39 protein-coding genes are annotated in these 48,463 nt (G+C 67.2%); 11 read left to right on the forward strand and 28 right to left on the reverse strand.

Annotated elements, in window-relative coordinates; genetic code table 11:
- Positions 1–197, reverse strand: a 197-nt coding sequence (locus EOW65_RS20150) for a hypothetical protein (protein WP_206364099.1), incomplete at its 3' end; no start/stop codon positions are given.
- Positions 198–238: 41 nt separating this feature from the next.
- Positions 239–895, reverse strand: coding sequence for a glutathione S-transferase family protein (locus EOW65_RS18455; protein WP_128151941.1), 657 nt, complete (start codon positions 893–895; stop codon positions 239–241).
- A 100-nt stretch (positions 896–995) separates the two neighbouring features.
- On the opposite strand from EOW65_RS18455, the gene EOW65_RS18460 reads away from it, so the two are divergent.
- Positions 996–2,207 carry a polyhydroxyalkanoate depolymerase gene (locus EOW65_RS18460; RefSeq protein ID WP_128151943.1) on the forward strand — a complete coding sequence of 404 codons (1,212 nt, stop codon included), beginning with the start codon at positions 996–998 and terminating at the stop codon, positions 2,205–2,207.
- Between the two features lie 73 nt (positions 2,208–2,280).
- On the opposite strand, the gene EOW65_RS18465 is transcribed toward EOW65_RS18460, so the two are convergent.
- The 11 genes from EOW65_RS18465 to EOW65_RS18515 all read right to left on the reverse strand — a co-directional run bounded on the left by EOW65_RS18465 (position 2,281) and on the right by EOW65_RS18515 (position 19,976).
- On the reverse strand, positions 2,281–5,361 hold the full coding sequence (locus tag EOW65_RS18465; RefSeq protein WP_128151945.1) for a molybdopterin dinucleotide binding domain-containing protein: 3,081 nt from the start codon (positions 5,359–5,361) through the stop codon (positions 2,281–2,283).
- Between the two features lie 12 nt (positions 5,362–5,373).
- Positions 5,374–6,486, reverse strand: a complete 1,113-nt coding sequence (gene nrfD, locus EOW65_RS18470) for an NrfD/PsrC family molybdoenzyme membrane anchor subunit (protein WP_128151947.1) — start codon at positions 6,484–6,486, stop codon at positions 5,374–5,376.
- Between the two features lies 1 nt (position 6,487).
- Positions 6,488–7,231 carry a sulfate reduction electron transfer complex DsrMKJOP subunit DsrO gene (gene dsrO / locus EOW65_RS18475; protein ID WP_128151949.1) on the reverse strand — a complete coding sequence of 248 codons (744 nt, stop codon included), beginning with the start codon at positions 7,229–7,231 and terminating at the stop codon, positions 6,488–6,490.
- Between the two features lie 94 nt (positions 7,232–7,325).
- Positions 7,326–7,943 (reverse strand): response regulator transcription factor, encoded by a 618-nt coding sequence (locus EOW65_RS18480; RefSeq protein WP_128151951.1) that lies wholly within the window; start codon positions 7,941–7,943, stop codon positions 7,326–7,328.
- A complete protein-coding gene (locus EOW65_RS18485; protein WP_164880158.1) occupies positions 7,940–9,685 on the reverse strand; it encodes a sensor histidine kinase in 1,746 nt (581 codons plus the stop codon). The genes EOW65_RS18480 and EOW65_RS18485 overlap by 4 nt, the downstream gene beginning before the upstream one ends.
- A gap of 116 nt (positions 9,686–9,801) precedes the next feature.
- Positions 9,802–11,739: a MacB family efflux pump subunit gene (locus EOW65_RS18490; protein WP_128151955.1), complete on the reverse strand. Its 1,938-nt coding sequence runs from the start codon at positions 11,737–11,739 to the stop codon at positions 9,802–9,804.
- 1 nt (position 11,740) lies between these two features.
- The gene (locus EOW65_RS18495) at positions 11,741–12,916 is read right to left on the reverse strand and encodes an efflux RND transporter periplasmic adaptor subunit (RefSeq protein WP_128152004.1); all 1,176 of its coding nucleotides are present in this window, start codon (positions 12,914–12,916) and stop codon (positions 11,741–11,743) included.
- Positions 12,917–13,037: 121 nt separating this feature from the next.
- Positions 13,038–14,024, reverse strand: coding sequence for a DMT family transporter (locus EOW65_RS18500; RefSeq protein ID WP_206364101.1), 987 nt, complete (start codon positions 14,022–14,024; stop codon positions 13,038–13,040).
- A 231-nt stretch (positions 14,025–14,255) separates the two neighbouring features.
- On the reverse strand, positions 14,256–17,390 hold the full coding sequence (locus EOW65_RS18505; protein ID WP_128151957.1) for an efflux RND transporter permease subunit: 3,135 nt from the start codon (positions 17,388–17,390) through the stop codon (positions 14,256–14,258).
- Between the two features lies 1 nt (position 17,391).
- Complete coding sequence (locus EOW65_RS18510) at positions 17,392–18,546, reverse strand: efflux RND transporter periplasmic adaptor subunit (RefSeq protein WP_128151959.1); 1,155 nt, start codon at positions 18,544–18,546, stop codon at positions 17,392–17,394.
- 35 nt (positions 18,547–18,581) lie between these two features.
- The gene (locus tag EOW65_RS18515; protein ID WP_128151961.1) at positions 18,582–19,976 is read right to left on the reverse strand and encodes an efflux transporter outer membrane subunit; all 1,395 of its coding nucleotides are present in this window, start codon (positions 19,974–19,976) and stop codon (positions 18,582–18,584) included.
- Between the two features lie 265 nt (positions 19,977–20,241).
- On the opposite strand from EOW65_RS18515, the gene EOW65_RS18520 reads away from it, so the two are divergent.
- Complete coding sequence (locus EOW65_RS18520; RefSeq protein ID WP_164880159.1) at positions 20,242–20,859, forward strand: TetR family transcriptional regulator; 618 nt, start codon at positions 20,242–20,244, stop codon at positions 20,857–20,859.
- Positions 20,860–20,914: 55 nt separating this feature from the next.
- Here EOW65_RS18520 and EOW65_RS18525 read toward each other — a convergent pair whose 3' ends face one another.
- Positions 20,915–21,934 carry an LLM class flavin-dependent oxidoreductase gene (locus EOW65_RS18525; RefSeq protein WP_128151965.1) on the reverse strand — a complete coding sequence of 340 codons (1,020 nt, stop codon included), beginning with the start codon at positions 21,932–21,934 and terminating at the stop codon, positions 20,915–20,917.
- A gap of 301 nt (positions 21,935–22,235) precedes the next feature.
- Here EOW65_RS18525 and EOW65_RS18530 point away from each other — a divergent pair, with 301 nt between their 5' ends.
- Positions 22,236–25,016 (forward strand): DUF2339 domain-containing protein, encoded by a 2,781-nt coding sequence (locus EOW65_RS18530; RefSeq protein ID WP_128151967.1) that lies wholly within the window; start codon positions 22,236–22,238, stop codon positions 25,014–25,016.
- A gap of 48 nt (positions 25,017–25,064) precedes the next feature.
- On the opposite strand, the gene EOW65_RS18535 is transcribed toward EOW65_RS18530, so the two are convergent.
- The 4 genes from EOW65_RS18535 to EOW65_RS18550 form a co-directional block, all read right to left on the reverse strand.
- Positions 25,065–25,718 (reverse strand): potassium channel family protein, encoded by a 654-nt coding sequence (locus EOW65_RS18535; RefSeq protein WP_128151969.1) that lies wholly within the window; start codon positions 25,716–25,718, stop codon positions 25,065–25,067.
- 1 nt (position 25,719) lies between these two features.
- Positions 25,720–26,892, reverse strand: coding sequence for a low temperature requirement protein A (locus EOW65_RS18540; protein WP_128151971.1), 1,173 nt, complete (start codon positions 26,890–26,892; stop codon positions 25,720–25,722).
- 93 nt (positions 26,893–26,985) lie between these two features.
- The gene (locus EOW65_RS18545) at positions 26,986–27,225 is read right to left on the reverse strand and encodes a hypothetical protein (RefSeq protein WP_128151973.1); all 240 of its coding nucleotides are present in this window, start codon (positions 27,223–27,225) and stop codon (positions 26,986–26,988) included.
- A 14-nt stretch (positions 27,226–27,239) separates the two neighbouring features.
- Positions 27,240–27,989 (reverse strand): SDR family NAD(P)-dependent oxidoreductase, encoded by a 750-nt coding sequence (locus EOW65_RS18550; RefSeq protein WP_128151975.1) that lies wholly within the window; start codon positions 27,987–27,989, stop codon positions 27,240–27,242.
- Between the two features lie 113 nt (positions 27,990–28,102).
- Between EOW65_RS18550 and EOW65_RS18555 the strand changes: the two genes are divergently transcribed.
- The 5 genes from EOW65_RS18555 (at position 28,103) to EOW65_RS18575 (ending at position 34,040) form a co-directional block, all read left to right on the forward strand.
- On the forward strand, positions 28,103–29,038 hold the full coding sequence (locus tag EOW65_RS18555; protein WP_128151977.1) for a LysR family transcriptional regulator: 936 nt from the start codon (positions 28,103–28,105) through the stop codon (positions 29,036–29,038).
- A gap of 672 nt (positions 29,039–29,710) precedes the next feature.
- Positions 29,711–30,844 (forward strand): DUF262 domain-containing protein, encoded by a 1,134-nt coding sequence (locus EOW65_RS18560; RefSeq protein WP_206364102.1) that lies wholly within the window; start codon positions 29,711–29,713, stop codon positions 30,842–30,844.
- Positions 30,841–31,971 (forward strand): AAA family ATPase, encoded by a 1,131-nt coding sequence (locus EOW65_RS18565; RefSeq protein WP_128151979.1) that lies wholly within the window; start codon positions 30,841–30,843, stop codon positions 31,969–31,971. The genes EOW65_RS18560 and EOW65_RS18565 overlap by 4 nt, the downstream gene beginning before the upstream one ends.
- Complete coding sequence (locus tag EOW65_RS18570) at positions 31,972–32,916, forward strand: hypothetical protein (protein ID WP_128151981.1); 945 nt, start codon at positions 31,972–31,974, stop codon at positions 32,914–32,916.
- Between the two features lie 416 nt (positions 32,917–33,332).
- A complete protein-coding gene (locus tag EOW65_RS18575; RefSeq protein ID WP_128151983.1) occupies positions 33,333–34,040 on the forward strand; it encodes a DNA helicase in 708 nt (235 codons plus the stop codon).
- A 190-nt stretch (positions 34,041–34,230) separates the two neighbouring features.
- On the opposite strand, the gene EOW65_RS18580 is transcribed toward EOW65_RS18575, so the two are convergent.
- The gene (locus EOW65_RS18580) at positions 34,231–36,945 is read right to left on the reverse strand and encodes an HAD-IC family P-type ATPase (RefSeq protein ID WP_128151985.1); all 2,715 of its coding nucleotides are present in this window, start codon (positions 36,943–36,945) and stop codon (positions 34,231–34,233) included.
- A gap of 276 nt (positions 36,946–37,221) precedes the next feature.
- Here EOW65_RS18580 and EOW65_RS18585 point away from each other — a divergent pair, with 276 nt between their 5' ends.
- The 3 genes from EOW65_RS18585 to EOW65_RS18595 all read left to right on the forward strand — a co-directional run bounded on the left by EOW65_RS18585 (position 37,222) and on the right by EOW65_RS18595 (position 39,113).
- Positions 37,222–37,518 carry a type II toxin-antitoxin system HigB family toxin gene (locus tag EOW65_RS18585; RefSeq protein WP_128151987.1) on the forward strand — a complete coding sequence of 99 codons (297 nt, stop codon included), beginning with the start codon at positions 37,222–37,224 and terminating at the stop codon, positions 37,516–37,518.
- A complete protein-coding gene (locus EOW65_RS18590) occupies positions 37,518–37,898 on the forward strand; it encodes a helix-turn-helix domain-containing protein (protein ID WP_240664789.1) in 381 nt (126 codons plus the stop codon). Before EOW65_RS18585 ends, EOW65_RS18590 begins: the two co-directional genes overlap by 1 nt.
- 351 nt (positions 37,899–38,249) lie before the next feature.
- Positions 38,250–39,113, forward strand: a complete 864-nt coding sequence (locus tag EOW65_RS18595) for a polysaccharide pyruvyl transferase family protein (RefSeq protein ID WP_128151988.1) — start codon at positions 38,250–38,252, stop codon at positions 39,111–39,113.
- Here the strand turns inward: EOW65_RS18595 and EOW65_RS18600 are convergent, their stop codons facing one another.
- The 9 genes from EOW65_RS18600 to EOW65_RS18640 form a co-directional block, all read right to left on the reverse strand.
- The gene (locus EOW65_RS18600) at positions 39,114–39,482 is read right to left on the reverse strand and encodes a bacteriophage spanin2 family protein (protein ID WP_128151990.1); all 369 of its coding nucleotides are present in this window, start codon (positions 39,480–39,482) and stop codon (positions 39,114–39,116) included.
- Entirely contained in the window at positions 39,479–40,165 is a 687-nt protein-coding gene (locus EOW65_RS20155; protein WP_206364103.1) for a lysozyme, read from the reverse strand. The genes EOW65_RS18600 and EOW65_RS20155 overlap by 4 nt, the downstream gene beginning before the upstream one ends.
- A 178-nt stretch (positions 40,166–40,343) precedes the next feature.
- Entirely contained in the window at positions 40,344–41,285 is a 942-nt protein-coding gene (locus EOW65_RS18610) for a hypothetical protein (RefSeq protein WP_128151992.1), read from the reverse strand.
- Positions 41,282–42,196 (reverse strand): hypothetical protein, encoded by a 915-nt coding sequence (locus EOW65_RS18615; RefSeq protein WP_128151994.1) that lies wholly within the window; start codon positions 42,194–42,196, stop codon positions 41,282–41,284. Before EOW65_RS18615 ends, EOW65_RS18610 begins: the two co-directional genes overlap by 4 nt.
- Positions 42,193–46,791 carry a hypothetical protein gene (locus EOW65_RS18620; RefSeq protein ID WP_128151996.1) on the reverse strand — a complete coding sequence of 1,533 codons (4,599 nt, stop codon included), beginning with the start codon at positions 46,789–46,791 and terminating at the stop codon, positions 42,193–42,195. The genes EOW65_RS18615 and EOW65_RS18620 overlap by 4 nt, the downstream gene beginning before the upstream one ends.
- Before the next feature lie 39 nt (positions 46,792–46,830).
- A complete protein-coding gene (locus tag EOW65_RS18625; protein WP_128151998.1) occupies positions 46,831–47,151 on the reverse strand; it encodes a hypothetical protein in 321 nt (106 codons plus the stop codon).
- 35 nt (positions 47,152–47,186) lie between these two features.
- On the reverse strand, positions 47,187–47,633 hold the full coding sequence (locus EOW65_RS18630; RefSeq protein ID WP_113900366.1) for a hypothetical protein: 447 nt from the start codon (positions 47,631–47,633) through the stop codon (positions 47,187–47,189).
- Positions 47,634–47,746: 113 nt separating this feature from the next.
- The gene (locus EOW65_RS18635) at positions 47,747–48,190 is read right to left on the reverse strand and encodes a hypothetical protein (RefSeq protein ID WP_128152000.1); all 444 of its coding nucleotides are present in this window, start codon (positions 48,188–48,190) and stop codon (positions 47,747–47,749) included.
- A 2-nt stretch (positions 48,191–48,192) separates the two neighbouring features.
- Positions 48,193–48,420 (reverse strand): hypothetical protein, encoded by a 228-nt coding sequence (locus EOW65_RS18640; protein ID WP_128152002.1) that lies wholly within the window; start codon positions 48,418–48,420, stop codon positions 48,193–48,195.
- Positions 48,421–48,463 lie beyond the last annotated feature (43 nt).

A 48,463-nucleotide genomic window follows, 5' to 3' on the forward strand; every position in this document is an offset into this window, starting at 1 on the left:
CATGGTCTTCTCCGTTCAGCTTCGGCTTGAGCCGTCACGGATTGACTAGCAGGCAATTTATTTTCTTCACAATCCATTTTACTTCCGGAGAAGAAGAATTTCTCGCGATGCAAATCGTGCCGCTTTTTCGGGCAACTTTTGCCCCGCACAAAATCCACAAGCCGCAATTCCGGGCAAAAACCGCCCGGAACACACACTCACGCAACCTGAGGATACGTGATGATCGACAGGGGACGGCTCAGAACTCGACCTCGAGTTCGACGATCTCGTCGGGTTCGGCAAGTGCGCCGGCCGTCCATTCCTGCATCGGCGCCCAGCCGAGGATGGTCTCGACATAGGCCGCGAGCCGGGTCTCGAGCGGCACCGAATAGGTGCGGAAGCGGGTGCAGACCGGGGCATACATCGCATCGGCAACCGAGGGTGCGGCACCGAAGAGGAACGGCCCGCCATGGGTCGCGAGGCACTCGAGCCAGATCGCCTTGACCCGCTCGACATCCGGCCGCGCCCCCGAGAAGATCTTGAACTTCGCGTGCCGCGCCTTGAGGTTCATCGGCAGCGCCGAGCGCAGGTTGTAAAAGCCCGAGTGCATCTCGCCCGAGACCGAGCGGCACTGGGCGCGGGCGACCTTGTCGGCGGGGTAGAGCCCGGCCTTCGGAAAGGTCTCGTTCAGATATTCGGCGATGGCGAGCGTGTCCCAGACCTCGACCTTGCCATGGGTGAGCCGCGGCACCAGCACCGAGGGCGTGAGCAGCAGCAGTTCCTGCCGCGCGCCCGCATCGGAAAGGTCGACAGGGCTTTCCGCGAAATCGAGCCCCGCCATCTTGCACAACAACCAGCCGCGCAAGGACCATGACGAATAGTTTTTCGATGAAATCGTAAGCGTTGCTTGCGTCACGGTGCCTCCTCGCCCAAGAAGGGCTGTATTCCCGAAAATTTTGTCGCAGGCTGGCCGAGGCCTGACCAGTGGTTTTCGGGCGTCAAAGGGGTGAATCGCCATGCTTTATGCAACCTACCAGTCTCTTGATGATATTTTCGCCCCTTTTCGCACCGCCGCCCATTTCGCGCTCTCCTTCACGCCCAAGGCCAGCGGCCCCTTCGCGCAGCTGATCCGGCAGCAGGCGGCGGGGCTCGAGATGATCACCCGCTTCGGGCTCAGCCATGACCGGCCGCGCTTCGGCATCGGCACGGTGAAGGTCGACGGGCGGGAGCGGCCGGTGCGCGAGGAGGTGGCGCTGGAGCTGCCCTTCGGCCGGCTGCTGCACTTTGCCCGCGACCTCGACACCCCCTTGCCGAAGGTGCTGGTGACGGCGCCGCTCTCGGGCCATTTCGCCACGCTGCTGGCGGGCACGGTGCGTACCCTGCTGCGCGACCATGACGTCTACATCACCGACTGGACGAATGCGCGCGACGTGCCGCTGTCGGCGGGCGATTTCGGCGTCGAGGATTACGTCGCCTATCTGATCCGCTTCATGGAAGAGATCGGCCCGGGCGCGCATATGCTGGCGGTGTGCCAGCCCTGCGTGCAGGCGCTTGCGGCAACCGCGGTGATGTCCGAGGACCGCAACCCGGCCACACCGCGATCGCTGGTGCTGATGGCGGGGCCGGTCGACGTGCGCGAAAGCCCGACCTCGGTCAACGATCTGGCGAACGAGAAGCCGATGGACTGGTTCGAGCGCACGGTGATCGGCACCGTGCCGCTGCGCTTTGCGGGCGCGGGGCGCAAGGTCTATCCGGGCTTCGTGCAGCTCTTCTCCTTCATGGCGATGAACATGGACCGCCACCGCGAGCAGCACGAGAAGCTGTATCAGCACCTCGCCAATGGCGAGGAGGCCGAGGCGAAGAAGATCAAGGAGTTCTACGACGAGTATTTCTCGGTGCTGGACCTGACCGCGGAATTCTACCTCGAGACCATCGAGCGGGTGTTCCAGAAGGCCGAGCTGGCGACCGGCGACTTCACCTACAAGGGCCAGAAGGTGAACCCCGGCGCGATCCGGCACACGGCGCTGCTGACCGTCGAGGGCGGGCGCGACGACATCTGCGGGCTGGGCCAGACCTCGGCCGCGCATGACCTGTGCAGCGCGCTGCGCCCGCATCTGAAGCGCCATCACCTGCAGGCGAATGTTGGTCATTACGGCGTGTTCAACGGCCGCCGCTGGGACAACGAGATCTATCCGGTGGTGCGCAACATGATCCTGGCGGTGGATTAAGAGCGCCGCGCAAGCGACTGTTTGAAAAGAACTCCCCCGGCGCCATGGGCCCGGGGGAGGTTCGCCTGAGAGCTCAGGTGATCTTTTCAAGCCGCGCCGGCAGGCCCTGACGCACCGCGGTGCCGGCGACCGGATCGACCCAGACGCCCTCTTTCGGCCGGGTCGGGTCGAGCATGCCGACATCGTTCAGCAGCACTCCCGTCGCCAGCCGCGGATCACCGGGCCGGGTCTCGCCGTCGATGGTGATCGGCTGCGCACCGAAGCCGCGGTGGCCAAAGCCGTGCTCGATCGCCACCGTGTCGGGGGCGATGCCCTCGCGCACCACGGCCACGCTGTCGAGGCTGCCGCCGGGCGTCGTCAGCCGCACCCGGTCGCCCGTCGCGATGCCATGCGCGGCGGCCAGCGCGCGCCCGATGTTCACCGGGTTAGAGGCCACCACCCGCAGCAGCGCCGGCGCCCCGACCGAATAGGAGTTCTGCAGCGGCGACTTGAAGGAGACGAGCTTCACCGGCCAGTCGCTTTCGGGGTAATGCGCAGCGACCGGCGAGCCATCGGCGAATTCGGGCTCGAGCCAGGCCGGGCAACCCGGCATCCGCGTGCCGGTGCCCGCGCGCCGGAAAGAGCCGAGCGCCTCGTTCCAGACCTGCATCGGCTGTTCGAAGGGATGGGCGGCGCGCTCGCCGTCATAGCCCTTCGCCGCATCCTCGTAGCGCCCGCCCTTGGCATAGATCGTCGCCGCCCGGCGCCATTCGCCGGGCTTCAGCGTGGCTTCGAGATCGGCGCGGATCCGGCTGACGCCGCTCAGCGCGATGTCATCGTCGCTCGCCTCGGCCACCGGCTTCTGCCCGATCGTCGCGACATTCGCCGCGCCGCGCAGATACCAGTCCTCGGCACGTTCGAGCGGATGCAGAGTGCCCTCGGCATCGGGGATCGCATCGGCGCCGAAGCCCGGCAGCCCCATCCGCTTCGCCGTGGCGATCAGGAAGGTCTCCATCCCCACCCGCTCGCCCGCGGCATTCCTCTCCAGCCGCGGCTCGACCACCGGCCAGCGCGCCGTCGTCGCCTTGGTCGCGATGCCGCCCCAGGGCTTGGTGAAGCCCCAGGTCTCGTACATCACCGAGTCGGGCACGATGTAATCGGCGATGGCCGAGCTTTCGTTGATGAACGGGTCGATCGAGATGATGAGCGGCACCACCTTCGGGTCCTTCAGCCGCTCGACCAGATGGGCGATACCGGGCAGGCCATAGACCGGGTTGGTGTTGCGGAAAACGAGCGCCTCGGCGCCATAGGGATAGCCGGTGACGATCGAAGAAATCCACTCGGTCGCCAGCCCGGGCGCGTTCGGATACCACGGCCCGTCCGCCGGATAGGGCTTGCCCGCCGCCGTCTTCGCCTTGAACTCCGAGGTCTTCTCGTAAGGTGCATTGCGGCCGATCGGCAGGCCCTTCGCCGTGACCGCGCCGGGGAAATCTGCCAGATCATAGGCCGGGCCCTTGGTATCGGGGAACCAGCCGCCCGCGACCATCGTGCCGCCCTTGCAGTTTAGGTTGCCGATGAGCGTGTTGATCATCATCAGCGCATAGGCGTTGTAATGGCCCGTGCCCGACATCATGCCGCCATGGCTGTTCACCGCGGCGCGGCGGCCGTGGCTGGTCAGCTCGCGCGCCAGCCCCTCGATCGTGGCGAGCGGAATGCCGCAGGCGGCGGAGTATTCCGCCATCTCGTGCTTCATCGCCTCCTCGCGCAGCAGGGTCAGCGCGGTCTTCACCGCCACCCCCTCCCCGGCGCCCTCGACCACGCCGTCGAAGAACAGCGGCGCGGCCGAGGTCCCGGCCGGGGCCGGGCCGGTCCCGGAGGCGACCAGGAAGGGGTCGGCCTCGGAATAGGGCTCCGCCCCCTCGGCCAGCGGCAGGCCGATGTCCGAGCCGCGCAGGAAGCGGCCGAAGCGGGGGTGGCCCGGGGCGACGATCACCAGATGGGTGGCGTTGGTGAAGCTCGCCTCGCCCGCGGCCTCGGCGGCGGCCTGCGTCGGCTGGGCCAGATAGGGGGCGTTGATCTTCTCGTTCTCGAACATCCAGCGGATGATCGCCATCGCCAGCGCGCCATCGCTGCCGGGCTTGATCGGCACCCAGCGGGAGCGCTCGCCCGAGGGGCCGTTCTGCGCATGGGTCAGCACCGGATCGACGACGACATAGCCGAGCTTGCCGTCCGCCCGGGCCTGCGCGACCTTGGTGCCGACGATCTTGAACGGGTTGCCGGCATTGCCCGGCGCGGTGCCGACGAAAAGGATGAACTCGACGTTGTTGAAGTCGGGCTTGGCGTGCGGCTGGGTCTTGAAATCGCCGAACATCGCGCCCGAGCCGTTGCGATAGGCGCCGCCACAATAGGCGCCGTGGCGCACGAAATTGGTCGAGCCATAGCTTTGCTTGAGCCAGCGCAGCACCAGATTGTCGCGCCCGTCATCGACGCAGTTCATCCAGACGAGCCCGTTCGCGCGCGGGCCGAACTCGGGCGCACCGCCCTTGATCGGGGTCTTCAGGTCGCGGATCTCGCGCAGCCCGGCGACGCGCCCCTCGCCGAAGAGGTCGCCGCCCTCGACCACCTCCTCTACCAGCTGCTCGAAGCTGATCGTCTGCCACCGGCCCGCGCCGCGCGGGCCGACGCGCTTGAGCGGCTTCAGCACCCGGCGCGGATTGTCGAGCTGTTGCAGCACCGCGTTGCCGCGCCCGCAGGCGGTCGAGCGGTGGGTCAGCCCGCCGCCCTCGCCCGCCCGGGCCAGCGCGGTGAAACTCTCGCGCACCGAGCTGGCGTAGGGGATGTGCGGATCGGTCGACATCGGGCTGTAGGGGTTGCCCGCGACGCGCAGCACTTTGTTCGCGGCCCTGTCGACGCGCACCCGCACGCCGCACATCGTGGTGCAGCCGATGCACATCGTGTAGCTCACCGCCTGATCGGGATTCGGGATCAGATCGCCGGTGGCGGCATCGAGGCGGAACTCGGGCTCGGGGGCAAAGCCGGTCAGCGCCTGCCGCGGCACCGCACCCGACCATTTGCCGCGGGCGATCTTCTGCACCGTCTCGGCATAGCCCGCACCGAAGGTGGCAAGCGCCCCGGTCGCGACGGCGCCCTTGAGGATGTTGCGGCGGGTGGACATCGGGTCTCTCCTTCAGAAGCTGCGGGCGGGTTCGGAGGCGGTGCCGGATTTCGGCACCCCGGCCTGATCCCAGGGAACGAAGGTCGTGTAGGCGATCAGCAGGAAGAGCCAGAGCCCGAAGGTGCCGATCACCCCCATCAGCCCGGCAAGCCCGGTGGGCATCAGCGCGTCGTAAAGACCCGAGCCCACCTTCGGCACCGCCTGCCCGCCCATGAACACGGTCCAGCGGAACATCCAGGCGGCGTGGATGGCGAGAAGCCCGGTGATCCAGCCGCTCCGCGCCGGGGCGGCCAGCGCGATGCCGAAGGGCAGAACGATCGCCACCGCCCCCCAGAGCGCGATCCGCTGCCAGACCGGGAAGCCCGCGACGGAGGCCAGCGCCTTGGCGTGATGCGGGCTGAGCCCGGAGAGCGCGAGCGCGAACCAGGCCACCCCCAGCACACCGACGAGGCCGAGCGCCAGCGCAAGGGTGCGGTTCATCGCCGCCTCGACCGCCTGCCCGGTGCCAAGCGAACGGCCGAGCACCAGCATCACCCCAAGCGCGCCGACAAAGCCCGTCGCGGCGAATTGCAGCGGCAGGAAGGGGGTGTTCCACAGCGGGCGCGAGCGCACCACCATCACCTCCATCCCGGTGTAGGTCAGGATGCCGAGCGCCGCGAGCCCGGCAAGTGCCCCCAGCGGACGGGCAAAGCCGTTGCCCGCGCCGCCGAGCGCCAAGAGCCGGAACAGCGGCGCATAGCGCCAGTCGCCCTGCCCCCAGGCCCAGAGGGCCGGCCGGTGCACGGCCCAGGCGAAGGCGATCAGCAGCCCGACATAGCCCGGCACGATCCAGGCGCCCCAGGCCATCCACGAGGTCGGATGAGTGTAGAAGAAGAACTCCCAGAACCGGCCGGGCTGATGCAGGTCGGCCAGGAGCGCGATCGGTGCGGTGATCCCGGTCGTCACCGCCGTCATCAGCGCGAGCCTTGCGCGCGGCAGCGAGGCCTCGCGGCCCAGCACGAAGCCCGGTAGCGCCATGAGAAGCGCGGTGACCGAAAGCGCGATCAGGAAGAAATACTGCACCGCCCAGGGGAGCCAGGCCGCCTCGTGCGTTGCGCCGACAAGTTCGTGGATCTGCACCTGCATGTCAGTGGACCTCCGCCACGCTGGCGCCCGGGTCGAAGGGCGGATGCCAGGCGGCCTCGCCCGTCACGCGCCCGTCGAGCACCTCGTCGAGACCGATGTAATAGACGTTCGGATTGGTGTGCATCTCGGGGCGCAGCACCGAGACAGGATGCGCCGCCAGCAGTTTCGACACGGGGCTCTCCGGGTCGTTCAGATCGCCGAAGTTCCGCGCGCCGCCGACACAGGTCTCGACGCAGGCGGGCAGCAGCCCGGCGCGGGTGCGGTGGATGCAGAAGGTGCACTTGTCGGCCACCTGGGTCTCGTGATTGACGAAGCGCGCGTCATAGGGGCAGGCCTGCACGCAATAGGCGCAGCCCACGCATTTGCTGGCATCGACCAGCACCTCGCCGGTCTCGGCCTTGAAGGTCGCCTCGACCGGGCAGACCGGCAGGCAGGGCGGATCGTCGCAATGGTTGCACAGCCGCGGCAGCATCACCATCGCCGGGTCCTGCCCGTCCGTCACCAGCTCGTAGACCGAGACATGGGTGCGGAAGGCGTCCTCGGGGACGTGGTTTTCCATGATGCAGGCGACGGTGCAGGCCTGACAGCCGATGCATTTGCGCAGATCGACCACCATGCCCCAATGCGGGGCCCGGCCCGGGCTGGCGGCGGCCTCGGCGGCCTCGCCCGCCCCCGCGATCGAGGCCGCGGCGCCGATCGTCACCCGGCCGACCGCACCGAGAAAACCGCGACGGTTCGTGTCCATGGCTGGTCCTTTCCTTCTCTGTCGGAAAGAACCCTACGTCCGGCGGCGCCCCGGGCGGTATCGGCGCAAACCCCGCAAACCTAGGGGTTTGCCCCTAGGTTTCGGTCCAGCCCGCCGCGACAAGCAGACGCACCAGATCGGCGGCGCTACTCGCCCCCATCTTGTCCATCACGTTGTGGCGATGGATCTCGACGGTCTTCAGGCTGATGCCCAGCTCGGCCGCGATCTGCTTGTTCAGCCGACCGGCCAGAACCGCGCGGGCGACCTCGGCCTCGCGCGCGGTGAGGCTGTCGACACGGGCGCGCACCTGCGCCGCCCCCCGCGCCGCCTCCGCCCGCGACCGGCTGAGCGCCAGCGCCTCGTTCAGCCGCCCGACCAGCGCCATGCCGTTCACCGGCTTCTCGAAGAAATCCATCGCGCCCGCGCGCATCGCCCGCACCGCCATCGGCACGTCGCCATGGCCGGTGATCATGATCACCGGAAGCGCGCAGCCGCGCCGGCCGAGCTCGTCGAGGAGTTCAAGCCCGGTCATCCCGGGCATCCGCACATCGGCAAGGATGCAGCCCACCCCGGCGCAATCCAGCCGGTCGAGCAGCTCGGCCGCCGAGGCATGCGCCTCCACCCTCAGCCCGAGCGAGCCGAGCAGGAAGCCCAGCCCCTCGCGGGCGGCGCGGTCGTCGTCGACCACATGGATCACCGCATCCTCGTTCATCTCTCCTCCTGTGCCGGCAGCCAGAGGCTGACGCGCAGCCCGTGCCCGTCGGCCGGGGTCTCGGCGCGCAGCCAGCCGCCATGGGCTTCGACGATCGAGCGGCTGAGCGCAAGGCCCAGCCCGATCCCCTCGGGTTTCGTGGTGTGGAAGGCCTCGGCGAAGCGCGCCATCGCGGCAGGCGACAGGCCGGTGCCACGGTCGCGCACCGAGATGCACACCCCCGGCCCCTTCAGCGCATCGGCCTGCCGCGCCGAGCGGATCAGCAAGCGCTTGTCCTCAGCCGGCGTCTCGGCCATCGCGTCGACGGCATTCTGCACGAGGTTCAGCACCACCTGCTGCAGTTGCACCCGGTCGGCGAACACCACCGGCAGATCGCCCGCCAGCAGCAGCTCGGTGCGCACGCCGGCGCGGTGCACCGTCGCCTCGTAAAGGACCGCCGTCTCGCGCAGCATGTCGTCAAGGTCGACCGGGTCGCGCAGGCTCTCGCGCTTCTTCACGAAGGCGCGGATGCGGCGGATCACGGTCGCCGCGCGCTCGGCCTGCGCCGCGATCTCGGTCGAGGCGCGGTCCATGTCCTCGGGGGTGAAGGTGCCGAACTTCAGCCGCATCGAGCAGCCCTGCGCGTAATTCGCGATCGCGCTGAGCGGCTGGTTCAGCTCATGCGCGATGCTCGAGGCCATCTCGCCCAGAATCGAGAGCCGCGCGACGTGCTCGAGCTCGCGCCGGTGCAGCCGCTCCTCCTCCTCGAGCCGCTCGCGCTCGGCGATCTCGCGCACCAGCCCCGCATTCGCGGCATCGAGCGCGGCGGTGCGGCGGCGCACGAGGCTCTCGATCCGCACCGAGTAGAGCGCCCAGAACATCAGCGCGATGCCAAGCGCGATCAGCCAGTCGCGGTAATCCTCGACGAATTCGCTCAGGCTGACCGGGCCGGTGCGGGCATAGGGGCCGATGCGCAGCGCGCGCAGCAGGTCATGCACCGGCTGATAGTCGAGCGGCACGGTCCAGAGGTTGCCCTCCTCCATCGCGAGAAGCGCGATCGCCACCTGTTTCGAGAGCGCCGCATCGGTGTGGCGGGTCTTGGCGAAGGGCCAGCCCGGATAGACCCGGCTCGAGACCGCGCAGGGCACCTCGGGCAGATCGCGGGTGGCGAAGGCATGAAGCCCTGCCCAATGCCCGGGGTCGGCGGCCTGCAGCTCCTCGAGCAGGCAGGCGCGCAGCACCGCGGCATCGGCCTTGCCGTCAAGCACCGCCTGCGCCGCGGCCTGCATCGGATAGCCGGTCACCAGGGGCTCGATCCGACCGGGCAGGCGCGTGTCATGGTCGTAAAGCTCGCGCCAGAGCACCTGAAAGCCGCCGAAGGCCTCGGGCGCAACGACCGCAAGGCGGCGGCCCGACAGGTCGTCATAGCTTTCGAGCGGCTCGGTGGTGACGAGGGTCGAGGCCACCGGCATGTCGCCCTCGGCCGTCGCGATGCGGCTGACATGATGGCGATATTCAAGCTCGGCGTAATTGCCGGGATTGGTGATGACGAAATCGAGGCTGTTCGCATCGAGCGCGGCATCGAGGGCATGGATGTCGAGCGCCACAAGCTCGAAGCGATGGCCGGGCAGCGCCGCGTTCAGCGCCGCGCCGGTCGCCTGCCAATGCGCGATCGAATGTTCCGAGCCCTGATAATCGAGCACGCCGATGCGCAGCGCATCGGCCTGCGCGGCCGGGGCGGCAAACGCCACAAGGGCCGCCACCAGCCGTCCCCCTGCCCCGATCCGTCCCAGCACCCGCGCCCTCGCTCTTGTCCGCCCCCAGCATAGGCGCAAGCGCGGGCAAGGGGAAAGGGGGCGACATGCCGCCCCCTTCCGCTTCACTCGCGGTTCAGCGCCACCACCGGGTCGAGCTGCGCCGCCGAGCGCGCAGGCAGGAAGCCGAAGGTCACCCCGATCAGCGTCGAGGAGAGGAACGCCACCACGATCGCCGTGCCCGAGAAGGACAGCGTCACCGTGGTATAGACCATGCCGAGCAGCGCCCCCGCCCCAAGCGCCAGCGCAATGCCCAGCACGCCGCCCACCAGACAGACGAGCACCGCCTCGACCAGGAATTGCCCGACGATGTCGCTGCGCCGCGCGCCGACCGCCACGCGCACGCCGATCTCGCGGGTGCGCTCGGTGACCGAGACCAGCATGATGTTCATCACCCCGATGCCGCCGACGACGAGCGAGATCACCGCGATCGCGGCAACAAGCCAGGTCATCGTCTCGGTGGTCGAGGTGATCGTTGCGCGGATCGTGTCGCTGTTCGACAGGAAGAAGTCCTGCGTACCGTGACGGTTCAGCATCAGCGCGGTGATCTCGGACTGCGCCTTCGTCATGTCATAGCTGTCGGCGATCTTCACTCCGATGCTGTCGAGGTAATTCTGCCCCGACACCCGCGACATCGCCGTGGTGTAGGGGATCCAGACGTTCAGCGACGAGGGGCCGAAGGTCGCCCCGGTCGAGCGCACGACACCGATCACCCGCACCGGCACATGGCCGAGGATCAGCACCTCGCCGAGCGGATCCTCGCCGTTTGGGAAGAAGGTGTCGCGGGTGTCCTCGTCGATCACCGCGACCTGCGAAAGCTCGGTCACGTCGCGGGTGTCGAATTGCTGGCCGATGACGGTCTCGTAGGCGTGGACGGCGAAGTAATCGCCGCTCACCCCGTTCACCGCGGCCGTGGCCGAGACATTGCCGTGCAGCACGTTCGCACTGTTCGAGACCGCCGGAGAAACCCCGTCGGCATAGGGTTGCAGCGCGATCATCGAGGCATCCGAGGGCATCAGCGTCTCGGTCTTGCCGGCATCGCGCGCGCCAAATCCGGTGCCTGCGCGCACGGTGATCGTGTTCGTGCCGAGCGAGGAGATGTTCTGCAGGATCTTCTCCTGCGTGCCCGAGCCGAGCGCCACAACCAGCACCACCGAGGCAATGCCGATGATGATGCCGAGCATGGTCAGGAACGAGCGCACCCGATGCGCGAGCATCGCCTTCAGCGCCATCGAGAGGGTCTCGCTTGCGCGGCGCAAAAGCGCGCCGGCGCCGCGCTCCGCGGTGGCGGGACGGGCGGCGCCCTCCCCGGCCTCGGTGCGGCCGCTGTCGCGCACGATCCGGCCGTCGCTGATCTCGATCTCGCGCCGGGCATGGGCGGCAACGGTCGGGTCATGGGTGACGACGATCACCGTGTGGCCCTTGGCGTTCAGTTCGAGCAGCAGCTCGATCAGCTCGGCCGAGCTTTTCGTGTCGAGCGCGCCGGTCGGCTCGTCGGCGAGGATCACCTCGCCGCCGTTGATCAGTGCACGCGCCACCGAGACGCGCTGCTGCTGGCCGCCCGACAGCTCGTTCGGCCGGTGGTCGAGCCGGGTGCCGAGGCCGAGCTGGGTCAGCAGCTCGGTCGCCCGCGCGCGCCGGCTGGCCCGCCCCTCGCCCGCATAGATCGCCGGCACCTCGACATTGCCGACCGCATCGAGATCACCGAGCAACTGATAGCGCTGGAAGATGAAGCCGAAATGCTCGCGCCGCAGCCGGGCGAGCGCATCGGGGTCAAGCCCGCCGACATCCTCGCCCGCGAAGCGATAGCTGCCCGCGCTCGGCCGGTCGAGACAGCCGAGGATGTTCATCAGCGTCGACTTGCCCGAGCCAGAGGCGCCGATGATCGCCACGAACTCGCCCGGCCAGATGTCGAGATCGACGTCGCGCAGGACAGTGATCGTCTCCTCGCCGGCCTGGAAGGAGCGGCCGACGCCGCGCACAGAAATCAGCGGATCGCTCATCTCACATCCCCATCGGCGGGCGCATCCGGGTGGTGGTGCCCGTCGCCTTCGGCGCGACCGCGGTGCCGGTGACCACCTGCTGCCCCTCGCTCAGACCGGACCGGATCTCGGCGGTGACCTTGTCGTTCAGCCCGACCTCGACCCGGGTCGCGGTGGCGGTGCCGGTCTTCGCGTCCCAGATCTCGACATAATTGCCCTCGCCGTCGCGCTTCACCGCCGCAGCGGGCACGGTCAGTACGTTCTCGGCCTTGTCGAGCAAGACAGACACCTGCGTCGTCATGCCGATGCGCAGCTTGTGATCGGGGTTCGCGACGTCGAGCAGCCCGTTGTAATAGATCGCCTCGTCGGTCGAGATCGTGTCGCTGTTCTCGATTTCCGAGGGCGCAGGCTCGATCGAGCGGACCTTGGCGGTGAAGGTGGTCTCGGGCTCGCCCAGAATGGTGAACTGCACGTCCTGACCGGGCTGCACATGCACCACGTCGGCCTCGGAAATCTCAGCCTTGACCTGCATCGTGTCGAGATCGGCAAGCTTGACGAGGGTCGGCGCGCTCTGGATGGCGTTGACGGTCTGGCCCTGCTCGACCGCCACGGCGACGACGGTGCCCGAGATCGGCGCGGTGATGCGGGTGCGGTCAAGCTCGATCTTGGCGGTGGTCACGGTGACCTCGGCGCGCGCCTTCTGCGCCTGCAGCGCGGCCAGGTTGGCGGTATAGACCTGCACCTCGGCGGTCGCGCTCTCGATCGTCTCCTTCGAGGCCCAGTCCGACTTGCCAAGCGCCGTCTGCCGCTCGAGCGTCAGCTCGGCCTTGCGCAGGTTCGCCTGCATCGCGACGATCTGCGCCTCGATGTTGGCAAGATCGGCCTCGGCCTGCAGCACGTCATTTTGCTGGTCCTGGCTGTCGATCTGGGCGATCAGGTCGCCCGCCTTCACCGTGTCGCCGAGGCTGACGGCGAGGGTCTCGATCTGGCCCGAGACGCGCGCACCGACCGAGACGAGCTGCTTCGCCTCGATCTGGCCCGAGGCGAGCACGGTCTCGCTGACGGTGCCGCGGGTGACGGTGGCGACGGTCGCCGATGTGCCGTCATCGGCGGTCGAGCGCGCCCACCAGTACCACAGCCCTCCGCCGGCGAGCACCGCCACGAGAAGAAGGGTCAGAAGTCGCGCGCGTTTTTTCATATCGGTCACTCTTGAGCTGGTGTTTTCCTGTCGTGCTGACGGATGATACGGGCGCGGCAGCGTTTTCCGACGCGGCCGGGCGCGGATATTCCCGCAGTCGCGCCGCGGGAAAGACCCGGGCTCAGGCGTCCTTCGGGGCCTCGCCCCGGGTTTCGGCGGCAATCGCGGCGGCGGCCTGCGCGCCCGAGGCCGAGACCGGTGGCGGCAGGCTCACGCCGCGCTGGCTTTCGCGCGCAAGGGTCAAAAGCCCCGAACCGACGATCAGCACCATGCCCGCCAGCATCGGCAGATCGACCCTGTCGCCGAAGATCAGATAGCCCAGAACGATCGCCCAGAGCATCTGGCTGTATTGCGTCGGGCTGACCGCGGCGGCGGGCGCCAGCCGGGTCGCGGCCATCATCATCAGGTTGGCGAGCGCGGCGAGCAGGCCATAGCCCGCCAGCAGCGCCCATTGCGTCGCATCGGGCCAGCGGAAGGCGGGCAGCATCGCAATGAAGCACAGCGTCACGCCGCCAAGCGTGCCCGAGCCGAACAGCGACAGCCGCGATTCCCCGCCGCCGACGATACGGAAGGAAACGACCGAGATCGCCCCGCACAGCCCGGCGAGCGTGGCGCCGAGATGGCCGATGCCAAGCTCGCGAAAGCCCGGGCGCAGCACGATCAGCACGCCGATGAAGCCCAGCACCACCGCCCCCCAGCGCCGCGGTCCGACCCGCTCGCCGATGAAAACGACCGACATCACGGTGACAAAGGCGGGCATCAGGAAGATCAGCACGAAGGCCTCGGCCATCGACAGCTCGGTGAAGGCGGTGACCGAGCCCATCACGCCGACCGGATAGGCGAAGAAGCGCAGCCACCATTGGCCGCGCCGGCGGGTGGCGAAGATCGCCCGCCAGGGCTCGCCCGGCGTGCGCAGGACGGGCAGCAGCAGCAGCGCGAAAACCGCGCCGAAGAAGGCCGATTCATAGGGCGGCAACTGCCCCTCGATCAGCTTCACGCAGGCGTCCGAGACGGCATAGATCGCAAAGGCGCCAAAGCCGATCAGAACGCCGGCGGTCACCGGGTCCATGCCCGCGGGCAGCCGCAGAGGATTGCGCAATCCGATCATCACCTTCTCCGTTTCCGGCCCCGTGACGGCCTGGCCCGAAGCCCCGCAAGGCTGCGCTGAAATGACGCGTATCTCTACCGCGGCCGGGGCGCGCGGTCCATGCCGAAGCGTGCAGGTCCACCCTGCCCCTGCGCGCCACAGTCCGCGCCCGGCGACGATCTGCCACCGGGCGCGGACTGTGGCGCCGAAAAGCGATCGGGCCGCCCTTGCGGACGGCCCGACGAAGATGTCTCAGGCGGCAGTCTGCGCCCCGGTCTTCTTGCGGCGACCAAAAAGCAGATTGGTCAGCACGAAGAAGAGCGGCACGAAGAAGATGGCAAGCGCCGTCCCGGTGAGGGTGCCGAAGAAGGTGGCGTAGCCGATCGCCTCGCGCGCGCCGGCCCCGGCACCGGTCGACAGGATCAGCGGCACCACGCCCAGCGAGAAGGCCATCGAGGTCATCAGGATCGGGCGGAAGCGCAGCCGCGCCGCGGCGACCACCGCCTCGCGCGCGCTTTCGCCCATGTGCCGCATCCGGTCGCGGGCGAATTCGACGATCATGATGCCGTTCTTGCCGGTCAGACCAACCACGGTCAGCAGGCCGACCTGGAAGTAGACGCCGTTCGACTGCCCGCCGAGCGAGGCCCCGATCAGGGTGCCGAGGATGCCGACCGGCATCGCCAGGATCACCGCGATCGGGATCACCCAGCTTTCATAAAGCGCGGCAAGGCACAGGAACACCGCGGCAAGCGACAGCGCGTAAAGCAGCATCGCGCCATTGCCGGCCTCCTTCTCCTCGAGCGACAGGCCCGACCATTGCAACGAGAAGCCGGGCGGCAGCTGGCTGGCCAGACGTTCCATCTCGGCCAGCGCCTCGCCCGAGGAGACGCCGGGCTTCGGCGAACCCTGGATCTCCATCGCCGGCAGCGCATCATAGCGCACCACCTGCTGCGGACCGTAGACCCATTCCTGCGTGGCGAAGGTCGAGAGCGAGACGAAATCGCCATTCGCATTCGGCACCCGCCACAGGTCGAAGTCGGAAGGTGTCGCCCGCGCCCAGGGCTCGCCCTGCACGTAGACCCGCTTCACCCGGCCGTCATAGAGGAAGTCATTGACATAGGTCGAGGACCAGACGGTGTTCAGGAACGAACCGACCTGTGCTGCCGTCAGCCCCACCGCGCCGGCCTTCGGCCAGTCGATGTTGAGCTTGAACTGCGCCGCGTCCTCGACGCCGTTCGGGCGCACCGCCATCAGCTTGTCGCTCTTGCCCGCCATGCCAAGCAGCATGTTGCGCGCGGCCAGAAGCTCGTCGTGGCTTTGCCCGGTGCGGGCCTGCAGGAAGGCGGTGAAGCCGTTCGAGTTGCCAAGTTCGAGCACCGGCGGCGGCACGATCGGGATCACCACCGCCTCGTTGATGCCGCCCATCAGCGGCCCGAAGGCGCGGCCGGCGATCGCCTCGGCGCCGTTCTGCACGCCCTGACGCTCTTCCCAGTCCTTCAGCTTGACGAACATCATCGCCATGTTCTGGCCCTGCCCCGCGAAGGAGAAGCCGACCACCGAGAACACCGAGGCGACATTGTCCTTCTCTGCATTCATGTAATATTGCTCGACCTTCTCGACGACCTTCTTCGTCTGCTCGGCGGTGGTGCCCGAGGGGGTCTGGATGATCGTCATCAGGACGCCCTGGTCCTCGTTCGGCAGGAACGAGGTCGGCGTGCGCAGGTAAAGCGCGCCCATCGCCGCCACCAGAAGCGCATAGACGACGATGCCCTTCACCGGGTTTGCCACCACCCATTTCACCATGCCGCCATAGCCGCCGGTGATCCGGGTGAAACGGGTCTCGAACCCGGTCGAGAACCGCGCCGCGATCCCCGCCTTCGCCCCGGCATGCGGCTTGAGCATGGTGGCGCAGAGCGCGGGCGTGAACACGATCGCCACGATCACCGACAGCGTCATCGCCGAAACGATGGTGATCGAGAACTGCTTGTAGATCTCGCCGGTCGAGCCGCCGAAGAAGGCCATCGGCACGAACACCGCCGAAAGCACCATGGCGATGCCGACCAGCGCGCCGGTGATCTCGCCCATCGACTTCTTCGTCGCCTCCTTGGGCGAGAGATGTTCCTCGGCCATGATCCGCTCGACGTTCTCGACCACGACGATCGCATCGTCGACGAGAAGCCCGATCGCCAGCACCATGGCCAGCATGGTGAGCGTGTTGATCGAGAAGCCGAAGGCCGCCATCACCCCGAAGGTGCCCAAAAGCACCACCGGCACCGCGAGCGTCGGGATCAGCGTCGCCCGGAAGTTGTGCAGGAAGAGCAGCATCACCAGGAAGACGAGCGCGATCGCCTCGAGCAGGGTGTGCACCACCGCCTCGATCGAGAGGGTGACGAAGGGCGTCGTGTCATAGGGGATGACATAGCTCATCCCGGCCGGGAAATAGGGCGCAATCTCGTCCAGCCGCGACTTCACCAGATCGGCCGTGTCGAGCGCATTCGCTCCCGAGGCCAGCTGGATCGCCATGCCGGTGGACGGCGCGCCGTCGTAATAGGCCAGGACCTCGTAGTTCTCGGCGCCGAGCTCGACGCGGGCAACGTCGCGCAGCAGAACCATGCCGCCGTCAGTATCGGCGCGCAGCACGATGCGCTCGAAGTCCTGCGGCGTCTTCAGCAGCGATTGCGCGGTGATCGTGGCGTTCAGCAACTGCCCCTTCGGGGCCGGCTGGGCGCCGAAGGCACCGGCCGAGATCTGCGCGTTCTGCCCCTGCACGGCCGCGATCACCGTCGCCGGTGCCATGTCATAGGTCTTGAGCTTCTGCGGATCGAGCCAGATCCGCATCGCGTATTCCGAGCCGAAGACCTGCACCGAGCCGACCCCTGGCAGGCGCGAGAAGCTCTCGACCATCGTGGAGTTCATGTAGTCGGCAAGCTCGACCTGGCTGCGCGACTTGTCGGGCGAGATCAGCGCGACGACCATCAGGAATCCGGTGGTCGACTTCTTCACCGTCACCCCCTGCCGCGTCACCGATTCCGGCAGCGAGGCCTCGGCCTGGCTGAGCTTGTTCTGCACCTGCACCTGCGCGATGTCGGGATTGGTGCCGAGCTTGAACGACAGCGTGATCGTCGCACGCCCGGTCGAGGTGGTTTCCGACTTGATGTAGCGCAGCCCGTCGAGGCCGGTCATCTGCTTCTCGATCACCTGCACCACGGTGTCGGCCACGGTCTCGGCCGAGGCGCCGGGATAGGTCGCCGAGATCACCACCGAGGGCGAGGCGATCGAGGGATATTGCGAGACCGGCAGATTGAAGATCGAGAGCGCGCCAAGCCCCATGATGACGATCGCGATCACCCAGGCAAAGATCGGGCGGTCGATGAAGAAACGCGCCATCTCAGTTGCCCTCGCCCTGCGCGGCGCCGCCCGTGGCTGCGCCCGCCGCCGCCCCTTCGGCCGGAATGATCTCGACCGGGGCACCGACCGCGGTCTTCTGGAATCCCGAGGTAATCACCTGATCGCCGTCGCGCACGCCGTCGGTGACGATCCAGCCGGAGCCCGAGGAGGTCGCGATATGCACCGGGCGCTGTGCCACGGTGCCGTTGTCGACGACCCAGACGAAGGGATTGCCGGTGCGGTCGCGCATCACCGTGTTCTGCGGCAGCGAGACCGCGCCGCGCGCCATCGCCTGCGGCAGGTCGACCTCAACATACATGCCGGGCAGCAGCAGGTGGTCGGGGTTCTGGAAGGTCATGCGCAGGGTGATCATGCCGGTCGTCGGCTCGACGTTCGGCTCGGCCGCGGCGAGATGGCCCGTCTCGTGATAGATCGAGCCGTCGGCCAGGATCAGCCGCGCCGCCCCGGTTGCGCGCATCTCGCGGCCCTCGGCGGTCGAGGTCAGGCGCAGGATGTCGGTCGCCGACTGGGTGACGTCGACATAGACGGTGTCGAGCGCGCGGATGGTGGCAAGGGGCGTCGCCTGCTGCGCCGCGACGAGCGCGCCGGTGGTCGTCTGCGACAGGCCGATGACGCCGGCGATCGGGGCGCGGATGGTGGTGCGGTCAAGGTCGATCTCGGCGCTCATCAGCTGCGCCTGCGCAAGCTGCAGCGCCGCATCGGCGGCCTGCCGCGAGGCCACGGCGGAATCGCGCTTCTGCGCGGAACCGGCGTTATTGCCAAAGAGCTCGATCGCGCGCTTTTCCTCGGTCACGGCGAGGTCGCGGTTCGCCTGCGCCTGTGCGACCGCAGCCTTTGCCGCGGCAACCGCCGCCTGATAGCTTTCATCCTCGATCTTGTAGAGCGGTGCGTCCTTCGGGACCGAGGCGCCCTCGTCGAAGAGCCGCTCGCGGATGATGCCGGAGACCTGCGGGCGCACCTCGGCGACGGTCGAGGCCTTGATCCGTCCGGGCAGGCGCGCGGTCAGCGGGAAATCGGCGGTGTGCGCCGTGACGACGGTGACCCGCGAGGGGCCCTGTGCCTGCTGGGCGAAAAGCGGGGTGGCGAGGGTCAGCGCGACGAGCGGCAGAACCCTCAGGGGGAAGGAAGATGACATGACGGAACCTTGGACCTGGGAGGGGAAGAACAGGCTCAGCGCGTGCCGCCGGCGGCGGCGACGCTGAGGGTGATGAAGTCGGAGGCGCGCTGGCGCTCGGCCGCGGCGAGGCCTTCCTGGGCAGCCAGATAGCTGCGCTCGGCGTCCAGCACGGACATGAAGCTGCCCTCGCCATAGCTGAAGTTGGTGCGCGACAGATCGACCGCCTCGGCGCTGGTGCTGACCAGCCGGCTTTGCGCGGCAATCGCCCGGCCGTCACGGTTGTAGGCGGCAAGCCCGCTTTCGATCTCCTCGATCGCGTTCAGCACCGCGGCTTCCCAGGCGAGCTTCGCCTGCACCGCGCGCGCCTCGGCGCCCTTCAGGTTGGCCCGGTTCGCGCCGCCGGTGAAGATCGGCAGGTCGATCTGCGGGCCGACGGCCCAGTAGCTGATCGAGCCGCCGTGGCGGATGTCGGTTGGCGTGATCGAGCCCGAGAGCGACACCGAGGGGTAGAAGGCCGCCTTCGCGACGCCCACATCGAAGGCCGCGGCAGCATAGGCGCGCTCGGCCATGCGCACGTCGGGACGCGCCGCGATCACCTGCGCTGGCACGCCGACACTCGCCTTGAAACGCGGTTTCGGCTGCGCCGCGCCGCGCTGCAGCCGCGGCCGCAGCGTCGCGCTGCGCTCGGCGGTCAGCGTTGCAAGCTGGGCCAGCGCCTGATCGAAGCCGGTCTCGAAGGCGGGCAGCTGCGCCTCGCCCTCGGCCACCAGCTGCTCGGCCTGGATCTGGTCGAGCCGCGAGGCGTCGCCCGCCTCGACCTGCGCCTTGGTCAGCTCGAGGCTGCGCTTGCGGCTCTCGATCGAGCGCTTGGTCAGCGCGATGCTTTCCTGATGGTAGCGCAACGCGACATAGGCCTGGGCGATGGCACTTTCCATCATCAGCCGCGCGACATCGGCCGAGAGATAGGCCGCGTCGAGCCGCGCCGCCGCCGCCTTGCGGCTGTTGCGGTTCGCCCCGAAGATATCGAGCAGCCAGCTGACGCCGAGCCCCGCCGAGGTGGTGCTGCGCGTGCCGGTGCCCTGGGTGTCGCCGCGCGTCGCGGCGGCAGAGCCCGAAACCTGCGGCAGATCGGCCGCGCCGGTGGCGTCGGCGGCAGCACGGGCCTCCTCGATCGCAGCAAGGGCCTGCTGCACGTCGAGGTTGCGCGCCTGCCCCGCGGCAACCAGCCGGTTCAGTTCGTCGTCGCGAAAGGCGAGCCACCAGTTGCGGGCCTGCGCCTCGTCCCCGCGCGCCGGCGCCGCGCCGTCGAAGCGGTCCGCCACCGAGGCCTTGGGGGACTCATAGGCAACATCCGCACAGCCCGCGAGGGCCAGGCAGGACGCCGCGCCCCACAGGAAAGACCGGCGCGACGGCGCGCGCCCCGAAGGTTCAGACAGATTCACAGCCATATCTCATTCCTGCTGATGGGCGCGGCGGCGCAGTCTTGCGACCGCCCGCCCCCTTGTTCGCTCGACAGTGGCAGAGCTACATACATTCACGTATGGATGTAAATAACGAATTGCGGCATAAGGCGATCTTGACGCGCAGGCTGTGACACGAGAGGAACAGATGTGCGTTTCGTGAACGGCCATGCCCGTTCTGACGATGAAAGTCTGCCCGGTTCACCCCATCGGTCGCAGGGGCACGCCACAGGCAGAACGGGAGGAGCACAGTGTGAGACGATGCAAGGCAGATGCCGAACAGACCCGGCTGAAAATTCTCGAGGCGGCCGAGATGCTTTTCGCCGAGCACGGGATCGCCCGCACCACGCTTGAGCAGATCGCCCGGACCGCGGGCGTCACCCGTGGCGCATTCTACTGGCATTTCAAGGACAAGACCGCGGTGCTGAGCGCGCTTTACGAACGCACCACCGCGCCGCAGCTTGCGCTGATCCGGGAAGCGTCGGAGCAGGCCGACCTGACCGATCCGCTTGCATTCCTCGAATGCTCCGGCACCCGCTTCCTGTCGGTCTTCGCCGCGGACAAGTGCCAGCAGCGGATGCACCGGATCATGTCGAACGCGGCGATGACCGAGGAGACGGCGGCCTGGCTGGCGGAGGCGAATGTCGAACTGTGGCGGGTGTTCCAGCGCCTTCTCGCCCGCGCCGGCGAAGCCGGCCAGCTGACCGACGAGCTGACCCCCGACGAGGTGGCGGTCTCGCTGATGGTGATGTTCAACGGGCTCCTGAACGAATGGCTGCGCTCGGACCGGGCCTTCCCGCTCGACACGCTCGGCGCAAAGCTGCTGCACCACCATATCGCCTCGCTGCGCCGCAACGGCGGCGCGGCCTAGTCGGCCCGGCGCCACACCGGCGCGCCCCTGACCGGGGCGCGCCGGAACGGCCGGCTCAGCGCCAGCCGAGGGCTGGCGCAACATGTTTCAGGATACTCTCGATCACATGGGCGTTGTAATCGACGCCCAGCGAGTTCGGCACCGTCAGCAGCAGCGTGTCCGCCTCGGCGATCGCCTCGTCGCGCTTCAGCTGCTCGACCAGCTTGTCGGGCTCGTCGGCATAGGAGCGGCCGAAGATCGAGCGCTGCCGCTCGATGAAACCGACCTGGTCATCCTCGCTGCCGCCATGGCCGAAATACATCCGGTCCTCGTCATTCGTCAGCGCGAAGATCGAGCGGCTGACCGAGACCCGCGGCTTGCGCTTGTGACCCGCGGCCTTCCAGGCCTCGCGATAGGCACGGATCTGCTGCGCCTGCTGGATGTGGAAGGGCTCGCCCGTCTCGTCATCCTTCAGCGTCGAGCTTTGCAGGTTCATCCCCAGCATCGCCGCCCATTCGGCCGTCTTGTTCGAGCCCGCGCCCCACCAGATCCGGTCGCGCAACCCTTCCGAATAGGGCTCGAGCCGCAGCTTGCCCGGCGGGTTCGGGAACATCGGCCGCGGGTTCGGCTCGGCAAAGCCATGGCCCTCGATCATCTCGAGGAAGGCCTGCGCGTGCCGGCGCCCCATGTCGGCATCGGTCTCGTCCGCCTCGGGCGCATAGCCGAAATAGCGCCAGCCCTCGATCACCTGCTCGGGGCTGCCACGGCTGATGCCAAGCTGCAGCCGGCCGCCGCTGATCAGGTCGGCGGCGCCGGCCTCTTCGGCCATGTAAAGCGGGTTCTCATAGCGCATATCGATCACGCCGGTGCCGATCTCGATCTTCGAGGTGCGGGCAGCGACGGCCGAGAGCAGCGGGAAGGGGCTCGCGTGCTGACGGGCGAAGTGGTGGACGCGGAAATAGGCGCCATCGAGGCCGAGCTCCTCGGCCGCAACGGCGAGGTCGATCGCCTGCAACAGCGCGTCGCCGGCGGTCCGGGTCGCCGAGCCACGCTGCGCCGACCAATGTCCGAAGGACAGGAAACCGATGTTTTTCATGTCATTGCTCCTCGGGCTGCAGCGGCCGATGCTGAGGCTCCGGCGCCGGTCCCGTTCGCCACTTAGCTAGCCATTGACACCTCGTCTCTGCAACCTGCCCCGTGTGTTTGCTCAAGCGCAGAGGCTGTGCGCCAGATGCCCCGCGGCCGCCTTCCCCATCATCTGGCATCTCGCCTTGCAAAAGCAGGATCAAGCCCTTGCGGGGGGAACCTCACGCAAGACAGGGGGCGGCGCGGCGCTTTTGGGCGATTGCTCCGGCCGGGGTGGCCCGATATTCTGGCCATTGGCATTGGAGTTGCGCATGGACGATTTCGAGTTTTTTCTAATCATTTCCGGGATCGCCTATGGCGCGATGGTGGGCATCGGCCTGCCGGTGCTGCTGTTCCTCGTGCCGGCGCTGCGCGGCCGGGTGCGGCGGCTCGAGGAAGAGATCACCGCACTGAAAGCCGCCACCCCCCGGGCCGATGCGCCGGCGACGGCGCCTGTGCTCTGGCCGGACACCATGGCCGCGACGGAGGACCCGGCGCCGCCGCATGCCACGCCCGAGCTCATCGCCGCCGCCGAGGCGCCGGCGCCGGAACGACCGCTGCCGCCGCCCCTGCCGCCGCCCCTGCCGCAGTCCGTGGCGCCGCGGGCCGGGGCATCCGCCCCCGGGCCGGGCGCGCTTGCCCCTGTCGCCGCCTGGCTGCGCACGAACTGGACCCTCGCCATCGCCGCACTGTCGCTGATCCTCGGCGGGCTCTTCATGGTGCAATATGGCGTCGAGAAGGGCCTTCTGACGCCGCCCTTGCGTGTGCTCGGCGCGCTCGCGCTCGGCCTTGCGCTGATCGCGGGCGGCGAGGCGATCCGGCGCCGCAGCGGCGACGTCGTGACGCCCGCGACGCGCGCCCTGCCCTCGACGCTGTCGGGCGCGGGGGCGGTGGTGATGTTCATCGCAATGGCCGCGGCGCATGCGCTTTATGGCCTGATCGGCCCCGGCGTGGCGCTGGCCGGGCTGGCTCTGATCTCGGCCGCCACCGTGCTGCTCGGCTGGTTCTACGGGCCGGTGCTGTCCGCGATCGGGCTGATCGGCGCCGGCGCCGCACCCTTCTTGATCGGCGGCGGCCCGGATGGCGCGCATCTCTTTTATGGCTACTTCCCGCTCGTCGGCCTTGCCGGTCTGGCGATCGACAGTTTCCGCCGCTGGGGCTGGGTCTCGGCGCTCGCGCTTGCCGTCGCGAGTTTTGGCCTCGTGCTGCTCTGGGGCTCCGTTCCCTTCACCCCTGGCCTTGCCGGGGCGGCGCTGGTGCTGGCCTTCGCCGCGCTGACCTTCCCCGAGCGCCACCTGACGCCGCGCCACGCCGGCGCCCCCGTCACCGGACTTTTCCGCGGCCCGCGGCCCGAGGTGCCGACGCTGATCGCCGCGGCGGGCGCCACTATCGCCACCATCGCCGGACTGATGATCGTCGCCGGCGCCACGACCCCGGCCGAAGCTGGCATCGGCTTTGCGCTGCTCGTCGTGCTGTTCGCGGCGGCCAGCCTGTGGCTCTACCGCGCCCCGGCGCTCGATGCGCTCGCCGCACTGCCCGCGATTGGCTTCCTCCTTGCCCTGTTGATCGAGCCGATGCGCGCGGGCCCGTTGTTCGAGGGGCTCTTCGCCACACTCGACGCGGCGCCGGGCGCCGAGATCCCGCTGCCGCCGACCCTCTGGGCGCTCGCCCTTGCCGGCGCGGCGCTTTCCGCCCTTGCCTTCGCGCGGCTGCGCCATGCGCGCGCAAGCGGCGAGGCCGACCCGATGTTCTGGGCCTTTGGGGCGGCGAAACTCGGCACTGCGACGATCTTCGCGCTCGAGTTCTTCTGGGCGCCGGGCTTCTTCCTCGGCTCCGGCCCCTGGTCGCTCGTGGTGATCGCGATGGCGGCGCTGATGGTGCTGTTCGCCGAGCGCCGCGCCCGGATGGGGGGCGAGGCCCTGCCCCGCGATCTTGGCCTTTTCGCCGCGGCCGCGGTGCTGCTGATTGCGCTCGCCTTCTTCATCCTGCTCACCAAGGCGGCGCTGACGCTGGGCCTTGCGCTGCTGGTCGTGCTGACGACGCTGACCGACCGCCGCTTCCGGCTGCCGCTGATGGGCTGGATCGCGCAGCTTGGCGTCGCCGTCATCGGCTATCGGCTGCTGGCCGATCCGGGCTTCGACTGGAGCCTTTACAGCGCCAGCTGGCCCGCCTTCGGGCTCAGCCATCTCGGCCCGATCGCCGCTTTCGAGGCCGCCCGCCGCCTGGCCCGCCCCGAGCGCGCGGGACTGCGCGCGGTGCTCGAGTCGGCGCTGATGACCACAGTCGCGCTTTTCGTCACGCTGACCATCGCGCGGCTGATCCCCGACCGGGACACCCATGCCCATTGGTTCGCCGGGCTCAGCGCCGCGATCTGGTGCGGCGCGGCCTTCGGGCAGATCTGGCGCCTGCCGACCAGCGGGCGGGCGGTCCGCTGGCTGCGCGGCCTCATTGCCGCGCTGAGCGGGCTTGCCGCGCTTGGCGCGCTGGTTGCGCTGGCGCGCGATCTTGCCGACATGCTGGACTGGGGGGCCGACCCGGTGCTTGGCCCGCCGCTTCTCGACAGCCTTGCGCTCGCCTTCTGGCCGCTCGCCGCGACGCTGGCGGTGGCGGCGGTCTTCCTTGGCGCGCCCGGCCGGCCCCGCGCCCGCCTGCTGCGCCCGGGCCTTGCCGCCGGTGCGGGGCTTGCCACCCTCGTCTGGGGCTGGCTCGAAATCCGGCGGCTGTGGCGCGGGACGGACCTGTCTCTGCCCGGCCCCTCGGATGGCGAGCTTTACAGCTACACCATCGCACTGCTCGCGGCCGCGCTCGCGCTGCTGGTTGCCGCCGTGCCGCGCCGCTCGCTGACGCTGCGCCGGATCGCGATGACGGGGGTGGCGCTGACCATCGCCAAGGTGTTCCTGATCGACATGGCCGGGCTGTCGGGGCTGACCCGGGTCGCCTCCTTCGTCGGGCTCGGCCTCGCCCTCACCGGCCTTGCCTGGCTCAACCGGCAGATCGACGCCCGTTGGCGCGCGACCGGCGCCGAGCCCCCGCCGCCCTTCCCCGAAGACTGAGCCGCCGCGCGGCCGCCCCCGAGGAGACCGGACCGGACATGCCAGCCGCTAGACGCGGCTGGTATGCAATCCGACCAGGCGCGAGAGCAGCAGGACCGAGTAGAGCGTGCCGCCGATGGCCTCAAATGAGGCAAACGACTGAGCGTAAAACCCCACGGGCGTGATGTCGCCATAGCCGACGGTCGTCATCGTCACATAGCTGAAATACAGCATCTGCTGCCAGCCGATGGGGGCTCCTGAACTCGCCACGAACGAGCCCGGAGCGCCCCATTCGACAAGGGCCAGCAACGCGGCAAAGCCGGAGCCGATCACCAGATAGAGCGAGGTCGCCGACAGGAGAACATCGGTCATCACGGTGCGCGCGCCAAACGTGTAGCGTGCCAGGACCACAATCATTCCAATGTGATAAGCGATAGAGCTCAGATAGACCGCGAGTGCGGTCGCCCTTGTCGGAGCGTAAGAATTCATCAGCCCCGCGACGAGGGTCACAAGGCCGATACAGGCCATCAACGCCCGCATGCCCTTCGACGCGCTCAGCGCCCATGTCGCCGCGACGAAGATCGAGGCGTAAAAGCCGTAGAACAGCGCAGGCCATGCCCCGCCCGCGGCCGAGAGCGGGTAGGTCAGGTTGTGAATCAGGATCGCGGTGAGCAACGCGCCACTCGCGAGAACCCGGTTTCGCGCAACAGGCAGCGACAACATCTCAGGCCGCCTTCCGACGCGCGAGGCCGGCCATGAGCATCAGGATCGCCAGCGCCCCTGCCCCGAGCCAAAGCCCGCTCAGATGCAGGCCGAGAGCCCCCCAACTCCAGACGGCCAGCGCCGCCACCGCCAGCAGATAGAGCCCGCGCGGCCGCTCGGCAGTGACCTGATGGAAGATCGTGCAGCCCAGCAGGAACAGCGACGGCCCGGCAAAGGCGATGATCGCCGTTTCGGCATGAATGGGGTCGTGCGGATGCGCGACGATCATCTCGATCGCGACGGCGGTGACGATCGCGCCGCAGACCGCCACGCCATGGGCATAGGCCAGCCCCGCGCGCGCAAGGCTGGTGTGATCGCTCTCACGGGCAAAGCGATGTTCGCCCGGCTCGGCGAGATCGACGAAATAGATCCACCACAGCGTGACGATCAGAAAGAACCCGATGAGAGCGGCCAGGGCGGTGTCGGCATGGATCTCGTGGCCCGCGAGATAGCCGCCGAGCAGCAGGATCGACTCGCCCAGAGCGATGATGAAGATCAGCTGGTTGCGCTCGAACAGATGCAGCCCCTTCAGCGTCCAGCTCGACATCGGCGTCGCCCCCCGGCCGGGCAGCCAGTAGCCCAGATAGGGCGCGGCATAGTCGATCGCGACGGCAAGGATCCAGAGCCCGAGCCGCGCGGGCTCGATCAGCGCCCCGGCGATCCAGAAGACGCCGGAGATCGCACTCCAGGCGCCAAGCTGGGCGTAGTTGCGCCCCATCTCCTGACCACGGAAGACGAGCGCCATGTAGCCCGCCCGGATCAGCGCCATCGCGACATAGGCCAGCGCGAAAAGCCCCGCCCGCGCCCCGAAGGCCTGTGGCGCGGCGATGGCCATCACCAGCGCGCAGCCCATCAACACGATCATCAGCCCCCGCCCGCCCGGATGATCGGGGTTCAGCCAGTTCGCGGCCCAGGCGGTGTAGTTCCACGCCCACCAGACCGCGGCGAAAAGCGTCGCGTATTCCAGCGCGCCAAGCACGCTGGCATGTTCCAGCAGGTAATGCGACAGCTGGATGATGCTGAAGACATAGACCAGGTCGAAGAACAGCTCCATCGTGGTGACGCGGGGCGTTTCCTGGGGGCCGAGGCGGCGCAGGGCGTCGGGCGGGGCGAGGCGTTGGAACAGGCTGGACATGTGACTTTCCTGAAAGGGATGCGGCATCATCCCCGAGTTTTCGCAAAGGTCAAAGAGCCCCGGCCCGACCGCAGCCGGCCCGGCACCCGGCGCTCACCCGCGCCCCCGCAGGACGAGCCACGCAAGCGCGGCGGGCACCGCGAAGACCAGTCCGAAGACCGGCACCTCCTCGGCAAGCGCATAGCCGGCATGGGCGACGCCGACCCACAGGTTGACCGCCGCCGCCAGCCCCCAGAGCACCGCGAATGCCGGGAAGGCCCGGCGCCGCGGCACCCCGCGCAGATGCGCGATGCCGTAGACCGCCGCCAGCAGGGCAAGACCGGCAAGGATCATCTGCGCGGTATGGCTCACAGGAACATGCCCCCCGAGACCTCGATCCGCTGGCCGGTGACCCATTGCGCGGCCTCCGAACAGAGGAAAGCCACGACGGAGCCGAGATCATCGGGCCGGCCGGCCCGGCCGAGCGCCGTCTGCGCCGCGATGAAGGCATTGATCTGGGCATTGTCGCGCACGGCGCCACCACCGAAGTCGGTCTCGATCGCGCCCGGTGCCACGACATTCACCCGGATGCCGCGTGCGCCCAGTTCCTTCGCCTGATAGCGGGTCAGCACCTCGACCCCGCCCTTGGCGGCGGCATAGGCGGCATAGCCCGGCAACGAGAACCGCGCGAGCCCGGTCGAGATGTTCACCACCCCGCCACCATCGCGGATCACCGGCAGCAGCTTTTGCGTGAGCAGGAAGGCCGGCTTCAGGTGGGTCGCCACCATCTGCTCGAACTGCGTTTCCGTTGTCTCGGCATAGGGCGCGTGAATCCCGACGCCCGCATTGTTCACCAGATAGTCGAGCTTGTCCGCGCCAAGGCCCTCGAGCACCGCCCCGAGCGTGGCGACGAACCCGCCGTAGCTTGCGCTGTCGGTCACATCGAGCTGCAGCGCGGCGGCCTGTCGGCCCCTGGCCTTGATCTCGGCGACCACCGCCTCGGCCTTGTCGCGGTTGCCCAGATAGGTCAGCACCACGTCGGTGCCCGCCCCGGCGAGGGCCAGTGCCATGTCACGGCCGAGGCCCCGGCTTCCGCCCGTCACAAGTGCGATCGTCATCTCATCTCTCCTGCGGGTCGGGATGACCCGGTTCAGGACAAGATAGATGCGCGATCGTTCTGGATAAATGCGCATGACTTGACATCATTCGCCAGAAATGCCGAACAATGCCCATGGATCGGATTCAACAGATGCAGGTCTTCGTGCAGGTCGTCGAGAGCGGGAATTTCACCCGCGCGGCGGCGGCGCTCGGCCTGCCGCGCTCGACCGTCTCGGCCACGGTGCAGGCGCTCGAGGACCGGCTCGGCGTGCAGCTCCTGCAGCGCACGACCCGGGTGGTGCGGCCGACACAGGAGGGGCTGCACTTCGCCGAGACCGCCCGCGACCTCGTCGATGCGCTGGCACAGGCCGAAGGGCAGTTCCGCCATCGCCCGGGGCAGATTTCAGGGCGGTTGCGCGTCGACATGCCAAGCCGGATGGCCCGGCGCATGGTGATCCCGCACCTGCACGATTTTCGCGCCCTCTATCCGGCGGTGACACTCGATATCAGCGCGACCGACCGGATGGTCGACCTCGTGTCCGAAGGCGTCGATGCCGTGGTGCGGATGGCAGAACTCGAAGACAGCGAGCTGATCTGCCGCAAGCTCGGCGAGGTGCCGATCCTGACCTGCGCCGGGGCGGGCTATGTCGCCCGCCACGGGATTCCGGCCCGCCCAGAGGACCTGAGCCGGCACCTGCTGGTCAATTACGCGCTCCGGATGCCGGCCGCCGCGGCCGAGTGGGATGGGCAGGAGGACGGCCGGGCGATCTCGGTGCCGATGCAGAGCTATCTCTGCGTCGACAATGCCGAAAGCTATGTCGCCGGCGCGCTGCACGGGCATGGGCTGATTCAGGTGCCGGCGCGCGACGTGGCCGAGGATATCGCCGCCGGACGGCTGCTCGAGGTGCTGGCCGATTTCCGCCCCGCTCCGGTTCCGATCTCGGTCCTCTATGCCCGCCGACGCCACCTCGCACCGCGGCTGAAGGTCTTCATGGACTGGCTGGAAGAGCTGCTGCGCCGCGAGGGGTTCGTCGCCCCCGAGGTGCGAGGTGAGCGGCACGGCTCCTGACACGGGAGTTCTGCCGTTCCGCAGATCCGCCCGCGGCGCGATGACAGGTCCCGCCAGTCGCCCGGGATGGCCTCCCAGCTCCGTGCCAAGGCGAATCGTAAGCGGTGGTCGAAATCGACGATGACGTTGGCCGGACGACACGCGACCAACACAGGGCTTTGGGAGTACATGCAGGAATCCGTCGCGGGCGACTTGCGTGCGGGGGATGACGGAACGACTTTTGCAATGATTTCAAACTGGTGCCCGAGGCGAGACTCGAACTCGCACGCCTTGCGGCGGAGGATTTTGAATTCTGTTGATTTGTTCTAATTACAATGGGTTATCTTGCATCTTTCCCGCGTACAAAACATGAACATGCTGTGAATGTGGGGACGTGCTGTTGAAGTGCAACCCTGACCGGCGGGAAGGGGCGGAGAGCCGTCGGTCGAGGTGCGAGGCCCGGCCGGCGGTCCAGGGCGGTTAGCGGTCTGACTGCACTGCAGCAGTGACGATCACAGCAATCTTGTCAAAGCAGCCGTTCGGGCAAAACGCAGCGGCATTCCAGTCGGAACCGCCGTCAGGATCGTTCCGCTCGGCTCGGCAGGATCCACTCAAACCGCGCCGGTTGACCGCTCGCTGTGGCGCGCCGGGCTTTCTATACCGACGAAGTATGATACGTCTGCACCAGAAAGAATGGAGTTCAGGATGATAAACGCGTCGAATGCCGATTCGGAAAAGGACGATGTCGAGGGACTCGACATGGCGCCCGAGGCATCTCGTACGGATTATCCTCTGGAAGACGTAATGGTCAGAACCGAGACGCGCTCCGCTCGCGAGGTTGTGGAACGCATCGGCAAAGGCCGCTACATCATGGACCCCGAATTTCAAAGGGAATTCGTTTGGGACGTCGAGAAGCAGTCCAAGCTCATTGAGAGCAGCGTGATGCGTATTCCTCTTCCGGTATTTTACGTGGCAGAGGCAACGGATGGCCGCATTATCGTTGTCGATGGGCTGCAGCGCCTAACGACCTTCTCACGGTTCCTAAACAACGAATTCAAGCTTAGCGGCCTGAGTCCTAAACAAGGTACTCCGCACTATTTGGAGGGAAAGTTCTTCAAAGATCTTGAGCCGAGGCTACAAGAGCGAATCGAAGACACTCAGCTGGTACTTTACATACTCGACCGGAAGGCACCCGAGGCTGCTCGCCTAGATATATTTGACCGTGTAAACAGCGGGTCGCCGCTCACCCGTCAGCAGATGCGCAACGCGCTTTATTCGGGAAATGCGACGCAATGGCTGCGGGAACAAGCTGCCTCGGAGGAGTTTCTGAAGGTCAACGCAGGTTCTTTGAAGTCAAAGACCATGCGAGATCGAGAAGCCATAAACCGTTTCGCCGCGTTTTATTCTCTGGGCTACAATTCCTATGTGAGCGGTGAGATGGATGAGTTCCTGGCGCGGGCGCTTGCGCAGATGAATGCAGCTTCGTCCTCGGATCTTGGTGAAATGCAGGACCGGTTCCGCCACTCCATGAAGTGGAACTATCGTCTTTTCGGCCTGCAGGCTTTCCGGAAATCACTGAGGGAAAACAATCCTAATGCTCCGCGCACCCCATTGAATATTTCCATGTTCGATGTATTCTCCTTCTGCTTTGCCAAGATTAGCGAGAAGCATCTTTTGTCGGATGAATCGGGCTTCAAAGGCAAAGTGATCTCCCTTATGCAGGACAATGATTTCGTCTTCCATGTCAGCTACTCGACTAACAGTGGGAGCCAGGTGACGGGCAGGTTCGAAAAGGCACTCGAGAAATTCGCGGGGTATTTCGAATGAGCTTTCGTGTATCCATCGAGGGGTTCAAGTGCTTTGATCGCCTTGAAATCGACCTTTCGGATCTGACGCTATTTACCGGGTTTAACGGCGCGGGAAAGTCCACCGCGATACAAACTCTGCTTTTGGTGAGCCAGTCGCTTCGCATCGCACCCAATGGCGACAGGATCGATCTGGACGGACCTTTGCTGCATCTCGGGACCGCACAGGACGTTGCGAGATCGGGGAGCCAAGGGCGCATCGCTATCGCTTTCGAAGAGGATGGCGTCCAGGCGATGTGGAGCCTGACAGCGGAGCGCAGGGTCCGCCACCTCAAGGTCGAGAATGCGCGGTTCTCTGTAGCCGGCCAAGCCCTCGACATGATCGGTGTCGCAGCGCCCCTCGACCATGCCGCATCGGCCTTGTGCGAAAAGGTCAGTGGATTGACGTTCCTGGGTGCTTCGCGGCTGTTCTCCAACACGGCCTGGCCGTCCCCGCCGATCACGACACCATTCGGCGATGTCGGGAAAGCGGGGGAGTTCGCGCCTTATTGGCACTTTCAGATCGCGGATGAGGAAGTCCCCGAGGCGCGCCGACATCCGGGCGAGGAACGCACCACCGTGCGTGGCCAAGTCGATGCCTATCTGTCGCAACTTTTCCCCGGGGCGATGGCCAATACCGACCAGTTGCTCGGGTCCGATCTGATCAGGCTCGATCTCGCGCTTGGCGCCTCGGGATGGGTAAGGCCGGGAAACATCGGCTTCGGATTGACCTACGCTTTTCCCTTGATCGTCGCGATGCTCGCCGCCCGGCCTGGACAACTGGTGATCGTGGATAGTCCGGAAGCGCATCTTCACCCACGTGCCCAATCGGAATTAGGGAAGATCGTCGCGCGGTTCGCGGCAGCGGGTGTACGAATGCTGGTCGAAACCCATAGCGATCATTTCCTCAATGGCGTCCGCCTTGCCATCAAGCAGGGGGCATTGGCTTCAAGGCAGGCCGCAGTATGTTTCTTCGGCGGTGCTTCCCCACATGGCCATGGTGTTCAGAGGCTGAATATTGACGACAGCGGCGAGATTGATCACTGGCCGCCGGGCTTTTTCGATCAGGCAGAGAGCGACCTTGGCCAACTTCTCGGGCTGTTGGGCTAGATGGATCTTCACCTGAACGATCTGTCGCTTGGCGGCCAATTCGACACGCGCGAGCAGGCCGTCGACGCGCTCCTTGGTATCTTCGCAAAGGCTACGAAGCGAAGGTTCAGGTTGGTGGTCTCGCGGGGACTGCTTTCCAGACCTGCTGTCGGCCCTATGTCGCTGATCAACGTAATCGCTGCCGCACGCCAGACGGAACGGGCGCTCCTACTCAACTGGCTTGGAAAGAGCGGCCCGTTCTCCGATGATGAGCCGATGGAAACGGCGAATGACCTTTGGTGGTTGGATGAGGATGAAGTCACCGATCAGGGTTTGGGCGCTGCTGGGCGGAAACTTCTCGTCGGTGCGCCCGCGTCTTCCTTCAGCCTGACTAACGGATCGTCTTCCCGGTTCAAACAATCGCCTTTGCAGGTGCTGCAGGGCCTGCCTGACGAGCCGCTTTGGGTCGCCTCGGTGGTCAATTATTGGGATTTGGCTGGGCTCGATGCTTTGGACAGCTCGATCGAAGTGGAGCCTGAGAGCTGGGACAGCTTCATTTCCGCCTGCATCAGCCGCTATCCCAACTTAATGATCGACGAGCAGAATTTCACCGCAGGCCTGAAGAAACACCCTTTCCATAGAAATGTCGTTCGCCGCGGGTTCGTGCTGCTCAAGGTGCTCAACGATCTCGCAGGAGGTATCGGCAGCGATGGCGCCCTATCCGAATCTGCCCTGAGATTGCTCGAAGATTATTTCCAAGGCGGCAAAGCGTTGTTTTCCGACGAAGAGCCGCAGGACAAACACGTGTTCATCTTCCGCGACAACAACGATGGTGGCGATATCTATTGTTCTTGGCACGGGAAGGTCAAAACTCCCCAATTTCGCCTACATTTTCAATGGCCAGTTCCTGTGGGGCAGAAATACATTAAAGTGCTGTACTTTGGGGAGAAATTGACGAAGTGGTAGGCGATGGGTAGCATCACCCTATTGAAAACGCCAAGCGCTTGGTTCAGTCGGTTTCGCAGCCATAGTTCTTTGAACATTGCTGCGGCATCGATCGAGTGTCGGCTTTCAGGGATGCGACCGCGCCGCGGCGACGACGCCTGCTCGACCGGCGGCTTAGGGCCGAGCGCGTCGATACGGCCAGCCAGGCCTCAAGAAAGGCTTGCCGCGACGCCGCATGGCCGCTTCGAGCCCTTTGCGCTCCGTTCCCTTGCGCGACTTGCGAAGCTGGAGTAGCTTCGGTGCCAGGCTTGACCCGCGCCTCCTCCCTCCAAATGGGGAAGTATCGCACATACGGGGTGACAGAGATTATCGAACCATCTGTTCGAGCGTTCGCATAAGGAGGGGTTGCGTTTCTGGCTCGGAATGGAGGTTCCGTGATGCGTCTATCCGCACCGATCTATCAATTGAAACGCCGCGCCAAGCTTTTGGCGCGAGGCCAGAATATTCCGCTGCATCAAGCGCAGGCCCGCATCGCTGCGGAAGAGGGGTTCACGGCATGGAGCCTGTTGGCCGCGCATGCATCGAAAAATGCAGATGTCGGGACGTTGCTTCCACATCTTTCGAACGGCGACATGCTCTTGATTGCTGCACGGCCAGGACACGGAAAGACCCGGCTCGGGCTAAGGCTTTTGCTTGATGCAGCGATTGAAGGGCGGAGGAGCGTATTGTTTTCACTTGAACATACGGAGCGAGAGGCAATGGAGCGCTTTTGTGCTCTTGCGGACCCGCTGCCGGAGACCACGCCAGAAATAATTGCCACGGATGATATCTGTGCCGACTACATCACTAACTATCTGGCAGGATCACCGAAGGGAACGGTAGCCGTGATTGACTACCTGCAGATTCTTGACCAGCGGAGGTCAACGCCGCCGCTTTCAGAGCAAGTGGAAGTGTTGAAAACATTCGCTCGCGAAACTGGCGTCATTCTGGCTGCAATTTCACAAATTGACCGTTCCTATGAGCCAGAGGCAGCTTCGGTACCTGGACTTGCCGACCTTCGACTTCCGAACCCTATTCCACCGGGAGCCTTCTCCAAAGCCTGCTTCTTGAACGCGGGCGAGGTTCGTTTTCAAAGCCTGATCTGACTAAATTCGCCGGTGCGTTTGCCACCGCACTGGCAAACCGCGACCGGCAGCTTCGTCCCGCATCAGCGACCTTCGCCCCGGATTTTGCTGCACGATGCCACAACCGACCGTTTCGGGGAAGCTGCGCCGCGGCGACGACGCATGCTCGACCGGCGGCAATGGGCCGGGCACGGCGGTGCCCGGGGCAGGCTCAGCCGGCGGCTGCCCGGGTCGCGCGGAATGCGAGCCGCATCTGTTTCTCGGTCTCGAGCAGGGCGAAGAACACGATCCCGATCCCGAAGACCAGCCCCCATAAGGGAAGCGGAACCGCCGCGGTGCCGAAGATCTGCTGCAGCGGCGGAACATAGGTGATGCCGATCTGCGCCGCCACCATGGCAAGGACGCAGGTCCAGACCACCGGCGTCCCGCGCACCGCCGCCCAGGTCAGCGCGGCGCGATAGATGTTGCGGATGAAGAACAGGTGGAACATCTCCAGCGCGACCAGCGTGTTCATCGCCAGCGTCCGCGCCAGCAACTGCGAATGGCCGCGGTCGACAGCATAGGCATAGATGCCGAACACGGCGACGAGGATCAGCGTCGAGACCAGCACGATATGCCAGATCAGCCCCGGGCTGAGCAGTGCTTCGTCCCGCGGCCGCGGCGGGCGGCGCATCGCGCCCTGTTCCGAGGGCTCGAACGCAAGCGCGATGCCAAGCGTCACCGCGGTGATCAGGTTCACCCAGAGGATCTGTACCGCGGTGATCGGCAGCGCCAGCCCGGTCAGCAGCGCCAGAACGATCGTCATCGCCTCTCCGGTGCTGGTGGGCAGCGTCCAGCTCACCTCTTTCTTGATGTTGTCATAGACGGTGCGGCCCTCGCGGATCGCGGCAACGATCGAAGCGAAATTGTCATCCGCAAGGACCAGATCGGCGGCCTCCTTCGCCGCCTCGCTGCCCTTGCGCCCCATCGCAATTCCGGCATCGGCACGCTTGAGCGCCGGGGCGTCGTTCACCCCGTCGCCGGTCATCGCCACGATAAGGCCGCGGGACTGCAACGCCGTCACCAGGCGCAGCTTATGCTCGGGCGAGGTGCGCGCGAAGATGTCGGTCCCGACCGAGGCCTCGGCAAGCTCGACATCGCTCATTGCCTCGATATCCGCGCCGGTGAGCACGTGCGAGCAGTTGTGAAGGCCAATCTTCTCGCCGATCGCCCGGGCGGTCGCGGCGTGATCTCCGGTAATCATCTTCACGGCGATCCCCGCCGCAGCGCATTCGGCCACTGCGGCAATCGCCTCGGGGCGTGGCGGATCGACCAGCCCGATCAGGCCGATCAGCGTGAGCCGGCCGGGCAGATCCTCGATCCGCAGATCCCCGTCCAGATCCTCTTCCGGCGCCTCGTCAAGCGCGACGGCAAGAACCCGTTGCCCCTCGCCGGCAAGGGTTTCAACCATGTCGCCCCAATAGAGCGGATCGAGCCTTGCCCTGCCCCCGTCCGGCATCCGCTGCGTGGCGCAAAGCGCAAGCACCGCCTCGGGCGCACCCTTGACATGCAGCGCGCGCCGCCCGTCCGGGGCGCGGTGCAGCACCGCCATGAAGCGATGCGCAGCATCGAAGGGGATCGCGTCGAGCCGCTCCCAGTCGGCGAAAGGCGCGACGCCCGCGCCGGTGATCTTGCCCGCGAGCGCGATCAGCGCCCCCTCCATCGGGTCGCCCTCGACGATCCAGCCCGGCTCCGTCTCGCGCAGCGCCGCATCGTTGCACAGGCGCGCCGCCTCGGCGAACGCGCCAAGCACCGCATGCCTGGCCGGATCGGCATCGGCCTCGCGCCAGCGCACCGCCCCCGCCGGGGCATAGCCATTGCCTTCGACCGAATAGACATCTCCCCCGGCCGCGGCGAGGGTGCTGACCATCATCTCGTTGCGGGTCAATGTCCCGGTCTTGTCCGAGCAGATGACCGAGACCGAGCCCAGCGTCTCGATCGCCGGCAGCCGGCGGACGATCGCGTTGCGGCGCGCCATCGCCCGCACCCCGACCGCGAGGGTGATCGTCAGCACCGCCGGCAGCCCCTCCGGGATCGCCGCCACCGAGAGGCCGACCACCGCCATGAACAGCCCGGAAAACTCCAGATGGCCGAGGAAATAGCCATAGACCAGCAGACTGGCCGCGACGAGCAGGATGAAAAGGGTCAGCCAGCGCGCGAAGACATCCATCTGATGCACGAGCGGTGTGGTCAGGGTCTCGACCTTCGAGAGCATGCCGCTGATCCGGCCAATCTCGGTGCGCGCTCCGGTGGCGGTGACGAGGCCGCGGGCGGTGCCCGCCGCGACCAGCGTGCCGCTGAAGAGCATGGAATGGCGATCGCCCAATGCGGCCTCGGCCGGGACGGCGGTCACGCTCTTCTCGATCGGCACGGATTCCCCGGTCAGCACCGCCTCCTCTGCCGTCAACCCGCGGGCCTCGAGCAGCCGCAGATCCGCTGGTACCAGATCCCCCGCCTCGAGCAGGACGATATCGCCCTCGACCAGATCGCCGGCATCGCACTGCTGGCGCCGACCATCGCGCAACACTGCACTTTGCGGGGCGAGCATCCCCCGGATCGCCTCCATCGCCTGCTCGGCGCGGCCTTCCTGCACGAAGCCGATCACCGCATTGGTGAGCACCACGGCAAGGATCACGCCGGTATCAACCCAATGCTGCAGCGCCGCCGTCACCAGCGCCGCCCCGAGCAGGACATAGATCAGCACGTTGTGGAACTGCAGCAGGAAACGCAGAAACGGGCTGCGTCTCGCCGCGGCGGGCAACTGGTTCGGCCCGTTCTCGGCCAGACGCCGCGCGGCCTCGACTTCACTCAGGCCAGCGGCGGAGGCTTCAAGCAACCGAAGGCAATCCTCGGGGCTGCGGGCATGAGGCGCGGTGAGCGTCGTCATCGGTCTCTCCTTGCTGCGATTGCGTCGCGCCCGTCAGCTCGGCGATGCTTCTAACAGGACGCTGGGGGGAATGCGGCCACCAAGCATGTGATGAGCCAAGCATCATTGAAAATCAACAGCCCGCGCGCCGACGTCGCTTCGACGCCTCTGCATGACTGCCGTAGGCGCACCCGATCGCGCAGCCTTCTGCAAACAAAGATCCCAAATCGGGAACATGTCTATTGACTTCGGCTCACGGCGGCGCGATATTCCCGATACGGGAACAATGGGTACCCTATGCAGATCATCGCAAAATCGACGCTTCGGACCTTCTGGGAACGGGAGCCGCGCGCCGAAGCTCCGCTGAAGGCATGGTATACCCTTGCATCTCAAGCGAACTGGGCAGGCCCGGCCGATGTGAAGTCCGCGTTTGGCACCACGGTCGATTTCGTTGGCGACAACCGCGTCATCTTCGATATCGGGGGCAACAAGTATCGCCTGATCGTCCACTTCGCCTACCCGTTTCGCCGGGCGCTGATCAAGTTCGTCGGCACCCACAAGGACTATGACAAGATCAACCCGGAGACGATCTGATGATGGACATCCGACCGATCCGCACCGAGGCGGACCACGACTGGGCGCTCGCAGAGATCGCCCGATATTTCGACAACCAGCCGACGCCGGGAACTCCGGACGCCGACCGCTTCGACGTTCTCGCCGATCTGATCGAGGCCTATGAAGACCGGAACTTCCCGATCGAGCCGATGGAACCGATCGACTTCCTGCGGGCCCACATGGAAGCGACCGGCCGCACCCAGGCCGATCTGGCGGCCCTGTTCGGCTCTCGCCCGCGCGCGTCCGAGGTGCTGAACCGCAAGCGTGCACTCACGCTCGATATGATCCACAAGTTGAGCAGCGAATGGCACATCCCGGCGGATTGCCTTGTGCGCCCCTATCACCTCGTCGCGGCGTGACCGTCACGATCGCCGCCCCCTGACAGCGCGCAGGGTGTTGGCGTCGGCCGATTGCACGACGTCGCGGCCGGCACTGGCGGCGCGGATCGCCTGATCGCGCTGCGTGCTGGTGCCGAACTGCCCGCCCGCCGCCAAGGTCCCATTCGGGCCTCCCGATGCGCCAGCCCACCCCCTTGCCCTCGACCGCGGCTAGTGCGACCTAGGACCGCATCTGTATCTGCGCTGCGAACTCACCATTCCGCCGCGGGATGGAGGACCTGTTCGCCGGTCTCGGCCTCGTGGCCGAGTGCATCCCCGCTGTTACGGTCGATTAGAATTCAACTGTCGAATGCCACAGAAAGCGCCTTTGGAATGAAGCTCTTTTACTGCAAGCTCGAAGCCGGAAATTTCGGAGATGATCTGAACGAGTGGATCTGGGATCACCTTTTGCCGGGCTGGCGCGAATGGGATCCAGAGGTCACGCTTGTTGGGGTGGGAACCCTGATAAATGCGCCGAACCTTCTGCCATATGCTGAGCGCAGAATGGTGATCATGGGATCTGGCGTCGGCTATGGCGGCGGCACGATCCCCGCACTTGATCCCAAATGGGACGTCAGATGTCTGCGGGGACCGAGAAGCGCAATGCTTCTTGGGCTTCCAGAGAGTATTGGCATCACCGATCCGGCCACCATGCTGTCGGATCTCCCGGTTTTCGGGGCGGAGGAACGATCGGCAAAGCCGATCTTTGTTCCGCATTGGGAGTCGGTCTCGCTCGTGAACTGGCAAGAGGCCTGCCGTCGTTGCAACGTGGAGTTCGTCGATCCGAGGGGGGACGCCCGCCATGTGATCGGAAAGATCTCGCGTGCACCGCTTGTCCTGGCTGAATCGATGCATGCCGCCATCATCGCGGACACCTTCAGGGTGCCATGGATCCCCATAAGAATTGGCAGGAGTTTCCTTGCCTCGAAATGGCAGGATTTCTTCATGTCGAACGGTATCGAGGCAGAGATTGAACCGCTGCATGAAGATCGCATCAGGTTTCCATCACGCATTGGCCCGATCTCGACAAGGAAGCTCGCCCGCAAATTCCACTGCCAGATCCTGAACATTCATGCGGCGCGCGACCTGCAAATGGCATTGAAGCGGCCGGCGTTCCTGAGCCAAGACGCAACCCTCAACAGGAACAAAGAGCGCTTTCAGGAGGCGCTTGACAAAGTCCGGCGCGTCTACGGCTGATCACGCCCCCCTTCCCCCCGGCTGCCCCCTGACCGCGCGCCAGATCTGCTCTGGCCAGCGCAGGGGGCTGTCGAGGAGGAGCGCGACGGCGAAGGCGAGGATCAGCCAGGGCGGGCTGTTGCCCTCGACCACCACGCGCTCGACGCTGCCCGCGCGCACGGCATTGGCGTCGGCCGACTGCACGACGTCGCGGCCGGCGCTGGCGGCGCGGATTGCCTGATCGCGCTGCGTGCTGATGCCCAGCGTCTGCGCCGCGGTGCGGGCGGCCTGCCCGTTCGCGGCGACCTTCGGCCCGCTCAGGAGCCCGGGCAACGCGCCACAGGCCGCAAGCGCGAGGCAGAGCGCCAGCGCGCCCCCTGCCCGGCTCACAGCCCTCTCAGGCACAACGCGCGCTCTGCCTCCCGCCGGCGCACGAGGCCGCGCACCACCTGCCCGCCCGCCTTGGTCCAGAGCCGCAGCGCCTCGCAGGCGCCGCGCAGATCCCCCGCCCGGGCCCGGCGCGCCATGCTCGAACCACAGAAAGCGCCCGAGCCGATGTTGTAGGCGGCCGAGATGAAGGCCGCGCGGGTCTCGGGCGGCAGCTCGTCCGGCAGGCACGGCCGGATCTCGCGCTCGAAGGCCGCCACCCGGGCAGCGAGGCGACTGTCGCATTCGGCCGGCGTCGCCACCTGCCCCGGCCGCACGCCCTGCGTGTCGCCATCGCAGATCGTCCAGACGCCGACGATATCGCGATAGGCGCGCAGCTCGCGCCCCTCGAAGGGGGCGATCACCGCCGCAGCGAGCGCCAGCAGCGCGCCGAGCCCCGCCACCGTGCGGCGGCCGGCGGCGCCGCTCTCGTCGGTGCAGAAGCCCCGGCCCCGGCCGCGCCACCATTTGCGGATCAGCAGAGCGAGGTTCACCACCGCGATCAGCAGGCCCACGATCGGCACCAGCTGCGAGGCGAGGGTCGAGGCGCTCTCAAGCGAGGGCCACCACACCGGGAACGAGATCGCCCCCGGGATCGTCCCCCAGCCCGCCCGCGTCGCGATTTGATCCAGCTTGTCAGTCGTCACGTCATGCCCCTTTCCGGCAACAAAAAACCCGCCAGAGGCGGGTCGGTCTGTGAGATGGTGTGTGGTGTCGCAGCGGTCAGCATGTGGCTGCCCCGGCAGAGAGCCGCTGGCGTTACAAAATCCGCGACGAGAGCGAGAGATCCGTATTGAGCAATGCCCCCGGGACCGCTGGTGCCGGTCAGCGCAGCTCACACCACCGCGCGTTGTTGATGCTCGTCCCGATCACCTTGTAGTAATGCCCGGAGGGGATCACGGCGGATACCTGGATGTATTGCGAGCCGCCGACTTCCGCGACAATCAAATAGCTGACACCATCAGCAGAAATCTGGAGCGATCCGGATCCGCTGTTGCCCCCCTGAACCAGCACCGTGATGGGGCGCCCGGTAGTATTTTGGTAGGCAGTCCCGATGCTCCTGCTCGCGGCGACATTCTGCCATGTCTGCCCCTCGCCAACTCCGGGCGGCGCCAGAGCCTGCACGGCCGCCGCGACCTGCGCCGGGGTGGGCATGCCCTGCGTGGTGGAGGTTCCGCCGGTCCAGAGGGCATCCGACAGCTTGTAATTGGCGGGACTCTTGGTCGCCAGAATGCCGAGCCCGAGGTTGGTCCTGGCGGTCGCGGCGCTGGCCAGATCCGACAGGTTGCTCGCCGCGGTGAGCAGCCCTTCCGCCGAGACATAGGCGGCCACCCATGCCGAGCCGGTCCAGAGCATCATCTTCTCGGCGGTGCGGTCGAAATAGAGCGCCCCCGCCATCAGCGCCGCGCCGTCATTGTCCACCGCGGGCGCCGCGGATTTGGCGCCGAGATAGCGGTCGTCGAAATTGTCATAGGCCGCGAGCGTCGCGTCGCGTGCGGCTGCGGCCGCCGCCGCTGCGGAGGTGGCCGTGCTCGCCGCCGTCGAGGCTCCGGTCCGGGAGGTGCTGGCGGCCGATGCCGAGGCATCTGCGGCGGCGGCGGCCGCAAGGAGCTGCGCGGAGAGGGTATTGAGGCCGGACACCAGGTTGTTGAGCCCGGCCACGAAGGGCGCGAAATAGGCCATCATCGCATCGGCCTCGGCCGGGAATTTATCCGGGTTGTTCCGGCTCGGTGCCGCGGGCGGCGGGGTCATCGTGGGCAGTGTCATGTGAGGCCTTCCACTTCAAGGTTGCCAAAGCTGACCGCGGTGGTCAGCGGGATCCAGAAATCCTGAAAGAAGCCGTAGACGGTGGTGCCGAAACGGCCCGTCTCGTCGCCGGCGTAATAGACGGCGGGGATCGCGCGCAGCCCCGCGAGGATCTTGCGGATGCGGCGCGCGTCCCCGGTGGGGAAGCTGAAGTGGAACTTCGTGGCGTCCGAATACGGGCGGGGCACGATGACGAAATTCCCGAAATCATCCCGGTCCTTGGCGGAGAAATCGGCGAGGCCGATCCCGGTCTCGGTCAGCGTTTCCCCGAGCACCTGCGACTGGCCGAGGACGATCTGCCCGACCTCGGTGAGGCCGTCCGAGGACAGGGTGATGTCGATCTGCGTGCCGGTATAGGCCGGGATGCCCTCGGACACGTCATGATCGACGATGATCACCGGCTCGAAGAAATACGACCACCAGTCGGTGACGGCGCTGTTGTCGACGAGACCATGGGTCCGGTCATAGGTCACGCCGTCGGCGGGATCGGTGACCGTGATGCGGATCGAGGCGGCGGATACCCCGAAGAAGGCGATGGCATCGACGCGACGACCGGGCTGCAGCCGATAGGTGATGTCGCCTGACTGTGTCACCGGGTCCGAGATCAGCCGATCGAACGCCCGCCAGCGGTTCGTCGCGCCGCGGCGGACCCAGAAGGCGCTGGCGGCGTCGGCGAGCGGATCGCACCCGGTGCTGGCGGCGACCGCCTGATAGATCGCATGGCCGCGCACGACCCGATCGGCGGCGATATCGGCCTCTGGATCCCCGGCGCTGTAGCTCGCCGCCGCATCCCAGGCGGGGGCGTCGGTTTCCGCGACATTCGATGTCAGCATCATCGCCTCGGTGATGGTGATCGGCTCGATGATCCTCATGCGGTGCTCCCCTGGACGGGCGGCTGCCCGATCACATCCCATTTGCGGGTGATCTTCGCGATGCTGCGCGTGTTGTCGGCGGTCTGCAGGCCGAGCTGGCGGCTCTCTTCCTTGAGCGCCCGCAGTTCCTCGCGCAGCGCCCGCAACTCCTCGACCACCTGCCGGTTGTCGAGCATCGAGCGCGTCTCGGACGGGTTGTAGACCCGCGAGGGGGCGACCAGCTCGAGGTCGTTCTCGCCGATATAGGCCGGGCCGCCGTCGTGGGTGCCGCCGCGGGCGAAAGATGGGATGCCCCGCGCGATATCGGCCTCGACGTCGCCAAGTGCCTGCCAATAGCTGTTGTAGATCCGCTCGGTCCCGAGCGGGCCGGTGACGGCGGTCTTGTCCCTGCCGGAGACTGAGCGCGTGCTGAACGCATAATCGGCGCGGGACAGCGCCGGCGCGGCCGGCGCGGCTGCTGGCGCGCGTGACGCCAGATAGGCCGCCTCCCGGCTCCCGGTCGGGTCATAGATCGTGCTGCCGACCAGGTCCGCAGCATCATAGCCCGCGACCGACTGGCGGATCTGGTCTGCCGTCTTGCCGGTGCTGTCATAGCCGATCAGCCGCGCCATCTCGGCAAGGTCCGCGTCGGTCACGAAATACGCCCCGCTCGCATCCGCCGTCAGACCGGCGGCATAGGTGTTGAGGCGCGTCACCGCGGTTTCGCGCGCCGCCCGCGCCGTCTCGGCCTCGACCGCCGTCGCCAGAGCCTCGAGCGCGCTCCGCAGCGCCACCATCGGCGCGGCGTCGGCCCCGGAGGCGGCCCCGAGGGCACCGTCGAGCGTGCCGAGCCGGGCGTTCAGCGTGGCGATCTGCGCCTCGCTCAGCGCATTGCCCGCGGCGATGGCGTCGCGCACCTCGGTCATCAGGTCGACCTGATCCTGATAAAGCCCCTGCATCACCTCCCAGCGTGCCCCCTCGGCGCCGGAGGTGCCCTGCACCGTGCCGAGATCCGCGAGCACCCGCGCCTGCGCGAGCGCGAGCTCGACCGCCGTGCCCGCGGTGCTCCCCACATTGTCGAGGTAGGTCTGCGCGACGCCGGTCAGCCCGGTCACCGCGTCGAGATCGCCCGCCAGCGCCGAGGCGAGCCCGGCCTGATACTGCGCCCGGCTGGCGCTCAGCGCCTGTGCCGGCGAGACCAGCGCGCCCGAGGTCGAGCGCATCGAACGGATGAAGTCGCCGATCGTCTCCGCGGCCTTGGCCCAGTTCCCCGCCGCCGTTGCCGCCGCCCGCTGGCTTTCGGTCACGGCGCTGATCGTCGCATCGAGGTTCGTCGACACCGCGCCGAGCAGGGTCTCGAGCTCGGCGGTGAGGTCGGACACCGTCGGCAGGATCTGGTCCATGACGCCCGCCATGCCCACCAGCGCGGCCCAGAGCTTGCGCCCCGCCTCGGTGGTCAGATCCTGCGCGTCGATCAGCGCGCGATATTCGTCGCGCGAGCGCGGCAGTGCGGCATTGTAGGCCGCCAGCGCCGTCGTCGCCTGCCGGGTCAGGATCGCCTGCTGCTCGGCCGCCGAGTAGAAGGTGCCCCAATAGGTCGAGACCGCCGAGGTGAAGCCGTCGGCCCCGCCGAGCAGATCCTGAAGCGCCGAGGACACCGCCGCGCCGGCGAGGCCGGAATAGCGCAGCGAGTAGCCGAGCGTGTCGAAGGCACCGGTGACCGTGGTCAGCGCCGTGCTGAGCCGGGTGAGCGCCTCGGTCGCGGTCTCGCCGGGCGCAATCAGATCATCGAGCCCGCCGATCATCAGCGCATAGGCATCGGCCGCATCCGACAGAGCCGCGGCCAGCGCCTTGCCGATCTCTTCGTCCGACAAGCCCTTTGTGGAGACCTTCAGCTCATAGGCGAAATTGTCGAACGTGTCCGACGCAATGCCCAGCACCGAGGCCATCGACAGGATCGAGGCCTGCGTGCTCTGGATCGCCCGGGTGATCGGATCGGCGACCTCGTCGGATGCGAGCGTCGTGGTCGTCTTCTTCGAGGAGCTGAGCCCCCAGTACTTCGACTTCTTCACCTTCTTGTAGGTGTAGACGAGCACGTCGGTGTCGGAGATCACCGTCTTGATGCCGGCATCGAGGAGCTTCGTCTTGGTGCCGAAGAAGCTGACCAGCCCCGCGATGATCGCGATCGGGGCGGCGATGGCGCCGATGGCCGAGCCGAGTGCACCGAGCGAGGCGGCGATCGAGCTGCCGCTGCCGCTGATCAGGGCGCCGACGTTGCCGGTGAGGTTCGCGAAGGCGGTGGTGACCGAGGTCGAGAGCCCGGCGAGCCCGGCCGAGAAGGCGCCCGAGATCGAGCCCCAGGCGGCCGACATGATCGAGCCCGCGAAATTGCTCATGCCGAGCGAGATCGCCGAGAAGGCGGTGCCGATCCCGGACAGCGCGCTGCCGGTCGCCGCCGCGGCCGCGGTGCCGCCGGCCGAGACCGAGCCGGTGAGCCCCATGCCGATGACGATCTGGTTCTTCATCGCCAGCGCGATCGCCTGCTTGAGCCAGGACTTGAGCGCATCCGTCATCGAGCTCAGCCCGCCGGAAAACCCGTCGACCAAGCCGGTCGAGATCGCGTCCGACAGATCGCCCACAAGCGGCAGGCTGTCGGCGAGCTCGACGTTCAGATTGCGGACCGCCTGCGCGAATTCGTCCTGCGACAGCGCCGCCTGCAACGGCACCAGCTTCGCGAGCTTCTGCCGGTAGGCCTCGAGCGGATCGAGCGACGCCCGCAGCGCCTCGAGCTCGCGCTCGTGCTGCCGCGCCAGCCGCTCGGCCGCGCGCGTCGCCGACCCGGCCGAGCGCGCCTCGGTCCGGTTGCTCTCGATCAGCTGTTCCTTCTGGGCGAGCAGATCCTTGAGGGTGCCGATCTGCGCCATGTCGGTGGCGTAGCGAGCATTGGCGATGAGCAGGTCTTCTCCGGCCACCACCGCCGCGTTCCGGTTTGCCTGCGCCCGCGCCTCGAGCCCCGCGACCATCACCGCATTCGCGGCATTCGCCTTGGTCTTCAGCGCCTCGATCTCGACACCGATGGAGGCGACCTGCGCGTCGAGGCTGGCCGAGAAGGCCGCCGCCGAGGACAGCGCCGAGGCGAGCTGCTGCGCCGCGGTCTGCGCATCATCGAGGTTGATTGCGAGGCCGCTCGCCAGCCGCTCGGCCTGCTCGGTGTAGCCCGCATATTGCAGCGCGTTCACCGCGAGCTGACCCGCCGCCTCGGCCGTCTCGAGAACGTCCTTCGGGATCTTGCCAGACGCATCGCGCGCGGCGCCGAGCGATGACGCCATCTCGGAAGCGTATCGCGCCACCGCATCCATGTCGCCGGCCCTCAGGGCCTCCGACATCGACCGCGCAGCGCCGGCCGCCTTGAGGGCACCGTCGAGCGTCAGCCCGTAATTCGACGCAAGAACCTCGGTGATGTTCTTCGAAAGCCCGAGCTGCTGGTTCTGGGCCATGACGCTGTCGGGGATCTGCGCCATCAGGGACTGATAGAGATCGACCTGACCGATCACCCCGCCCATGCTGGCGCGCACTTTCTCGAGCGCCTCCTGCATGGCGTTCTGCGCCTTCAGCTGACCAAGCGCGAGCTGCACGTCATACAGCCGCTTCGCCGCTTCTGCACTGTCGCCATATTCCTTGCGCAGCGCCGCCATCGGGATTGCCGCCTGCTCGATCGCGCCCTTGATATCCCCGACCGACGAGGACAGGTCCCCCATGACATCGTCGAGCGAACGCGCCGCGTCCGACACCCCGAAGAAGCTCATCGCCAAAGGGCCGAGCACGGCAATGGCGCCGCCCGCAAGGATGCCCCATAGGCCGAACACGGTCAGCATGTCCGCGGCCTGCACGCTCAGCGCCTGCATGTAATTGCCGGTCACGGCGCCCTGCTGGGCGACCTGGTTCAGCTGGAAGGAGAACTGCTTCATCGCGTTCTGCCCGCCGCCGACGCTCGCGAAGAGCCCCCGGCTCGCGGTGCTGGCAGCCGTGGTGGCACTGGCCGCGGCTTTCGTCGCCGGTGCGATGCCGAGCATCTTCTGCGCGGCCATGTCCAGCACCTGGTTCGCCTGGCCCTGCGTGATCGCGCCATTCCTGACCGCGGCCGTCATCGCCTCGGTCGCCGCCTCATAGCGCTTCGAGGCTGCATAGACCGGATCGAGCGAGGCCCGCAGCGCCTCGTATTGCCCGGTCGAGAGTGCCACCGCAGAGGCATGCTCCTGCTCGGCCTGTTTCGCCCGCTCGGCCGCGGTGGCGACGCCCATGTAGCGGCTCGCCGCCTGCTCGAGCGCGATGTTCGCCGCGCGCTGCGTCGCGTCGCCCCGCTCCACCATCGCGGCCAGATCCTGCTGGATCTGCCGATAGCGTTGCGTCGCCGCAAAGGCCGGGTCGATCGAGGCGCGCAGCCGGTCGAAGGCCGCCCCCGAGCCCGCGACGGTGCGCGAGATCCCGGCGATCGACTGGTTGACGTTCGCCGCCATTCGCTGCGTCGTCGCCACCAGCGTGCGCGACCGGCTTTCGTATTGCGAGAGGTCGAGCCCGATGCTCGCCTGCATCGCTGCGGGGCTGCTCACCGACATGTTGGGGATCCGATCATGCAAGGGGAAACGGCGGGCCTCTCAGCCCGCCGTGCTGTCGTCGAGATCCACCGGCGCGATCGCCAGCGGGTCCTCTCCGGCCTTCAGGGCCGCGCAATAGCCCGCGCACATCGCCGCGAGCGTCTCGATCTCCCAGGGCTCGGACAGCCGCTCGGTCGCCCGGGCGAAGGCCGCGATCTCGGGCCAGTCGGTGGCACGCGCCTCGGCGAGCCCCGGCCGGATCGGCCCGAGGATCTGCATCGCCTCGATCAGGTACTGCCCGGCGTCGAGCGTGGGCAGGCGCAGCGCGCGGCCGCGCTTTTGCGCGAAGGTCAGCCGCGAGACCTTCCAGCTTTTGGGCACCGAATGCAGGTGCCCGAGCTGGCGCGCGTAGAGGATCAGGCGGCCGCGGCGTTTCCCAGGTAGCTGTCGCGGCGCGAGGCGAAGGCCAGCACCTGCTCGACGAAGGAGCGCTCGCCCTCCTGCCCGTTCACCATCTGCAGGTTCAGGAACCAGCGCAGATCGTCCTCGGCCAGCGTCAGCGCCGCCTCGCCGCGCGAGACGTTCTCGAAGCCCGCGATCAGCGGCACGGCGCTGTCGACCATCTGCGCGTGCAGATCCTCGAGCATCTGCACGTCCTTCTTCGGCTTCGCCTTCATCCGCTCCTGCTGCGCCGCCCGCAGCGCCTTCTGCGCCGTGCGGCTCTCGGTGCCGCGCACCAGAACGATGCAGGGCTTGGTCTGCTCGGCGTCGGCGTAAAGCTCGGCGCCGGTGACCGGGTGCAGCAGGTGCACGCGGCCGGGCTTCTCGGCCGCCGAGCGGCTGTCGAACTGGGCAAAATCCATCGTCTTCTTCCTCTGTCTCTTGTCTGTGTGGGAGGGGCTGCGGAAACGGCCGGTCCCGGGGGAGCCGCGGCCGCGCCCTGCCCCGCGCCGGATCCGGCGCGGGGCGCGCGAGCTCAGGCGGCGACGCGCACGACGGCGCAGTTGATCCGGGCCTGCCCGGTCATGCCCTTCTGCGTCGAGGCACTGCGCGCGCGGTCACGCACATTCGCGACCTTGCCGTGGAAATAGGAGATCTCGCCGTCCGGGTCGGTGATCTTGAAGGACACGTCGTCGTTGGTGTTGTTCTTCGCGATCAGCAGCGCCTGGCCGGTGTCGGCGGCGCCGCTCAGCAGGAAGGTGAAGTCGGTCGTGCCGCCATCGACCGCGCCGTTGGTGTGCATCACCCGGCCCTTCAGCGTGGTCTCGGTCGAGTCTTCCGAGGTGTCGCCGATCTCGCCCCATTCGAGGATCTCGCCGATCTCGGCAAAGCTCAGCGCGCCGAAGCCCGCGGCGTCGATCGTCGCCGGCTTGCCCGCGGCCGCCTCGATGGTCGCGCCGATGTAGGTCATGTTGGTCATGGTCAGCCCTTCTTCTCAGTGCCCGTCTCGGGCGTTGCGGTCTTCGCCGGGGCCGTGACCTCGGTCTCGACGATCTCGATCGTCTTCGCGGCCAGCCGGCCGCGCAGGAAGTTGTGGTTGTCGACAGTGCTCAGCACCGGCTGCGGGATCTCGACCGCCTTGCCGGCAGGCAGCAGGTGCCCGCTCGGAAGGGTCAGATCGCCCTTCCCCAGGTTGGTGACTTTCGGCATCTCGCCTCCTCAAATGACGAGGCCCCGCACGCGGACGGGGCCC

Source organism: Paenirhodobacter ferrireducens (genome assembly GCF_004022265.1).
Taxonomy (GTDB): domain Bacteria; phylum Pseudomonadota; class Alphaproteobacteria; order Rhodobacterales; family Rhodobacteraceae; genus Rhodobacter; species Rhodobacter ferrireducens.

Bases quoted from the DNA above. Each gene is read 5' to 3' on its own strand.
- EOW65_RS18480 (WP_128151951.1), bottom strand. From the start codon at position 7,943: ATGAACGAGGATGCGGTGATCCATGTGGTCGACGACGACCGCGCCGCC.
- EOW65_RS18530 (WP_128151967.1), top strand. From the start codon at position 22,236: ATGGACGATTTCGAGTTTTTTCTAATCATTTCCGGGATCGCCTATGGC.
- EOW65_RS18500 (WP_206364101.1), bottom strand. From the start codon at position 14,024: ATGATCGGATTGCGCAATCCTCTGCGGCTGCCCGCGGGCATGGACCCG.
- EOW65_RS18525 (WP_128151965.1), bottom strand. From the start codon at position 21,934: ATGAAAAACATCGGTTTCCTGTCCTTCGGACATTGGTCGGCGCAGCGT.
- EOW65_RS18560 (WP_206364102.1), top strand. From the start codon at position 29,711: ATGGAGTTCAGGATGATAAACGCGTCGAATGCCGATTCGGAAAAGGAC.
- EOW65_RS18545 (WP_128151973.1), bottom strand. From the start codon at position 27,225: ATGATCCTTGCCGGTCTTGCCCTGCTGGCGGCGGTCTACGGCATCGCG.
- EOW65_RS18490 (WP_128151955.1), bottom strand. From the start codon at position 11,739: ATGAGCGATCCGCTGATTTCTGTGCGCGGCGTCGGCCGCTCCTTCCAG.
- dsrO (WP_128151949.1), bottom strand. From the start codon at position 7,231: ATGGACACGAACCGTCGCGGTTTTCTCGGTGCGGTCGGCCGGGTGACG.
- EOW65_RS18505 (WP_128151957.1), bottom strand. From the start codon at position 17,390: ATGGCGCGTTTCTTCATCGACCGCCCGATCTTTGCCTGGGTGATCGCG.
- EOW65_RS18555 (WP_128151977.1), top strand. From the start codon at position 28,103: ATGGATCGGATTCAACAGATGCAGGTCTTCGTGCAGGTCGTCGAGAGC.
- EOW65_RS18535 (WP_128151969.1), bottom strand. From the start codon at position 25,718: ATGTTGTCGCTGCCTGTTGCGCGAAACCGGGTTCTCGCGAGTGGCGCG.
- EOW65_RS18550 (WP_128151975.1), bottom strand. From the start codon at position 27,989: ATGACGATCGCACTTGTGACGGGCGGAAGCCGGGGCCTCGGCCGTGAC.
- EOW65_RS18620 (WP_128151996.1), bottom strand. From the start codon at position 46,791: ATGTCGGTGAGCAGCCCCGCAGCGATGCAGGCGAGCATCGGGCTCGAC.
- EOW65_RS18540 (WP_128151971.1), bottom strand. From the start codon at position 26,892: ATGTCCAGCCTGTTCCAACGCCTCGCCCCGCCCGACGCCCTGCGCCGC.
- EOW65_RS18565 (WP_128151979.1), top strand. From the start codon at position 30,841: ATGAGCTTTCGTGTATCCATCGAGGGGTTCAAGTGCTTTGATCGCCTT.
- EOW65_RS18515 (WP_128151961.1), bottom strand. From the start codon at position 19,976: ATGGCTGTGAATCTGTCTGAACCTTCGGGGCGCGCGCCGTCGCGCCGG.
- EOW65_RS18585 (WP_128151987.1), top strand. From the start codon at position 37,222: ATGCAGATCATCGCAAAATCGACGCTTCGGACCTTCTGGGAACGGGAG.
- nrfD (WP_128151947.1), bottom strand. From the start codon at position 6,486: ATGCAGGTGCAGATCCACGAACTTGTCGGCGCAACGCACGAGGCGGCC.
- EOW65_RS18460 (WP_128151943.1), top strand. From the start codon at position 996: ATGCTTTATGCAACCTACCAGTCTCTTGATGATATTTTCGCCCCTTTT.
- EOW65_RS18630 (WP_113900366.1), bottom strand. From the start codon at position 47,633: ATGGATTTTGCCCAGTTCGACAGCCGCTCGGCGGCCGAGAAGCCCGGC.
- EOW65_RS18570 (WP_128151981.1), top strand. From the start codon at position 31,972: ATGGATCTTCACCTGAACGATCTGTCGCTTGGCGGCCAATTCGACACG.
- EOW65_RS18595 (WP_128151988.1), top strand. From the start codon at position 38,250: ATGAAGCTCTTTTACTGCAAGCTCGAAGCCGGAAATTTCGGAGATGAT.
- EOW65_RS18635 (WP_128152000.1), bottom strand. From the start codon at position 48,190: ATGACCAACATGACCTACATCGGCGCGACCATCGAGGCGGCCGCGGGC.
- EOW65_RS18575 (WP_128151983.1), top strand. From the start codon at position 33,333: ATGCGTCTATCCGCACCGATCTATCAATTGAAACGCCGCGCCAAGCTT.
- EOW65_RS18495 (WP_128152004.1), bottom strand. From the start codon at position 12,916: ATGAAAAAACGCGCGCGACTTCTGACCCTTCTTCTCGTGGCGGTGCTC.
- EOW65_RS18465 (WP_128151945.1), bottom strand. From the start codon at position 5,361: ATGTCCACCCGCCGCAACATCCTCAAGGGCGCCGTCGCGACCGGGGCG.
- EOW65_RS18580 (WP_128151985.1), bottom strand. From the start codon at position 36,945: ATGACGACGCTCACCGCGCCTCATGCCCGCAGCCCCGAGGATTGCCTT.
- EOW65_RS18615 (WP_128151994.1), bottom strand. From the start codon at position 42,196: ATGAGGATCATCGAGCCGATCACCATCACCGAGGCGATGATGCTGACA.
- EOW65_RS18590 (WP_240664789.1), top strand. From the start codon at position 37,518: ATGATGGACATCCGACCGATCCGCACCGAGGCGGACCACGACTGGGCG.
- EOW65_RS18640 (WP_128152002.1), bottom strand. From the start codon at position 48,420: ATGCCGAAAGTCACCAACCTGGGGAAGGGCGATCTGACCCTTCCGAGC.
- EOW65_RS18610 (WP_128151992.1), bottom strand. From the start codon at position 41,285: ATGACACTGCCCACGATGACCCCGCCGCCCGCGGCACCGAGCCGGAAC.
- EOW65_RS18510 (WP_128151959.1), bottom strand. From the start codon at position 18,546: ATGTCATCTTCCTTCCCCCTGAGGGTTCTGCCGCTCGTCGCGCTGACC.